Below are 57,295 nucleotides of genomic sequence, written 5' to 3'. Positions count from 1 at the left end.
GCTGCAGATGCAGGACGAATACTCGGATGAATTCTCGAAGCTCGTGGCCGGATTTAATATGATGGTCCGCGGTCTGCAGGCCCGGGAGCATCAGAGCAGGCAATTACTCGACAGCTATTTCACCACTCTTGCTGTAGCGCTGGATGCCAGGGACCCGTACACAGCCGGGCACTCGCTGCGGGTGGCGGAATATTCGGTGATTATTGGCCAGCTCGCGGGGCTTACCGGGCAGAAGCTGGATAATTTGCGCAAGTCTGCCCTGCTGCATGATATCGGCAAAATCGGTGTACGGGACAGCGTACTCTTCAAGGAGGAGGCGCTGACCGACGAGGAATTTGACGAGATCAAGAGCCATCCCGTGCTTGGAGAGAATATTCTGCGTCAGATTGAGCCTGTGGAAAAGATGGCGCCTTACCTGGGCGGGGTTCGCTCGCATCATGAACGTTATGACGGCGAGGGATATCCGGACGGTTTGGCCGGAACGGCTATTCCGCTGCATGGCCGGATTATAGCCGTGGCTGATGCCTATGATGCCATGACCTCGGACCGGCCTTACCGCAAAGGGATGAATCATGAACGGGCGCTGGCTATTCTGGAGCAGGGAAGAGGTACCCAGTGGGATCCTGAATTTGCCGGTTTGTTTTTGGCCTATTTCGGAAAAACTGAGAAATCCGGTAAAACGGATTATCCAGGCCGGGCGGGATAACCTAATATTTCTTATTGAAGCGGATGCCATCCATTTATGATTCGGTATCCGCTTCTGCTTGCGTGCCTATTTTGTGAACTGCTCCCTAAAACCGACAAATCCCGAGTACATTCATTGAAGGATTGAAGACGGACCGTTATAATTAATAAGTCTGGATTTTAACTAAAAAATAAGGGAGATCATTATGAAACGCGCAGATGTGCTGCTGATTTCCATCGTGCTCATTGCCGCGCTTGCTTTTATCGTGCCGAGATGGCTCTCGAACGATAGCGACAAGGCGGGACCCGGAAACAACCTGGTAGCTAATATAACGGTGGATGGCAAGCTGTATAAGACAGTGAAGCTTACAAAAGAAGAACAAACCATTGATATCCGCACAGAGCGCGGCTATAACATTCTGAAGGTGTATGACTACGGGATTGAAATGTACGATGCGGACTGTCCCGACAAGGTATGCCTGGGCTTCGGCCATATTACCCGTCCCAAGCAGACCATCGTGTGCCTGCCGCACCGGGTGTTAGTAGAAATTGCAGGCGGTGTGTCGGGGGAGGATGATATAGATGCCTATGTCCAGTAGTGAATCGGCAACAGCATTGAAACGTACGGTGATTGTGGCTATTTTCGCAGCAGTCGCTGTAGTACTGAGTCTGGTGGAGGCCCAGATCCCGCTGGTTGGGGTCGGACTCATGCCTGGCGCCAAGCTCGGCTTCGCCAATATCATGATTTTGACCTGTATTTTCTTTTTACGGGGTCGTGACGCCTTTGTGTTGGTCATTCTGAAGACATTGCTTACAGCATTCCTGCTTGGCACCTTTTCGAGTCTACTGTTCAGTCTGTTCGGATCGCTGCTCAGCTTTGTGGTGATGTTCCTGCTGGTGAAGTGGGGAGGCAAGAAATTTAGTGTGATCGGAATTAGTATAGCGGGGGGATTGGCCCATAATACGGGGCAGCTGTTCGCGGCGTCCATTGTATTCAAATCCATGAGTATTTTCTATTACTTGCCGGTGCTGCTTATTACCGGGATTGTGACGGGGATTGCCGTTGGCTTCGCCGTGCGTTATCTGGTAGCGTCGCTGTCCAAAATATCGCTGTTTGAAGAGTTTTTGGGCTAAAGCGGGTCCATCAGCGGAAGGATGACTAACATGATTGAAGCATATCAAGACGTGGAGGATGCAGAAGGGGTGCCGGCTGTGATCCAGCTCGACGGAGTCTCTTTTGGCTATGATCCAGAGCACCCCATTCTTCACAATATCAGCGTATCCATTCCACAGGGCCAGTGGGTGAGTATAGTAGGACCAAACGGCTGCGGCAAGTCCACACTGGTTAAGCTGATGAACGCCCTGCTGCCCAAAAGTGGCGGAGAGATTACCATATGCGGCCATCAGCTGGGTGAAGAAACGATTGGTGCCATCCGGCAATGCATTGGCATGGTGTTCCAGAATCCCGATAATCAATTTATCGGGGCTACGGTTGAGGAAGATATATTGTTTGGCCTGGAGGGGCTATGTTTGCCATACGCTGAGATGGAGGAACGGCTGAGAGCCTATACCTTGAAGCTGGGGATTGAGGATCTGCTGGCCAAGCATCCGGGCGAGCTGTCGGGTGGACAGAAGCAGCGTGTCGCCATTGCATCCATTCTCGCCATGAAGCCAGGCATCGTCATCTTTGACGAGGCCTCTTCCATGTTGGATGAGGCGAGCCGTGATGAGTTGCTTCGCATTCTTCAAGGGATGCGGGCGGATGGGCAGTACACCATCCTGATGATCACGCATGATGCTGACGAGATCCTGGCCTCGGACCGGGTGCTGGCCATGCACAGTGGCGGTCTTGCCGCTGATACGACCCCTCAGGAGCTGTTCGGGAATACAGAGCTTCTGGAGAAATGCCATCTACTGGAGCCGTATCCTTGGCGTCTTGCCCGGGAATTGCAAAGCCGGGGAATCAGGGTGGATGCGCCCGCCAGCGAAAAGGAGCTAATTGATAAACTATGGCCATACAACTAGAGCAAGTAAGCTTTACTTACGCCGAGAATAGTTTATGGAAGCAGACGGCGCTGCATGATATTACCCTTGGTATTCCCAAAGGCTCACTTACCGGGATTGCGGGTGCAACGGGTTCGGGCAAATCTACGCTGCTGCAGCTCTTTAATGGCATCCTTAAACCAACGCAGGGGACGGTAAAAGTGCTGGATGTGACTATACGGGCCGGTGAGAAATCACCGAAGCTGCTGCCGCTGCGCCGCCGGGTCGGACTGGTCTTTCAATTTCCGGAGCAGCAGATGTTCGAAGATACGGTAGAAAAGGACCTGATCTTCGGACCGCTCAACTTTGGCATGAGTCCGGAGGAGGCCAAGGGGCGCGCACGCAAAGCCATGCTCGAAATGGGGCTGGACCTCGCCCTGCTCTCGCGCAATCCATTCCGCTTAAGCGGAGGACAGATGCGCAAGGCGGCCATCGCCTCCGTACTGGCCATGGACCCGGAAATATTCGTGCTGGACGAGCCGACCGCCACACTGGACCCGGTCAGCCGGGCGGAGTTGATCGCGCAATTGGAGCGTCTCTGCCGCGAACAGGGTCGGACAGTTATTATCGTAACCCACCGGATGGATGAACTGCTGCCGATTGCCGACCGCTGGGTTCTATTGAAGGACGGAAAAATTGCATTTCAGGGGAGCGGCGGAGAGCTTGCCGCCGATCCGGACATCCTTACGCGCTGCGGCCTGGGTGTGCCGCATTCTCTCCGTTACTGGCAGGCCATTGCCGGGCAGTTCGGCCTTGCGGGCGAGAGGCCCCGCTTAACCGCTGAGAGCCTTGCCGAACTGATCGCTTCATTGCCGGGGACCGTCAGATCAAGTGAGTCGGCAGGAATGGGGGATGCCCATGAATGAGCGGCTGCTGCTGGGACGCAGCATTGAGACTGGCTCGTGGGTACACAAGCTGGATGCGCGTTCCAAGCTTACCGGGATGCTGTTGTATGTAGCTGTAATTCTGCTGTCGGATTCCTGGCTTTCGATGGCGCTGCTGGCTGTATTTTCGATTACGGTCATGGCTTCAACGCGTATTCCGCTGAAGTATTTCATCAAGGCGGCCAAGCCCTTGCGTTATTTGATGCTGTTCATCTTCATCGTACAGCTTCTGTCCGTCAAAGAGGGAGATGTGCTATGGTCCGCCGGCTCGTTCTCGCTGCATGAGGGGGGGCTGCGCTTAGCTGCTTTTTCAGTCATCCGCATGCTGTTTCTGATCACGTTCACGGCGCTCCTTACCTTTACCACAACGCCTGGCAAGCTCAATCAGGGACTAGAGGGGATCCTTGCACCCTTCAAGAAATTAGGACTGTCGCCAGACCGGATTACGCTGATGATCAGCATTGCGCTGCGGTTTATTCCTACGATTCTGGATGAATCGCAGATTATTATGAAAGCCCAGGCCTCCCGCGGAGCCGATCTGCAGGAGCTGCCTTTGAAAGAGAAAGCGAGGATGCTGGTGTCGCTGCTTGTACCCGTGATCTCCAGCGCCTTCCGTCGGGCACAGGATCTGGTCTATTCCATGGAAGCCAGAGGCTTCCGCATGGATGCTCCGCGCAGCCGGTATCACCGCTTGAGGTGGGGCGCTGCCGATACTGTTTTTGTTGCTATGTTCATCATCATGGGAGTTGCAGTGGCATTATTGTGATATTTTAGGGGGAATAGGCAATGGCAAGATTTTTTAACGGGAAAGAAATTGAACTGCTCGCACCTGCGGGAACATTTGATATTTTTAAATCAGTGGTCGAGTCGGGCTGTGATGCGGTGTATTTTGGCGGTCCTGTACTCAATATGAGAATGATGCGCAAAGGCTATAATCTATCGCATGAAGAAATTATTGAAGCCCTGGACATCGCCCACGGTTTAGATAAAAAAGTATATATCACCGTAAACAATCTTTTCAGCGAAGACGATGTGGAGGAAGCCAGAGCCTATCTGCGGTTTCTTGACGAGGTTCGTCCGGACGCGCTGATTGTTCAGGATATGGCAGTGCTGGAGCTGATCCGCGAGATGGAGCTTACCGTTCCTATCCATGCTTCAGTCATGATGAATGTACACAATCTGGAGATGATCTACGCGCTGCGTGATCTCGGAGTAAGTCGGGTGGTTACTTCGCGGGAAATGGATCTGCAGACGGCTAAGCTGCTGGGGCAGCAAAGCGGCATGGAGCTGGAATACTTTGTTCATGGCGATATGTGCTCTGTTCACGGGGCGAACTGCTATTTCAGCTCACAGGTATTCGGGATGAGCAGCAACCGTGGCAAATGTATGAAGCCTTGCCGCTGGGATTACCGGATTAAACGGGACGGATATGTATTCCCGGCAGAATATCCGCTGGCCGTCAAGGATATGTTCATGTATGAGCATCTTCCGGAACTGATCGAATCGGGAATTACCTCTTTCAAAATTGAAGGCCGGATGCGCGATAAGGAATTCATGGTCTCCCTGGCGAACAGCTACAGCGAGGCTATTGACCGGTATATTGAAGATCCGATTGGCTTTGACCGGACCGTGGATTCCAAAGAGCTATACAAAAACCGCAAACGTGATTTCTCCACCGCTTACGCTTTTGGCAAACCAGGTCTGTCAAACATTAACCGCCGTTACGAAGGTACAGGCAAATTCTACAGCACAGGCAAGGTATTCAGTACGCCAACTGCTGAACGCGAGCTGTCCGAAACCCGGGTACAGGAGCTGCGCGAACGTCTGGCCGAGGCAGGAAAGGGTTCAAAAGCTGTACCGGAACTAGCTGTACGTGTGAATAATATGGAGCAGGCCCGTCTGGTTATCGAAATGGGTGTTGAGAGCCTGTATCTGCCTGGAGATGTATTTGAGCCGGACCGGCCGTTTACGAAGCAGGATATTAAGGAGCTTGGGGCCATTAAAGGGAATACCCGGTTGTACCTTGGAATGCCGCGGATGATGAATGAGCTTCATTTTAACCAGTATGATCATTTGCTGAACGGAGAACGGCTGCCTATTGATGGGCTGATGATTACCAATCTTGGGGCCATTCGGCGCTACAGAGCTTACGGGTACCCGTTGATCGGTGATGCCAATCTGAATATCTACAATCATCTTTCTGCAGGGCTGTACGCCGGACTGGGGCTGGAAAAGCTGACCGTGTCACCGGAAATGACGATGGAGCATTTTGCCGCCTTCATTTCGCGATGTGATCTGCCGCTAGAGGTTGTTGTTCACGGCACACCGGCGCTGATGTACATGGAACATGATCTGTACGAGAATACCGAGGTTATGGAGCCTATTGCCGAAGAAGATAATCTGTATGTCCGTAATGATGTGCTGGTTCTCAAAACCGATAAAGGCGAAAATCCGGTCTACCGTGACCAATTTGGCCGCTGCCATCTGCTGTTCTCCAAAGAACTCTGCTACCTGCCAATGCTGAAGGAAATGCGCGGGCTCGGTATTGCCAGCTTCCGGATCGAAGGCGCCACATATAGTAAGGAAGAGCTGCGGACAATCATTGCTGCCTACCAGGCTGCCCTTCATGGAACACATTCGCAAGAGGATCTACTGGGCGGACTTACGCCTGTGTATGCTGGTTATACGCTCGGTGCCCTGCAGTTTAATTGAATTATTTAAATTTTAAAATATCGCTATGGAGCGTATAATAACGGTAAACGTATGATTGCTAAGTTATTTTTTTCACAAAGAATTCTACTGATTGATAATCCATATTGTACCGCCCGGACGGGCGCCTGAAAGAGAGGGAACCCTTCATGAAGCAACAAGAGACAGCCATTGGAAGAACAGCGGTTGCCGCCAAAAGAAAGCAATATTTCTATCCCTGTACCGCACACTTTTACCGGGATGCGCCGCAGCTCGTGCGTGGAAGCATGCAGTTTGTCTATGATGAGAACGGCAAGTCGTATACGGACTTTTTTGCCGGCGTATCGGTTGTCGCCTGCGGCCACTGCAACCCTGTGATTACAGGACGCACGATTGCACAGCTTCAGCAGCTCCAGCACACCTCGACGGTATATCTTACCCAGCCGAATGTGGATTTGGCTGAGCGTCTGGAAGAGGTGCTTCCGGGGAATCTGCGCCGTAGCTTCTTCGTCAACAGCGGCTCGGAGGCCAATGAGGGCGCACTTTTGCTAGCCAGAATGCATACCGGCCGTAAAGGCTTCATTGCGCTGGAGAGCGGGCTGCACGGGCGGACCAATCTGACGATGAGTGTAACCGGGCTGCAAATGTGGAGAACGGATCAATACCTGGATGAAGATGTAACGTTTATTGAGCGGCCGTATCACCCGGAGCTTACGCTGGAGGAGGCTGCAGCCGTTTCTCTGAAAAGCCTGGAGCGGGTGCTGAAGGAAAAAGGCCACACGATCGCAGCGATGATCGTTGAGCCGATTCAGGGGAATGGGGGCATGATTATGCCTGCCCTCACCTATTTCCGCGAGGTCAAAGCGCTGCTGGAGGCTTACGGCGTGCTGCTGATCGACGATGAGATTCAGACGGGCTACGGCCGTACGGGAGCTATGTTCGCTATGGAGCATTTTGGCGTTGTGCCGGATATTATCAGTATGGCCAAAGCGCTGGGCAACGGGGTTCCGGTAGCGGCCTTTGCGACCACGGATGACATTGCGGCATCCTTGAACCGGCCTTCCGCTTCAACCTTCGGGGGGAATCCGGTATCGGCGGCTACGGCGCTGGCGGTACTCGACTATATCCGCGACGAACAGCTGCCGGAGCGCGCAGCCGAGTTGGGGGCTCAACTCAAGGGGGGCCTGGAGTCCCTTCAGGAGCGTTATCCGGGAATGATCGTTGACGTACGGGGAACCGGACTGATGCTGGGTGCAGAACTGGCGGGTCCGGATGCTGCTGGTTCGGCTGCGTTGACCGACGATGTACTGGAAGCGATGAAGGACCGCGGATATTTAATCGGCAAAAATGGCATAGGCCGCAACGTGCTGGCTTTCCAGCCTCCCCTGGTGATTACTGCTGAGGATATCGACGGCCTGCTGACTGCTTTGAATGAAGTGCTGCTGCAAGTTTCTACAGAAAAGGAAGAATGATATGGCCATCTTAAATGCTGTCAAAACCTCTGCGCTCAAGCTGAAAATGTTCAGCGAGCTGGTGATGTTTTCCCATACGCTGTTTTCGCTGCCCTTCGCCATCATTTCGATGGTCTGGGCTGCAGGGGGGGGGCCATCCGGCCACATGATGCTATGGGGACTTATTGCCCTAATCGGTGCGCGGAATGGCGCTAACGCCTTTAACCGTCTGGTTGACCGTACCTTTGACGGCAAAAATCCGCGCACAGCGCACCGTCATCTGCCGCAGCGTCTGCTTGCGGAGAAGGAAGTTATTTTCTTCATCATCATCAACTATGCCTTGTTCATTGTGGCCTCCGGCATGCTGAATCTGCTCTGTCTGCTGCTGTCGCCGGTGGCCATCGTTCTGATCTCATCCTATTCGTATACCAAACGCTTCACGTTCCTAAGCCATTTGTATTTGGGCTTTGTCATTGCCTCGGCGCCGATTGGCGCCTGGTTTGCAGTGACGGGAAATATCGCCTTTACCCCGTTCGTGATCGGTACGGTCGTTATGCTCTGGATCGCCGGTTTTGATATCATCTACGGCACTCAGGATATCGATTTTGACCGCCGGAACGGTCTGTGGTCGATTCCCAGCTTCTTCGGACTGGAGAATGCGCTGCGCATTTCCAAAGGCTTGCATTTCATTATGATTATGCTGCTGCTGTTCTTGTACCTCTGGCGCGATCTGGGCTGGATGTACCTGGTCGGCATCGGCATTGCTACGCTGCTTCTGATGACCGAGCACCGCATTATTAAGCCGCATAACCGGCGGCTGATGAAGGTGGCTTCGTATAATTTGAATCAGGTAATCAGTATGGTGATATTGCTGTGTACGCTGATTGATTATTTTTATGTGAGTTAGGGGCTCGGTTAGGAGAGGCTCCGCTCCGGGGAATGTTTGGACTTCCGGCCGCTGTTGTCTCCAGATGTTTTGGATTAGATCGCTATTAGCGATAACATCTGGAGACAAAGGCGGACGCTATCGCTCCTACAGTTCCAAACTTCCCCGCAGCGAAGTCCTAACCTTGCCTTGGCACACCCCACACCCAGCCTGCCCAGCAGGAAGCGGGCAGGGACACACCGGCGCGGAAAGCTGGCTTATGCGGCTTTCCTTGCCCGGTAGGGCTGGCCCCTTGAGCTCTGTCCCGTAGGGCCATCGTTCAAGGGCAAACAGCCTTAAGAGCTTGAGAGATAAACCCCAACCCCAACCCCAACCCCAACCCCAACCCCAACCCCAACCCCCAAGCCCAGGACATTAAGCTAAACTTACTCACGGGCGCTTCGCTGCGTTCGCTTGTTTAGCGAAAACAGGGGCGAAGGCAAAGGCAAAGATAAGTATCTATCGTCTCGCATTCACCCGCAGATGCACAAGCGGGGGAAGAGATAGATATGAAAGAAGGCCTAACAAGCGGAAGAAATAGATAAACACAAAAGAAGGCCCCAATCGGGACCTTCTTTTGTGTTATCGTATTTGATTACAGCTTATATACGCAAGAGAGTAAGAAGGGGTGAATACCTAATTGAACTGAGACAGTAAATTCTCTGCAGGAGTTATTGCTAAGTGGAATTTGTATACTTAATTCGCCTGAACCGTTGCCACAACGAAGTTTAGTGGGAATTTGTATACCTAATTCCATGAATTCATCTGTTTGGCGGAATTTTGCCCGAATTAGATATACTTTTTCCCACTAAAGCTAATAGTGAAGGGCAAATGCAAGGATTAGGTATACTTTTTCCACTATGGCTGGACGCGGCCGACTGATACCTACTAGATGAACAATCTTGCTCATCAAGTAGTGTCAGTCAGTGCTTTAACGATCCCGGCCGGCAAAATACTGCAGCAGCGTCTCCAGATCGGCATGTGCCGGGTAGCTGGAGAGCTGCTGGATGATTCCGGCGGCCTGTGTCAGATAGTCCTGGCTGACTTCTTCCGTGCGGGCCAGGGCGTCGCTGCGGCCTATCAGGGCCAGAACATGAGTTACCTCCTCATCCGAAGAGGAGGGGCCGATGGTACGGATCAACGGAGCTAGCCCGGGATCTTGCAGGGCAAACAGTACCGGAAGTGTAACCTGGCCATGGCGCAGGTCACTTCCGGCCGGCTTGCCAAGCACATCGGCAGACTGGGTGAAGTCGAGCAGGTCGTCCTGGATCTGAAAGGACATGCCCAGCGCTTCGCCAAAGCTATATAACAGGTTCGCGACTTCCTCTGTGCTCTCCGTAGACAGCGCGCCGACCCGCAAGCAGGTTGCCATCAGTAAGGCGGTTTTGTTACGGGATTTCTCCAGGTACTCTTCAAAGGTAAGATTGTAATCGTAGGCATGCTCCATCTGCTGGTATTCTCCCAGACATAACTGAGCGGTAGCCACGGCTGACAAATCATGGACATACCGGTTTTTGTCACCGGTGTATTTGCTGAGGAGTTCGATCACCCGGGCGGACATATAATTCCCGATATGCACCGCGGAGAGTACGCCGGTCTTGGTGTGCAGGGCCGGAGCGCCCCTGCGCAGCTCAGCATCGTCAATAATATCATCATGAATTAATGAGGCGGCGTGAATAAATTCAGCGGCAGCAGACAATTGGAGCGTTCTGCGGCCCGAAGGCTTGCGTCCAAAACGGCCGCCGGCGATGACCATCAGCGGCCGGAGCCGTTTGCCGCCGGAGCCTGTCAGCTCCAGAATGCTCTGTGCCAGCTGTGACTTTTTGGGTACGTCTTTATCACGGGCTACAATATTCTGAATTTCATGGTTAATTTCGTTCAGGTCTATATTTAAGGCTTCATGCAGCTTCATCTTTACGGTTCCCACCTGTCAAATGGCTTTGCTGGTGCGGCTGTGCTGCCTTCGCTCCTGGATCAGGAACTCTTCAATGCCCGCCGCCGGATTTTGTTCTGCGAAGTCTCCATTTGACCGCGCGATTTGCATTTTTTTGATCGAAGGAGCCAGAGAAGCAACCAGGTCCAGTTCACGGCACTTCACCGCAAATTGCAGATAAAAGCTATACAAATAATCTCCATCCAAAATGTTGCGGATCAGGTCAGGATGATGTGGGGTACATTCCATATGGCGTTTAGCCGCCACAGTAAGAATGATATAAATACCTAGCAAATGGACTTTGCGGTCATATTCCAGATCATGGCGTTCCAGTACCGAGAGCAGCTGCTCACATTCTGCCGGAGAGAGATGCAACTGAATTCCGGCGATCGGTGACATTTCAGTCTGAAGCAACCGGAAGCTGTCTTTAATGAGTTTTCTGTTCACAAGATTCTCTCCTTCTTGTCGGTTTTGCCGGAAGAAACCATAGCCTTGATTATCCCTACAAAACCCTTTGTTAAAACCAAACAAATCTGTGATGGATTATGCTAGTACCTTGATAAATAAGGAGAGTAATGTGTCCTACGGACACATTACTCTTAAGATCATCATATTCAGCTGCAGCAACATAAAATACACATAAGTTACTGTTATATTTAATTAAACGGTGTCAGAAGCACTAAGCAGAGGGTATTAAGATCAGTCGGTATATAGATACCAGCGCCGCACAAGCGGGATCCGTTTCCACTGCTTCTTGAGCCAAGGCAGGACGTAGTAGTCCAGACCGAAGACGCTGCCCGATCCGCCAATGCATGCGATAGCTGCTCCAACGTACCAGAGCATTTCTGTTGAAGCCATCTTGGTAGACCAGATCATAACGGCCATACCTATGGTCGCTATGGAAGCGATAGCTGTAAACAGACCAACGATAAGCATAACACCGAAGACGATTTCGGCACAAACCATGCCGATTTGGAACCATTTAGCCAGGGCTGTATAATCTGTTCCGCCACTGTTATAGAACATCAAGTTCATAAACCAGTGGGTAATATCATAAATCCATCCTGGAACCCACAAAGCTTCAACCGCTTCCTTAGCAGTTGTTACTGCGGAAGCTGCGGATTGGGCATCTACTGTATCCTTGACGGCATCGACGGCAACGCTGGCCGAGGAGGCGGCATCCGTAAGATGCGCAGGAGCAGGAATCAGGAAAATCTTATCCGGATCTTCCCAGATCTTTCTGAGCTTGTCTATACCTTCATATAACCACATGCCCCCAAGTAGCATACGGAGCGGAACCAGCCAGAAATTCGGCGAACGTTTGGAGAAGTAGCCGCCCACGAAGCTCTTGCGGTTCTCTACATGGAAGAATTCATGCATCATGTAGGTCCATACTTTGTTAAAACCTACTACTTGAGACAGATAAAACATATTGATGAAATGCTTGGACAGCATTGCCATGAATCCGGTGAGCATGAAGAACTTGCCTGGAAGACCTACGTTGGCAACACCGTAGCGGCTGCCGATGGAGACCATCGTGCCGTGGAAGCCTGGTTTGTAAGCTTTTTTGGCGGTACCGCTGATATCTGCAGCGATGTTATTCGCAATGACCGGAGCAGCTTGTTCAGCATTTTCAACCATCTGCGGAACCGGACGGGTTTCGCCTTCAGGAATGTAGAAGATATTATCCCCTACTACGTAGACATTCTTATGGTCAACACTTTCCAAGTGCTCGTTGGTAACGATGCGTTTACGTCCCTGCTGTTGTACTTCAAGGCCGCCAACGATTTCGGAACCTTCTACACCGGCAGTCCAGACAATAGTCTGGGAATCCACGATGTTTTTCTCGCCGAGAGCTACACTGCCGCTGCCCACTTCAGTGATCTTGGCACCAGTAACGATTTCGACGTTCAGCTTGCGCAGACGGGCTTCAGCCTTCTGAATCAGCTTATCCGGGAGGATAGGCAGAATCTTCGGAGCCATATCGGCAACGATCAGACGCACTTCGGATGGATCAATGAAGAATTCCTTGCACAGCTCTTCGCGTTGCTCAGCCATTTCCCCAACTAGTTCGACACCCGTGAAGCCAGCACCGATGATGACGAAGGTCAGCATAGCGCGGCGGACAGCAGGATTCTTCTCCTTAGCGGCTTTGGTGTACATATCGCGAATCTGGCGTTTGAGTGCAACCGCGTCATCGTAAGACCAGAAGGAGAAGGTGTTCTCTTCAGCTCCGGGAATTCCGAAGAATGTTGGTTTGCTGCCTGTTCCGATTACCAGATAATCATAAGCATAGGTCGCTTTGTCGGATTTCAGCTTCTTGCTCTTGAAGTCAATATTGCTGATCTCATCCAGAACAACATCCACTTTCAGGCCGGCAAAAATTTTCTTCAAATCAACTTTAATTGAATCCTCAGGCGCACGGTTCGCGGACACCTCATGCAGCTCAGTCAAGAGAGTGTGATAAGGATTGCGGTCGATCAGCTTAATTTCTACATCTTTGTTGTTCTTATACTTCTTTGCCAGTTTCTTAGCCGTGAGTACGCCGCCGTAGCCGCCGCCCAAAATGACTATTTTTTTCAAGAGAAACTCACCTCATTCATCTGATTAGCTGCAAAAGGGAAGCGAATATTATTTCGCGCCTTCAAGTGCTTTTTCTGCAAGTGTAAAGTATTCGCCAACGTGGATGGAAACACCGGAAATAGCGTCAGTTTTTCCTTCTGCATCCAGTTTAGGAGCAGCACCTTTGTTTTCAAGGAAGTATTTTTCGGCAAGAGCAATTTCTTCGTGCCATTCAGCAGCACCGCCGCCGGCTTTCATGCCATATTTGCCATCAACGGAAAACTGTTTTTTGTCATCGCCTGCAGCGTTCACGCCGCTAAAATTAGCAGCTACGATATTTCCGCCTGCAACCGTAATTGCAACAGTGGATTTCCAGCCGGATTTAGCATCCATTTCGCCTTCAGCAGTGTAGCCACCGTCTTTGTATGGTCCAACTTGTGTAGGGCCTGCAGCCAGAGCAGCTTGAGATGCGGTAACAAAGTCACTTACTCCAACGGAAACGCCGGAAATGGCATCTGTTTTGCCTTCAGCATTTACAACTACCGCTGCAGGATCTTGTTTTTCAATCAAAAAGGCTTCAGCTTTAGCCGCTTGCTCATGCCATTCTGCTTGGCCGCCACCTTTGGCTACCAGTCCGTATTTACCATCTTCAGAAACTTTTTTCTTCAGATCGCCAGCTTTCTTAGTATTGAAAGCGTCCCAGTCAGCTTTGGTGATTTTTCCGCCTTCAACAGTCAGCAGAACGAATGATTGCCAGCCTGTTTCTTCGTCAGCCGGTGCTGTTCCGTAGTATGTTCCATCTTGATACTTACCTGTTTCAGCAGTTGCAGTGCCGGCATCGGATGCAGCAGGTGCAGCGGATTCAACAGGTGCGTTCGTTGCTGCCGCGTTGTTGCCATTGTTGTTGTTGCCACAGCCTGCGAGCAAAGTACCAAGTACAAGAGCGCTCGACAAAATAATAGAAGCTTTTTTCATTTTAGTATGACCTCCAAAGAAATAGTTTAAAATATATATATTAAAATGTAAAACATTTTAATAGTAATTGGAAGTGATAAAAATCACTTTATAAATGACATTTATCACTTTTGAATCCGTCTAAAGACCCTTTTTGTAGCAGCCACATGACATATATCGGCGGATAATAGAAAAAAATTTAATCATCTCGTTTTATCTTCGATGGCATTTTAGCACAAGCAAGACAAGATACATGTGAAAATAATCACTTGGAAATAAACTTTTTTATCGACAGTTGAATTATATCAAATTTTAAAATACTTAGATACCAGTTTAAAGAGACTATTATGTGACAAAAAACGACGGGAGCTGCTGTTCTTATGTGCGGACGGGGATAGATTCAATTTTAAGGATCAAGGGTAATAGTTTTTTAAGACATGAGCCTCTGGTCATACTAAAAAAGACACCTAAGGAGATGAGCATGTAATGGATAGTAATGTAATCAAGGGGAAATGGATGCAGCTTAAAGGTGAAGCCAAAAAACAATGGGGACAACTTACAGATGATGATCTTGATGTTATCGACGGTGAGAAGGATAAGCTGGTAGGCAAACTGCAGGAACGTTATGGCCATACCAAAGATGATGCGGAAGCGGAATACCGCAACTGGGAGCAATCCATCCGCCACTAATATAAAATACAAACCCTCAAAACAGGATAATCACATAAGCAGGGAGAGGCGATGTCTATGTATAAATCCCATGTCGTAACCGGCAGAATTATTGAGATCAACGCTGACCGGGTACTTACACAGCAGGGAGAGATGTTCTGCAGCTTTCATCCCCGGTACTATATGCTTCCGGATGTTGAGACATGGACACCTGAGGAATGTGACCTGAAAGAGGAGCCTGTAATCATATTGCATGAGCAGAGCGGAGGCCAGAGCTTGAAAAGACGCTGGAGTCCTATGAGGCCCTGGTTTCCGCAGCATAAGAAGAGCGCAAATCGTATCTGATTTGCGCTTTTCTTATGCAGAAAGACATGTATCGGAGAAGGAATTGGGCCTGGTTCACAGGTATTAATGGGACTGTGATTTCATGTATTGATTCTACTATTATGGTACTATGATTGATATGAATTACATATCTGTAAGTGTTGAAGGAGTGGTGCTATGGAATACTTGAAGATTTTTTTTATGAACACAGCTCTGCTGATTACTGTCGCTTATCTGGCGAATTTAATATATAAGCATACCATTTCTCATGCCCCGGAGACTGTTAAAAAGGCCAGCTGGGTCGTGCTTTCCATCTTTGCCGGTTGGATCACCATATTGTTTGGCTACAGACTGCATGAGAACGCAATCTTTGATTTGAGGTTTGTGCCGCTGATTATTTCTACGCTCGCATTTCCCCAACCCTTTATTCTAATTATCATCGGTGTTGGCATAGGCTTGACCCGTCTCATCTTCGGGATGAACGAGGCGGCGGTAGCAGGCGTGCTGAATTTGTCGATTCTGGGATTCGTCTGTGCCGGGCTCAGCTACTGGGTGCGCCGCACCACGGTTAAGATTGTGGGCAAGGGTCTCCTTATTATTCTGGTTGTGAATCTGATGAATGCGGTGAATATCATTGTTTTTGGAGTGATACCGGATTGGGTGTACATAACGCAAATCATGCCTATCACGCTGCCTGCAGGGATTGTTCTTAGTATGCTTTTTTCGCTGATTATCCGTGATTTTCAGCTTGATCTGCAGCGCACTGGCCAGGTAGTACGGGCGAACAAACTGCTCTCCGCGCAAGCGGAAGAGTTGCACAAGAATAAGATCGTACTGGAGGAGAGGGCGAAGCAGCTGATGCTGGCCTCCCAATTCAAATCGGAGTTTTTGGCTAATATGTCTCATGAACTGAGAACACCGCTCAACAGCATCATTAATTTATCGCAGATTATTGAAGAAAATGATCAACAGCTCACCCCGGAGGAGATCACCGAATATGGCACGATCATCCACCGGTCCGGCGGTGATCTGCTGGCGCTGATTAATGATATTCTGGATCTCTCCAAGGTTGAAGCGGGCAAGCTGGATGTGGTTCATGAGGAGCTGAATGTCAGTGAGATTCCGGAATTGCTTGCGCTTCAGTTTACTGTGGTGGCCAGAAAGAAGGGCTTGGAATTCAACATTAACCTTAGCGAGGACGTACCGCAGGTGATTCATTCCGATCCCCAGCGGGTGCAGCAGATTCTCCGCAATCTGCTGTCCAATGCGTTTAAGTTCACTATGAACGGCTTTGTATCGCTGAATGTCCGGATGGTAGAGCGGTCAGAAGGGCAAGCCCTGAAGCGCTGGGTGGTATTTGATGTACAAGACAGCGGAATTGGAATTGCCGCCGACAAGCATACGGTAATCTTTGAGGCCTTTCAACAGGCGGACAGCAGCATCAGCCGCAAGTATGGCGGGACGGGCCTCGGTCTGTCCATCAGCAATGATCTGGCTAAGCTCCTGGGCGGGTACATTACGCTATCCAGCAAGGAGGAACAAGGCAGCCTCTTTTCCCTATATTTGCCACTGTGATCGTCCGGGTAAGAAGGTGCTTGGAAGTCCAACTTTATTTGTGATTTTGGCGTATTGACAGGAGCTTGATGCGGAGTAGAATGAAGCAAAAGCCGCATCAAAGGAGTGTTACCACCCCCATGAACATCATGAGAAACAGGCTAGGCGGTTCCCGTCCAAAAGTACTCCGCAAAGCCTCGGTACATCGTAAGAATCTGCAGATCGCAACGTTTGAGGGGATACCATCAACGATATTTCAGGTGCTGCTCCAAGGGCAGTTTCTGACAGGCTTTCTGTTATATCTAGGAGCCAGCTCCAGCCAGATTGGTTTTGTTATCGCACTTACTACACTGGTTAATGTAGCGCAGATAGGTGTGGCTTTTCTGATTCAAAAGCTGCCGAGCCGCAAATGGGCCATGGTGACCTTTATCGGTTTACACAGGCTGCTCTGGGGCTCCACGGGGCTCGTTCCGTTTATTTTTCCGCAAGAGCACTGGGTCACCGCATTTATCGTATTATATACGATTGCATTCATTGCCAATACAGCCGGTGGCGTTTTGTGGAGTTCTGTGATCAGTGACCTTGTTCCTGCACGGGTGAGGGGCCGTTACTTTGGAATCCGTAATACGTTTCTGAATGCCCTGGGAAGTCTAGTGATGTATGGCGGCGGCATTGTACTTGACCGTTATCCCGGAGGGCACGGGTTTCTGATTCTGTATATTGTGGTCTGGATTTTTTCCATCTCCAATATCATCGTGTTCTTTTTTTATCCGGACGTGCCGTTTGAGAAATCGGAAGAGAAAGATTTTCTGCCGATGCTCAAGAAACCGCTGCATGATACGTTGTTTATGAAATCTACGCTGTTCCTGTCCGCGTGGCTGCTGCTGCAGAACCTGACGGTGCCTCTCTATTCCTATGTCATGCTGCAGCTGCTGAATATCAATTATGAGACCTTGTCCCTGCTGAACGTCTCACAGACGATCTTTATGATGGCAAGCTTCTATGTGTGGGGGAATCTGAACGCGAAGTACAGCAATAAGCGGCTGCTGCTCTGGACATTGCCGATCATTGCCATATCCTCGCTGCTCTGGGGGCTGCTGTCTGTAATGCCGATGCTGCTGGTGCTGTTCGCCGCCCATATTGTGTTCGGTGTGGGAGTAGGAGGCTTCAACCAACTGGCCTTTAACTTCATCATTGGCGATACACCAAAGAAAGAGCGGCCAATGTATATGGCGATGTATGCGGCGCTGACGGGTCTCGCTGCGTTTTTTGGACCGCTAATCGGAGGGCGGATTTATGAGTGGATACAAGAATGGCCGCAATGGATGCAGGTATACGGGATGCAGCTTATCGTAGGGACGCTGATGCTTCTTCTCGCACTGCTGCTGGGCCGGCGTATTCTGAAAGACTAACTGCAGAGGATGGCCAGGTCTTCCTCTTATTTCAGATGAAAGGAGACCATTCAATGACGAGAATTGCAGTAGTGCTGGGGGCTACGGGTCTTGTAGGCCGTGCGCTTACGGAAGATCTGCTGAATGGGGGCTGGGAGGAGGTGCGTGTGCTGGTGCGCCATCCGCTCAAGCTTCAGCATCCCGGACTGAAGCAGGTTATCATCGACTGGGAGCAGCTCGTAGAGTACAAGGAGCTGTTTGCCGGTGCTTCTGCCGTCTTTTGCTGTCTCGGAACAACCATCAAGAAAGCCGGCTCGCAGGAGCAGTTCGAACGTGTGGATCTGGAATATCCGCTTGCTGCCGCGGCGCTGGCCAAAGCTAGCGGGGTGAAGCAGTTTCTGGCGGTTTCATCGATGGGGGCAAGTGCCAAATCGCGCAATTTCTATTCCCGCACCAAAGGGAAAGTGGAGGAGGGGCTGATTGCTGCCGGTTTTCAGGGACTCCATCTGTTCCGTCCTTCACTGCTGCTGGGAGAACGTGAAGAATCCAGGCCCGGCGAACGGGCAGCAGCAGCCGTGATGAAGGCGCTGGACTTCGCCATGGTCGGAAAGGCGGCCAAGTACCGGGCAATACCCGCTGCGAAGGTGGCCAGAGCAATGATGAACATCGCCCTTGCCGACACGCATGGAGTGCATGTCTATACCAACGAAGTGATTCATGTGATTGGAAAAGTGCAGGCTTGAGGTTTGCAATAGGCTTGGCTCAGGACGTACAATGGGACATAAATCATACGTACATAGAGGGATCACTATCTTGTACACCAAACAGGAGGAGAATATGAGCAAAAAACAGGTAGCAACTGCAAAAGCCCCAGGTGCAATCGGTCCTTACAGTCAGGCGATCATTGCCGGGAACTGGGTATACACTTCGGGTCAACTGGGTCTAAATCCGGAAACAGGAGCTCTGGCAGAAGGCGTAGAGGAGCAGGCCCGTCAATCGCTGAGCAATGTGAAGGCGATCCTCGAAGAGGCTGGCGCATCCCTTGAGCATGTAGTGAAGACGACCGTGTACCTAAAGGATATGAATGATTTTGCGGCCGTGAACGAAGTGTACAGCACATTCTTCACTGAGCCATATCCGGCACGCAGCGCTGTTGAGGTTGCACGTCTGCCGAAGGATGGACTTGTAGAGATTGAAGCGGTAGCCCGGAAGAAATAAGCCTTAAGGGTAATGAATCCCTGAGTGTTTCCGTACCTTGGAAGCACTCAGGGATTTTTTTTGAACAGATAAGTTTGAACAGATAAGAATGAACCTCAATATTTGCTCCGGCCCGGTGTCAGCAGCAGCCAAATGCTGTAGAGCAGCAGTAAGCCGGCAGCGACTAGCCCCGTAATAAACACACTGCCGGTATCTTTATGCTCCAGGGCAATGGCGATGAAGGCCCACACGAAGACCAGCGTATAGATACTGTCCCGGTAAGGGAAACTGACAATAACGGCGAGCAAAGTGCCGACACAGAGCATAATTACGGCCCAGGTGGGATCACTTAACCCGAAGCCGTCCCAATGATTCTTTTCCAGGACGACACTGACATTGACAATAGTGGCAACGGAGATCCAGCCCAGATAGAGGCTGAACGGCAGCTTGACCAGCCATTGTTCCCCTGGAGTGGGGCTCGTGATGCTGCGCGTTTTGCGGTAGATGACAATCAGTGTAATCAGCATCAGTACCATAACCGCGAGGGACAGTTCAATATAGAGATAATGCCAGAGGAACAGCCAGCCCATATTAAAGATGCAGCTAAGCACAAACCAGATGCTGATCGGCCGTACAGAATCCCGGGAGCTAGTACCCTGCCGGAATGGATAGATGATGAAGCCGGCGAGCAGCAGATAGATCAATGACCAGATGGAAAAGGCATAGCCGGCAGGTGTCAGCAAGGTGTGATACCTGTCCGAAATTTCACTGGTGCTGTTCCCGCCAAGCGGGAGGGTCACCGCTAGGGTATTAACGACGAGTAGACCAAGGAAGAACAGCAGATTCCACCACTTATAAGAATTGTTTTGTCTGATTTTCATTCACTCCCTAAGCTTGATTATTTAGTGCTGAAGCCGGCGTCTACATAGAATATACCCGCATTTACTGCTTATAAGACCATTTTAGGCAAAAAAGTGACCAGAGGGTCATAAAGTTTGCGGATAGCAGTCCGGTAACGCTGGGTAATATGTATTAAAGTAAAAGCCGCAACAGCCGAAGGGGGAAAGCAAGCATGGAGAGCAGTGAAGCGATTCGTCCCGAGAAAATGGGTCCGTTGGTTATGAAGGAGACCTGGAATACACCTGGAAGTTTTGTATCCTGGGAACGCTCCGAGAATATATACATTGTCCAGGGAGAACGCGGAGGCATTGTTTTTGTCTTTTTGAATGACGAGATATTCCGGATGAAGGTATTTCGGGACAAGGTGCCTGATCTGACGACGACTCCGGCGGTGCTGGCCGAGAGCTGCATCCCGCACTTGTTCCCTGTGGAGGAGAATAACGATCAGCTGAGCTTTACGACCAGTGCCATCAAACTGATCATCGAAAAAACGTCCCTGCTGCTGCGTGTAGAGAACATGGACGGAAAGGTTGTTATGCAGCAGAATCTGACTAGCTGGAATCCACGCGGTGCGAGCCACGCTGAATATGATATGCAGCCGGATTCCCACTTTTACGGGCTGGGGGAGAAGGCAAGCTTCCTCGACAAGCGCGGAGAACGCTACACCAACTGGAACACCGATGTATTTGCCCCCCACCTGCCGGAGATTGAAGCTCTATATGAGTCCATTCCGCTGCTTATCCATATGCACGGCGAGCTGTCCTATGGCCTATTCCTGGACAATACGGGCCGGAGCGACTTTGACATGCGCTCGCACGGGGTGGCGTTTACCATCGGGTGCTCTACGGGCGCCTATGATGTCTATTTCATTAATGGCCCCGAAATGAAGGATGTGGTCAAACGATACACCTCACTGACCGGACGGATTGCGCTGCCGCCTAAATGGGCCATTGGCTATCACCAGTCACGCTACAGCTATATGAATCAGCAGGAGGTGCTTCAGCTCGCCCGGACCTTCCGCGAAAAGAACATTCCGTGCGATGTCATTTATCTCGATATCCACTATATGGATGAATACCGGGTGTTCACCTTCGATCCGGTCAATTTCCCCGAACCTGAGAAGATGATTGCCGAGCTGGGCGAGCTGGGGGTGCGGATTGTGCCGATTGTAGATCCCGGTGTCAAAAAAGACCCTAACTATGAAGTGTATAAGCAAGGGGTACTGGAAAAACATTTTTGCCGTTTCCTGGAGGGTGATATTTTCTTCGGCGAGGTCTGGCCGGGAATAAGCGCATTTCCCGATTTCAGTGATGTCCGGACAGCCGAGTGGTGGGGCGATCTGCACAAATACTATACCGACCTGGGTATTCAGGGGATCTGGAATGATATGAACGAGCCGGCGGTGTTCAATGAGTCGAAGACCATGGACCTCGATGTGATGCATTTCAACAATGGCCGTCCGGTCACGCACGAGGAATACCACAATCTGTACGGAATGATGATGTCCAAGGCTACGTATGAAGGGCTGGCAGAGCATATGGGCGGCGAACGTCCGTTTGTGCTGACACGGGCCGGGTATGCGGGAATTCAGCGCTATGCCGCTGTGTGGACCGGAGATAACCGCAGCTTCTGGGAGCATATGGCGATGGCCATGCCAATGGTTCTCAATATGGGGCTGTCAGGCCTAGCGTTCTCGGGGCCGGACATCGGAGGGTTCGCCCACCATACCTCTGCCCAGCTGCTGGTGCGCTGGACGCAGATGGGTGTCTTTTTTCCGTATTGCCGCAATCACTCTTCCATCGGCACGCTGCGCCAGGAGCCCTGGTCATTCGGGGGAGAGGTGGAGGCGATTCTGCGGGAGTTCATCGGACTGCGCTACCGCTGGATGCCGCATATCTATAATCTTTTCCATGAAGCCGAAATGACGGGCCTGCCCGTGATCCGCCCGCTGATTCTGGAATACCCGCGTGATCCGCATGTGACGAATCTGTGTGACCAGTTCCTGCTTGGGGAGAATGTGCTGATTGCTCCTGTGTACCGGCCGGACACGGACCACCGTTCCGTCTATCTGCCGGAGGGGCTGTGGATCGACTATTGGGACGGAGAAGTTCACGAGGGTGGGAGGCATATTTTGGCAGCTGCCCCGCTGCGGATTATGCCGATGTACATCCAGGCAGGGACTTTTGTGGCCGAAGGCCCGCTTAAGCAGTATGCGCTGGAGGATACGGCCGAGACGATGATCTTTCATCTGTATGGTGCCAGAGCGCAGAACGGGTTCTTGGCCTCCTTTTCGCTCTATGAGGACGACGGACATAGCTTCAGCTATAAGAAAGGGCACTACTCGGAGATTAGCATCCATGCGGAGGGAGAAGAGGGTGAACTGCGCTTGGGCTGGACCTATACAGTCCGCGAGTATGCACCGCGCAGGGAAATGCTGCGCTTTGCGCTCTGCTATCCTGAATTCGCTGCAGCTTCTGTAGACGGGCTTACCGAAATTAGTCTGGAACAGCTGGAAGAGGGCCGGACGGGCTGGGCACGCAACGGTGGAAATGGCGCGCTACTAGTCCAGGTGAACGATGATCCTGATGGCGGGGAGCTGCGTATTCAGGCAGTGAAGGAGTAGGGACGGCTGATAAGAAGGAATCGGGAGGACTGCTGATAGGAAAGACTGCAGATAAGAAGAGCAGGAAAAGACTGCTGATAGGCGGACCTTTAGGGTGGGAAATATGCAGGTCCAGACCATTGAGCCACCATAAAGGGTGGACTTCTTGCTTCTTGGGAAAGTCTGAACTTCCTTCGTTGAAGATAAGGTGGTAGAGAGTTAGGGCAGCGGGGAGTGAAGTGGAATTAGTGAACTTAAATGGGCTCAAAGGCGCTTTGTAAAAGGCATTAGTGGGAATTAGTAAACTTAATATAACCGAAATCATCTGAGAGGGTGCGAATCGGTCAGATTAGGTCTACTTTTTCCCACTAGCGTTTGTGGGGAGCGGTAGGGAAAATAATTAGGTTCACTTATTCCACTTGGTCTTGCCGCTTGGTTCAACGTGATCCGGAATGACTAGAGGAAGAGGAAGCATGGGGTTACTCTGCGAGCAGGAACGGCAGGTTGCAACCATGTTTGGACAAACTGAGGGAAACCGCCAAGTCGACCGCTATTTAGCGGTTTTTTGGCATGGATTGGGCGGATGAAGAGATATTCGACTGGTTGAAGAGCGGGTAAATCCGCAAAAAGCAGACAATCTGCAGAAAAAAGTGCAGAAAGGTTTTTAAATATCTCCTTTTTCGTATAAGATGAAGGGATGAAGAAAAAAACAACAGGCAAACCGGGAGCCGTTTATTTAGACTCGCCGGCTTACCTGTAACTATATTTCTTGCGGAGAAGGATTCAGTCTTCCTGATGGGGGGGCGGACTGGCTCTTTCTGTTTGCTCAAAAAGAATGGAGATCATCAATGATTAAGCATCTGTATGCAATATGGTTAGGGGACGTATTTTTCTGCTTCTCCGGCGAAACTTCGGAGCCTAAGGTAGACGCATGGACGCGTGTGGTCAAACGGCTGGAGCTTCGGAGCGGCTGGCGTCCTTTTGCGGGTGCTGCGCTGAGGCTTACGGAAGTGAAATATCCGGTTGCCGCCTCTGCGGAAGGGAGAACCACGCGGCGCGGCTTGCCGGGACGGACGCTTGAGGGGTTGGCCCTCGCGCCCAAGGATGCCTTCGAGCTGCTGCTCGGCTGGGACGAGCAGCTATGCCGAAGCCAGGGACTGGAGCCCGGCGGGGAGCTGCGCTATTGGGCTGCCGCAGCCCGCTTCGCGCTGGAACTGATGGGCACAGGCGGTATTGTGCCGGGGGCGCTGCCGCCCCGGCCGTTAGGCTCCCGCCGCCGCGGAGGAGAACAGGCGGCGTCGGCTGCCTGGTCTCCAGCATTCCGGCAGGAGGCAGACAAGGAGCTGTTCCTGCAAATGGCGGCATCTATGCCGGTGCTGGCGCTTGGAACGCATGTGGCAGAGGAAGGCGACCTGTCTTCCCGTGAAGATGCCGGTGCGTATGTGCTCTATTCCTTCCTGCAGTCAGTAATGACTGCGGAGATCAAGCGGGTTGTTGCTCAGAACGAAGGGAAGCTTGCACCGTACAAGGCGAACTACCGGCGCGGCTATTCCCCTTTGACAGAGCTGTGGTGGAACAGCCTGCTCACGGGTAGCCGTGATATCCCGGTACAGGGAACACAAGCCGAAGTGACGGAGCTTTTGGCAGCCGTGAACGGAACGGCTGGCAACGAAGTGCCGCATGCGGAGACGGAAGAAGCACGCAGCGGACAGCTCAGCCTGGGGCTGCGTCTGGAGCCGCCTGCGGACGAGAACGAAGAATGGCGGTTGTCCTTCTGGGTAGAGAGCCGGGAAGAGGGGGAGTTCTGGCTACCGGCGGCGGCAATCTGGAGCAGCCGTGAACGCGAATTCACGCTCTGGGGCAAGCGGTACCGCAATATCCAGCAGCAGCTGCTGTCCGCACTGGGCCGGGCAGGCAAGCTGTCACCGGACATTCAGCGGGCGCTGACCGTACCTGCTCCTGACAGTGTGAAGCTTACGCCGGAACAGCTCTATTTGTTCCTGAAAGAAAGTGTACAGCCGCTGCGTGAGCGGGGAATTACTGTGCAAATGCCGTCCCGCTGGAGCCGTGAGGGCCGGCGGCGGATCGGAATGAAGATGAAGATGCAGCCGCCGGCTGGCGGAATCGACGGCCCCGCCCAGGCTGCACTGGGCATGGAGCAGCTGATCTCCTTCCGCATAGAAGCTTCGCTGGGGGATTCGGATGTCACTGAGGATGAACTGAACGCATTGGTGGAGGCTGGCGTCCCTTTTGTGCGGTTCCGCGGAGAATGGATTGAGATTGATCCGAAGGAGCTCCGCCAGGTGCTCAGGTATATGAAGCGTAATGAAAGTGGAGAAATGTCGGCGTCAGACTGGATGCGTCTGGAGGCCGAAGCAGGCGAGGAACGGCTGTGGAAGGGGATGTCGGTGACCGGAATGGAAACTACCGGCCTGCTGGCTTCGCTTATGCAGGGCGACATGCTGCGGCATCTCCCGCTGCGTCCGGTCCCTCCCGACTTACACGGAACGCTCAGACCGTATCAGGAACGCGGGTTTCAATGGCTAACCTCGCTGAGCGGGCTGGGCTTCGGGGTCTGTCTGGCGGATGACATGGGACTGGGAAAGACGGTCCAGGTGATTACCTGTTTGCTGGATCGTGCGCTCACTGCGGAGCCTGAACAAAAACACGAGCCTGTACTGATCCTGTGTCCGACTTCGCTGCTGGGAAATTGGCAGCGGGAACTGCAGCGCTTCGCGCCTTCGCTGCGGGTGCACATTCATCATGGTGGGCGCCGGATTCGCGGAGAAGGCTTCGCCCAGCTTGCGGCCAGTCACGAAATCGTCTTGACCACGTATCATCTCGCCGGGCGGGACAGTGAGGATCTGGCAGGTGTAAGGTGGTCAACGGTGGTCCTGGACGAGGCGCAATACATCAAGAATCATCGTACCAAGCAGGCGCAGAGCGTGATGAAGCTATCGGCGCCGCACCGCATTGCCATGACGGGCACGCCGGTGGAGAACAGACTGGGCGAGTTGTGGTCTATCTTTCACTTCCTGAATCCGGGATACCTGGGAACGTACCATTCATTCCGCCAGCGTTATGTTTCCGGAGAAGGTGGAGAGCGGCTGCGTGAGCTGCACCGTCTCGTGTCCCCTTTCCTGCTGCGGCGCCTGAAGAGTGATCCGGATATCTCCAAGGATCTGCCGGAGAAACTGGAGCTGAAGCAGTACTGCACGCTCACGGAAACCCAGGCAGCGTTGTATCAGGGAGTAGTCAATGAGATGCTTGGCGTAATCGGAGAGCGCTCGGGTATGGCCCGCCGGGGTCTGGTGCTGTCCTCCCTAACCAAGCTGAAGCAGATCTGCGATCATCCACAACTGTTCCGCAAGGATGAGGGGCGGGGACAACGAAGTGAGGCTTCGGGCAAAATGGACGTCATGTTTGAGGTGCTGGACAGTATCGCCGAGCTTGGAGAATCTGCGCTCATCTTTACCCAATATGTGGCGATGGGCGAGCTGCTGGTCAGCAGGCTGGCCAGACGGTATGGCAAAGCACCGCTCTTTCTGCATGGCGGGGTTCCCAAGCGGGAGCGCGATGAGATGGTGCATGCTTTTCAAGAGGGGGAAGGCCCGGCCTTCTTCGTTCTCTCGCTCAAAGCCGGTGGTGTCGGGCTTAATCTGACCCGGGCCAACCACGTGCTGCATTATGACCGCTGGTGGAATCCGGCAGTGGAGAATCAGGCGACCGACCGGGCTTTTCGGATTGGGCAGCACAAAAATGTACAGGTGCATAAGCTGATCTGCCAGGGAACCCTTGAAGAGAGAATTGATGAGCTGATCGAACGCAAAAAGAATCTTTCAGAGCAGGTCGTCGGCTCCGGCGAAAACTGGCTGACCGAGATGTCGAATCATGAGCTTAAGGAACTCATCGAGCTGCAAGGACAGGACTGGATGTAGCGGAAACGGACGAAATAAAGGAGGAATCAGCAATGAGCGGAGGGCTTGAGCTGCGGCTGGACATCCAGCCCGGTAGGGTAAAGGCAAGAAGACTTCAGGGATCCGGGTCAACGCCGGAACTGCAGGGTATGCGAAAAGTGGCTGCAGCCGTACAGGAGCCGGAAGCCGCAGCGGTTCTTTCTTTGGAAGTTCCGCCATGGACGGCTGAACGGAAAAGAACGGTTCTGCGCGTGCTTGCTGCGCATCCGGGAGAGCTGTATGGTCTTCTGCAAGGAGAGCTGAGCGTAAGGCTTGCCGGGCTGGGCCTGCTTCCTGCAGAGGAGGAGCTTGCCTCTGCGGTTTTTGAGCAAGAGCTTGGAGCCGCAGATAGGGCGCGGCTGCAGACCCTGCTGACGCAGCGGCTGACGGAGGAGCCGTTGCTGGCTCTGTCGCTGCGTGGTCTGGGAAAGGAAGAGCTGCTGGCAGGCGTATTTGGCCTGTGGTCCGAAGCCGGCACCGAAGAGGAAGGAGAAGCTGTACCGGACGCTTCAGGTGCACTGGCAGCGGAGCTTGCCCGGCTGGAGCGCAAGGGTCCTGCGGTCGCCTCGGGAGAATGGTTGGCAGAGGCTGCAGCCGAAGGTTCGCTTCACCAGCCGGGGCCGCTGTTTCACGAGATCGCAACCCGGCCGTTTCCGGTGTCTCCGGTGGTAGCTGTGCCAACAGAGGACTGGAAGTCCCTTCTGCCACAGACCCCCAGAGCGACCGAAGGACTGGCGCTGATCATGCGGGAAGTAGCCGAGGCGGCTGCCCGCCGGGCAGCCAGTCTAAGCAAGATGTGACCATGAAGCGAAAATAGACGAAAGGCAGCATATGAACAGGTTTCCCGCTGTTCATATGCTGCCTTTTTTAGATGATATAAGTCCTTTTTTGTCCAGGGGGCTTATTTCGTGGAGGGGCCTTCCGCCAGCTCCAGAATCTCCCGGCGGAGGCGGAGCATCTTCTGGTCCAGTTCATCGGCGGCGCGTGCCGCTTCCTTCAATTCCTCGGCGACATGAGGAGGGAGCTGCTTGTCGAATTTATAATATAGAATATGCTCCATGCTGGCCCAGAAATCCATCGCAAGCGTGCGCAGCTGAATTTCGGCCTTCACCCAGCGGGTTCCCTCCAGGAGCACCAGCGGCATAGCCACAATGAGATGCAGGCTTTGATAGCCATTGGGCTTCGGGTGGGCAATATAATCCTTGATCTCCAGCACCCGCATGTCTTCGCGTGCACACAGATGGTCGACCAGACGGTAGATATCCTTCACAAAGGCGCAGACGATCCGCATGCCTGCGATATCATGAATGTGCTGCTCCATATTGTCCAGTGTGAATTCATGCCCTTTGCGTTCCATCTTCTGCAGAATGCTCTTGGGCTCCTTGATCCGGCATTTGACATGCTCAATCGGACTGAAACCGTCGCGCACCTGCCATTCCGTCTTGATGACATCAATCTTATTCTCAAGCTCATTCAGTGCATGACGGTAGAGCGCCGGTAGCGCTTTGAAGCTTTCCATCTGCTTGGCGAAATCTTCGCTCATTTGCCACTTCTGCAAATCCTTGACGTGTACCTGCAACTGATTCAGCGTAACTTGTGTACTATCATTTTCTTCCACTGAGACTCTCCCGGTATTCATGATTTGTGACTGGTTCATGATTATATTTTAACCCATGTAGAGCCCCGGAAGCAAAAAAAATAAGACCCGGTCCCTCTAGCTGAATCCCGGAGAGTAAGGGTCCTGAAATGAAAGAAAAGCAGCCCGTGGCCAGTTTTGCAGAAACATTTTGACGTTCACCGCGTATTAGCACACATAAAGTTTCGGGCAGGCGCGTAGTTATTTGTTGGTAGGCGAGCCCCCATCATAGCCTGTGTCCTCATAGCCGGTATTGGCAAGCTTCGGCAGAACATTCAGCTGTTCGATAGTCTGACGGGTCTCTGGGGTGCCATGGTGGTGGATGTAATGAAATACCCGGATAGTCTGATCGTCGAACTGGTCGATGGCCTCATCGTGGTCTGCGGACTTGTAAGGCACAAACGCACGCCGGAAGGCATGCTCATCCTCCCTGGCCAAATCCTTGAGGATATCCTGAAGCCCTGTCAGCTCTTCAGCGGTAAGCAGGACCTCATATTCACCCGAGTCATTGCGGACATCCTGAATGAGGCCATGACTTACGGACACGAAATAGCGTTTCTTGTCATCGTCATGCAAGTGTAATCCCTCCATCATTCGGTGTTTCTCGCTGATACAGATACCGTCCTTATAAGGACGGCGCAGCCGTTTCCACTTAGTATTATACACAGAACGACAAATAATGAATCTGGCCGGGACATTTGGTATGATAGAAGCACAATTCCGCTTCTGCAAGGAGCGTAAAGGGTTAACTACACTATACGAGGCTGCGATCAGCCCTGTTCTCACTCTGGAGAAGGAGGAACTTACAATGAATTTTTTGCAACGGATCAAGGACGGTGCCAGCCGGGTGAGCGAAAAAGCGCAAAGCTCGGTGGAAATCGGCAAACTGAATGGTCAAATATCGGATATCGAGCGCGAGATGGAAATGGAATTTATGAAAATGGGCAAGCTTTTCTACGATGGCTTCCGTTTAAGGGATATGTCGGTGGCGGAAGGCAAAATGGTGGAACTCTCGCGGGGCTGCTTCAAGTTTCAGGAGCAGATTGACGAGCTGCGTGCACGTATTGCTGAGCTGAAGAATGAACGTCTCTGCGCCTGCGGGCATGTGGTCGCTCTGGATGCTAATTTCTGCCCGCACTGCGGACGCAAGCTGGAGGAGCTCTCCCCGAGAAAAGAAGCGGCGGCAGTGAACGTACATACCGTTCATGAGCACGAAGAGGAAGAGGATGAATACTACGGCGAGGACGAATTAACTGAAGCCGAAAAAGAACTCGCGATGAGACACGAGAATCGTGCCGTGTATACCGAGGTGCTTCCCGAAGAGGAAGAACTGCCTCTGGAGAACTACGCCGGAAATGTCCAGCATGAGGAGCGCAGCCGCCGCGAGGCTGATGAACTGGAGCGTGAACGCGAGCGGCAGCTTGAGCTGGACCGGCGGATCCGGGACTGGAAGGCCAGTGAACCGGAGGAAGCGGCTGGCAGTGAGGGCAGCGGTGTGCGCGACATTGTGAAATGCCAGATTTGCCGTGCTGATCTGCCTAAGGGTTCCATGTGGTGCCCGCGCTGCGGTTCAGAGCAAATATAGACAGGAGTCACAGACAGCTTAGGGGGACAACATAGATGGAACAGTTGCTGCTGCATCTGCGCAATTTGGGCTTCACGGAGATGGAGTCCAAAATCATGATCGAGCTGGCCACCAAAGGCCAGGCTTCGGGCTACGAGGTCGCCAAACAGCTTGGAGTATCCAGATCCAACGTATATGCGGCGCTGCAGCGCCTGACTCAGCAAGGATATGTAAGATGCGGTGAAGGGGAACCGGCGCGCTACAGCGTGCTGGACCCGGAGGAGCTGGCGACAATGATTTCCGGCCGGGTACAGGCATCGCTGGCTTATATGGAAAGTGAAATGCCCCGCGGCGGGCCGGTAAGCCCGTCCTTTTACAATGTCGAGGGTGACCGCAACGTGATGGGGGCGCTGATCCGCCAGCTGAATCTCGCCCGGCAGGAAATCGTGGTCGATGTATGGCGCGAGGAGGCTTCGCTGCTGCGCAGCGAGCTGGAACAAGCGGAACTGCGCGGAGTGAAGCTGCTGTGGGCTTTTGACGGCGGCAATTCCGTTCCCGCACCCTATCCGGCCTGGCCGCCACTTGGCGGTAAGCTGGCTAGAAGCGGGGGGCGCAAGTTTTCTTTTGTGATCGACAGGGACTGGTGCATGCTGGGTATGCGTTATGAGGATGGAACCGCACAAGCGGTGGTCACGGAGCATCCGGTGCTGGTGGAACTCTTGCTGAACCACTTTACACAGGAAATGGTGCTTTTTGAACTGGAAGAAGATATGGGGACTGAGCTGACCAGGCGTTACGGTGAGCGCTACAGCCGGATTTTCGGTAAATATGTGCTGCATGAACAGGACGGGGAAGAAGCGGAGAGAACCGGAGAGCAGGTTGCTGGGGAATTGCGATCGGAAGATTCTCCCGATTAGTGCGCTCTGCGGAGCTGATATTAGCTTAGGGAGGTGAAAAGCATGGAGTGTATCGTCCATTTTGAGGTGAATCATACCGATGGCGTGAAGTCGCTGCGCGGTCTGTTGTTTCTGGACGAGGGACAGATCCCTGGAGAGAAAGAGCTGGTTGATATGTTCAAGGATATGAAGTTTGATGTACGGCTGGATGACCGTGAGAGGCTGACCTTCAAGCCTGTAAATCCCGGAGAAACCTACTCGGAGATCCGCATCACTAGCTTTGATAATGGGAAGACGGACAGCAAAGAGGATCATAATCTGAAGTCGATCGTCGGCAACCTGCTGCCGCAGAAGCCAACCGGGCTGTAAGTAAGATGTGAGTAAGGGAACATGGGTCCATGGGATGGGAGAAGGAGGAGCACAGATGAAGTTGTTGAGACAAAAGGTAATAAGTGAAGGAATTGTTCTCGGACAGGGCGTGCTCAAGGTGGATTCTTTTCTGAATCACCAGATGGACCCGTTTCTGATGCGTGAGGTTGGCCGTGAGTTTACCCGCCGTTTCGCGGGGGAAGAAGTGACGAAGGTGCTGACCATCGAATCCTCGGGGATTGCGCCAGGCATCATGACCGCGCTGGAGCTTGAGGTTCCGCTGATTTTTGCCCGTAAGCAGAAGTCTCTTACCCTGACGGAAGATATATTCGTAGAAAAAGTATATTCGTTTACGAAAAAAGAAAGCAATGAAATCACGGTTTCCAAAAAGTTCATTGCTCCCGGTGAACGGGTACTGATCGTAGATGATTTCCTGGCCAACGGTGAGGCAGCCTTCGGGCTGGCGCGGATCGTTGAGCAGGCAGGCGGGACGGTGGTTGGAATCGGCATCGTGATCGAAAAAGCGTTTCAGCCTGGGAACAGGCTGCTTAAGGAAGCCGGCTACCGCGTGGAATCACTCGTGCGTATTGCTTCGCTGGACGATGGGATCATCGCCTTTGTGGAGGAGGACGCGGAGCTCTCTGACTGAGGGTTCGACGGATAAACAGTCCATCGGCAGATCAGGCTGTCCTTGTGCGGGGCTTCGGAACCCGTGGAATACCGTATGCATAGCCATAAAATCAAAACGAACCCTATCGCCACTTTGCCGTGGAGAAGGGTTCGTTTCTTTGTTCAGAGAGGGGAGCGGCGATTGTTGCGGAGTATCTGCTGTGCGAGCCGCTCGGCAGGTGCGGCCGGGATCTCGCCGCACAACCGTACCCGCCTAGCCGCTCGCGGTGCAGGAGCTGGCTGCTCCGTCAGCGCTCAGCGCAGCGGCCAGCGGCGAGAGCACGCGCAGTGCGCCCGGCTCGCAGCGCACCGCCAGCGGCGCTGTGCCCAGGCTCTCGCCGTCGCCGATGGCCTGGCGCGGCTCAACAAAGCGGACGGCTACGCTGCGTCCGCGCAGCATGGTCACGAAGGGCAGCGTGGTATGCTTGCCCTTCACGACCGTTGGGAACAGCCGCAGCAGTTGCCCGCGGCTGATCCCGTGCACGACGCAGACGTCGAGCAGGCCGTCATCGGCCTTCGCCTGTGGGCAGATCAGGAGCCCGCCGCCGTAGCTGGGCAGGTTGCAGATCGAGACAAGCCATGCTGTCTCGAAGGCCTGCTCTTTCCCGTCGCAGGTCACGCTCACGCGGCAGGGCTTGAAGGTCATCAGCGTATGCAGAATGCCGATGAGATAGGCCAGCTGGCCAGCACCGATGGCGTTGCACAGCCGCTTGTAGCGGCTGTTGTTCACATTGACGGCCACCTGGGCGTCAAAGCCGCTGGCCACGGCGGTCAGCGTCAGGCCGTCCTCGCCTGACAGCACATCCGCTGTCTGGCAGCGGTCCTGCAGCGCGGCGTCCAGCGCGGCCTCTGTGGCCAGCGGGATGCCGAAGCCCCGGGCCGTATCGTTGCCGGAGCCAGCGGGAATTACCGCCAGCGCCACGCCTCTGCGCCGTAGCGCGCCCAGCACGCTGTGGATCGTGCCGTCGCCGCCGATCACGATGGCGGCGCGCCAGTCCTCGCGGTGCGCGAGCGCATGCAGGACCTGTGACTCGGCGCTGTCCGCGCTTTGCGTGAACAGCGCTTCGTAAGCGGTTCCGCGAGCCTGAAGCATGACTTCCACGGCATGCCAGGTCCGCTCACCTGCCCCTCCCCCGGAGCGGGGATTTATGATCAATAAATACATGAATGTTCCTCCAGCCTGCAGATTCCTGTATGTCCTGATTCCATTGTACGGAGGAGCGGAGCAAAAGGGAATCTTTTTAGCAAGGATCAGCAAAGCCCCGCTGGCGTCCAGGCAAGGAACCGGGGGGCTGTTATAGCTGGCGGAGCTGACTTTCTGCGATATCCCCTACCCAGGGCAGTCTATACCACCTTCCTCCCAGTGCGTGGTAGATCATCAGCAGCCATACGGCGAAGGAGCACAGCGAGATAAGGGCGGCGAAGAATGGACCCAGCAGCGGAATGAATCCGCACAGCACATGGATAATCATCAGCACGCCGAAGGCGATCAGCGACTGAAGCGCATGGAACAGCACGAAGCGGCTGCGTTTTTCAAGTGCGAGAAAAATAATCCCGCCAATAAACGGGAAAAAGTAACAGAGGGCAGCAGCGATATGATCCGGTAATCCGGTGGAGGATTTGATAGGGGACAAGGGCTCACTCTCCTTGGGTGTGGTGGAAGAAGGCAGATTGCCGTATTCCTGCTTCCTTACAAGCCTATGAGAGGTTCGTATAAAGTATGTGGCTGCCAACACCGCAAAGTTAATCCGATTGCCCCTAAAAACCGATGTAATTAGTAAGCACTCTGGAAAAGGGGCAGTGAACAAAGCGCACTACATACGGCTGATATTTCTGCCAAGCCTGGGCATTATATCTACATCAGTACCTGTGCAGCCTTCACTGAGAGTTCCTTCAGTTCGCTGAGTGTTCACTACCCTAACCTGCATCGGAAGGTAAAATCCATAAAAAAATCCTTTCGCACATTTTACATGGAAAGGTGGAACTTGGACTGGAATATGATACAATATAACGATAAGGCCCGAAAGGAGTGATTCAGTAAGTGGCTCTTCGGGTAACTAAAGTGTCTAAGGGGTCCGATTTATCAGGATGTCCTTATTCTCAGCCCAAATCACGACGAACCTGCTTCACCGGCAAGACGGAATTCCTTTATCGGAAGGATGGTATTGGCGGATAATGCAAGCCACGTATGTGTATGGTTTCTGAACTTGCATTCAAGGTTACGGCGAACTTTTCATCATGCATTCTCTACTATCGGAGCATTCATTTTCAATGTTTTGGGAGGGAACTGATCATGGCAAGTAAAGGTCATAACGAAGTCAAGGAAAGTCTGCGGGAAATGACACGAATTTTCCGGCCCAAAGATCCCAAGAAATTTGTGAAGGAGTACGTCCGGAAGTATCGGATTACGGGAGGCTATGAAGAAGAGCTGACCATGGTCGTGGAGCATGAGCTGGTGAGAATGAACTCATCCGTCTCTTGAACAACAGACAGTTGTGCTAAGCATGCTGCATCTTGAAAGACATCAATCTGAGTAATTACATCCATGAGGATTCTCATAAACCGTGCCCGGGCGGCTTGCTGCCGCAGGAAACGGTTTTTTTTGTATGCCCATTTAAATTGCGCATTACAAATCTTTTAAAATAGTCAAATGAATTAATAGACATAATTAGTTATGTATGCGCTTTATTCATTATAGCAGATATGATGGTATTTTTGAAAGCGCTATTAAAGTCAATCAGGACAAGACTTCCTGTTGGACAATACAACATGTGAATTTGTTGTGAACGATTGACAAAACACCCCTTCAAACTTATATTAATAGTGATTGTTATAATTGACAGGATAATACTCTAATCTACGAAATCGGGAAAAGCGGGGTAGATCAATGATGAAAACGTGGCAGGCTGGAAAGCGGCTTCTTCCCATGACCGCAGCGCTTGGACTCATTCTTGCCGGATGTGGGCGGGAGGACCTGTCGGTGCTTCGACCGCAGGGACCGGCGGCGGAAAGCTCGTTCGATCTGATGAAGCTGTCGATCACCATCATGATCGTAGTACTGCTGATCGTCTTCTCTATAGCAGCCTACGTGCTGATCCGTTTCCGCCGCAAACCGGAACAGAGCGAAATGCCTGAGCAGGTCGAAGGCAACTTCAAGCTCGAAGTGCTCTGGACGGTCATTCCATTGATTCTCGTAGTTGTGCTGGCCGTCCCTACGGTGAAAGCGGTATTTGCCGCCGGGAATGATCATGCGAACGACAAAGATGCGATAAAAGTTAAAGTGACAGGGCACCAGTACTGGTGGGAATTCGAGTATACCGATTATGGAGTAACCACAGCGCAGGATCTGGTGATTCCCGCCGGGAAGGATATCGCTTTTGAGCTTAGCACGAAGGATGTGCTGCATTCCTTCTGGGTACCTTCTCTCTCCGGCAAAATGGATACCAACCCCGACGGATCGACAAACCGTTTCAGCTTCAGTGCACCAAATGAAGGCGTTTACCGGGGCAAATGCGCAGAGCTGTGCGGTCCTTCCCATGGCTTCATGGAGTTTAAGGTGAAATCAGTCAGCGAAGCGGCGTTTGAAAAATGGGTTAATTCCATGAAAGCTCCAGCGGTGCTGCCGGAGGACCCGGCGCTTGCCGAGACGTTCAAGTCCCAGTGTCTGACTTGCCATGCGGTAGGGGAGATGCCTGACATGTCGAGTGCCCCGAACCTGACCGGGATGGGCTCCCGGGAGTCGGTGGCCGGAATCTTGCTGAATGATGATACAGGGGTGGATGGCGCTCCGGTGCTGGAGAATCTCAAGACCTGGCTGCATGATACCAAGGGCGTTAAGCCTGGCAACAAGATGCCTGACCCCAAGAAGGATATGGGCCTGAGTGATGAAGAGATAGACGGAATTGCGGAGTATTTGGCCGGCTATACGCTGGACTAGAGCTTACAACCTGCAATGGAAGCAGCATATCTGAAAAGGGGGTACGAACCTTGGCTCAAGCAGCGCAGTCCCTGAATCCATCACCACCTTTGAGGCATGGCCACAGCGTGAAGCGTCATACCGGACTGATGGACTGGATTACTACCGTCGATCATAAAAAGATAGCGATTCTATATCTGTGGGCTGGAGGTTTGTTTTTTGGCATCGGCGGGCTTGAGGCTATTCTGATCCGTATCCAGCTCATCAAGCCGATGAATACGTTTCTGGATGCCCAGACGTTCAACGAGCTGATCACGATGCATGGCACCACCATGATTTTCCTGGGCGTCATGCCGGTGATTTTTGCGCTGATGAATGCGGTGATTCCGCTGCAGATCGGTGCGCGTGATGTGGCCTTTCCTTTTCTGAATGCGCTGGGCTTCTGGACGTTCCTGTTCGGAGGCGTTCTGCTCAATCTTAGCTGGATCATGGGCGGTGCGCCCGATGCGGGCTGGACCTCGTACACGCCATTATCCACCATAGAATACAGCGGCACACATGGCGTGGATTTCTATACCATCGGGCTGCAGATCGCCGGCCTCGGGACGCTGATTGGGGGCATTAACTTTCTCGCTACCATCATTACGATGCGGGCTCCAGGCATGTCCTTTATGCGGATGCCGATGTTCGTCTGGGCTAGCTTCATTACTTCCGCCATTATCCTGTTCGCTTTTCCCGCTATTACAGTAGGGCTTGTATTACTTACGTTCGACCGGATTCTCGGAGCCAATTTCTTTGATACCTCCGCAGGAGGGAATTCGGTGCTCTGGCAGCATATCTTCTGGATCTTCGGTCATCCTGAAGTGTATATTCTGATTCTTCCGGCCTTCGGTATCATTTCGGAGGTCATCCCGACCTTTGCCCGAAAGCGGCTGTTCGGTTACAGCTCCATGGTTTTTGCCACGATTCTGATCGCCTTTCTGGGCTTCATGGTCTGGGCGCATCACATGTTCACGACAGGCCTTGGTCCGGTAGCGAACGCGCTGTTCTCGGTATCGACGATGCTGATTGCCGTACCGACCGGAATCAAAATCTTCAACTGGCTGTTTACGATGTGGGGCGGGCAGGTTCGTTTTACGAGTCCCAATCTGTTCGCAGTCGGTTTCATTCCCACCTTCACGATGGGCGGCGTAACTGGGGTCATGCTGGCCTCTGCGCCTGCGGATTTCCAGTTCCATGATACGTACTTTGTCGTTGCACATTTCCATTATGTCATTGTCGGCGGTCTGGTATCCGGACTGTTCGCAGGACTGCACTATTGGTGGCCGAAGATGTTCGGGCGGATGCTGAGTGAACGCTTAGGCAAATGGACTTTCTGGACCTTCATTATTGGATTCCATCTCACTTTCTTTGTGCAGCATTTCCTGGGACTTATGGGGATGCAGCGCCGTGTATTCACGTATTTGCCGAATCAGCAGTTTGACCTGCTGAATCTGGTGAGTACGATAGGCGCGGGACTGATGGGTGTGGGGATGCTTATTTTCCTCACGAATATCTTCCTCACTTCCAGAAAACCGGCAGATGCGGCAGACGATCCTTGGGGAGACGGACGCACGCTGGAGTGGACGATTTCTTCGCCGCCGCCGGAATACAATTTCAAACAGACGCCACTGGTGCGGGGCCTGGATGCTTTCTGGAAGGAAAAAACCTCTGGTCATACCGCTATGACACCTGCTGAGCCGGTCGGTCCGATCCATATGCCATCGGCGACGATCCTGCCGTTCCTGATGTCGGTCGGCATCTTTATTGCCGGACTTGGCTTCATGTTCAGCCGTGATGATTTCGGGAATGCGTTCATGAGCTTTATGTTCAATAACTATCTGGTTACGGCCATAGGGCTGCTGATCACCTTTGGATCGATGCTGGTACGGTCGCTCTATGATGATCACGGCTGGCATATCGAGCCTGAAGAGCTGGAAGGAAGGTGAGCGGACATGACAACAGCACATGCTGAGGCTGCGGCAGGCACTCTTCCGCACGAACCGGAAAAAGCAACCCTGGAAGGACGGAATAAGGTGCTGGCCTTCTGGCTGTTCCTGGGCGGAGAGTCGGTGCTGTTCGGCACATTGTTTGCCACATTCCTGGCTCTGCGCAATCAGACCAATGAGGGTCCGTCGGCGAATGAACTGTTCCACCTGCCGCTGGTGGCGGCTGCAACCTTCCTTCTGCTGGTGAGTAGTCTGACCAGTGTGTTTGCCATCCAGGCGATGCACCGCAATAAGCCGGCGCTGCTGCGCAATTGGCTGCTGATTACAGTCTTTCTGGGACTTTGCTTCCTAGGGCTGGAAATCTACGAATTCAGCGAATATATAAGACATGAAAAGTTCGGCATGACGACAAGCGCCTTCAGCTCCGCATTTTATACCCTGGTTGGCTTCCATGGTGCCCACGTGGCTTTTGGCATCCTCTGGATTTCCGTGTTGATCGGACAGCTGGCGCGCAAGGGGCTTACAGTCGTAACCGCACCCAAAATTTATGTGTCCGCCATGTACTGGCATTTCATTGATGTGGTGTGGGTCTTTATCTTTACCGTCGTATACCTGCTCGGAAAGGTGGGGTAACCATGGCGACAGAACAGCATACTCCTTCAGATGGTGCAGTGAAGCACCGTCACCGGCAGGAGGGGCCGCAGCGGCATATCGTGGTATTTGTCCTCTCTGTTGTCCTGACGCTGATCGCCTTTGCGGCTGTAGCCGCCGGAGGCATCAACGCCACATTTGCCGTGATCCTGCTGCTGGTGATGGCTGTGTTTCAGGTCATTCTGCAGATGGGCTTTTGGATGCATCTCAAGGATAAAGGGCATATGCTGCCGATTATATTCATGCTGGGCGGCTTTTTTATTGCTGGAACCTGCATCGTGATGGCGCTGTACTGGGTATGGTGGGATTAATGAGACAGGGCGGCGATGCCGCCTTTTTTGCTATAAGAAGAGCGGACGCTGCTGAATGAGCAAATAAGGTGGAGTATGAAGGCTCTGTGTGGAGGCTAGAGCGGTGCAGGTTACTACACTAACTAATTTGCTGGTGGTTAAAAGGGGTTAGCGGGAGCGAGAGGAAATAACATAATTATCGTTACTGGGGCTGGAATTGGGTGTTAGTTGGAAAAAGGAGACTTAATTCTCCCGTTTAGGGGTGAAACCGACTATTAGTGGGAAAAAGTAAACTTAATTTGGCTCAAAACTGCGAAGGAGTAGAGTTTTAACCGAATTAGTGGTACGCATTCCACTTAGTAGTGTTAACAATGGGTTTGCATTCAGATTAGTGGTACAAATTCCACTTTGCAATCGCAGACGTGTGGAAGGTAGCGTACCGCCTCAGGCCTCACCACGCCGGATAGTGTACCGCCTCAGGTTCCGCCCTCCCGGGTAGCGTACCGCCTCAGGCCTCACCACGCCGGATAGTGTACCGCCTCAGGTTCCGCCCTCCCGGGTAGTGTACCGCCTCAGGTTCCGCCCTCACGGGAGCGTACCGCCTCAGGTTCCGCCCTCCCGGGTAGCGTACCGCCTCAGGTTCCGCCATCCCGAAGCAGGCTCCGCGAGTCTCAGGCCTTTCATCCGGTCAGCGCTTCCACTGCGCTTCCAAGCTTTTCACCATCAAATATCCTGTGCGAGGAGGCTAGAAACATGCCGGGATTATCCTTTTTCAGCTTTGCCGAGCTGTGGAGTCCGCTGTTTCTTGCGGTCATGCTGCTTTTGTCAGCCGGCTACTTTGTAGGGATAGGTCCGCTTTCCGGGCGCTTTCCGGGTTCATCCACAGTTCCGATATGGCGGCGGTTCTCGTTCATCTTTGGTATGCTGGCGTTGTATCTGGCCCAGGGTGGACCGCTCAGCCTACTGGGGCATATTTTGTTCTCTTTTCACATGGTGAGCATGGCTTTCTCCTATCTGGTGGCGGTACCGCTGATCATGCTGGGCATTCCGGATTGGGCATGGCGGGCTGTGCTGAGGGCATTTCCTCTTCCGCTACGGCGTTTATCCTTTCTGGCTCAGCCCGTGGTGGCGGCGCTGCTATTCAACGGACTATTTTCACTCTATCATATCCCCGTGATCCATGATTATGTCATGCTGCATTTTGCTGTGCACCGGATTTACTATGGGGTGCTCTTCCTGACCTCCGCACTCATGTGGTGGAATCTGATCAATCCGCTGCCGGAGCTGCGGGGCTTAAGCGGATTGGGCCAGATCGGGTTTATCTTTCTGAACATGGTACTGCTGACTCCGGCTTGCGGACTGATCATTTTTGCGGGAGCGCCGCTATATGCCACTTATAGTGATCCGCAGACCTGGGCGCGGGCGATGGGGTACTGTGTGTCCGGAAGTCCTGCGGCGCTGCTGCAGGCTTTTGGCGGTCCGGCCTTCTTTGGCTGGCTGTCACCCAAGGTGGATCAGCAGGTAGGCGGGATCGCCATGAAGTTCATTCAGGAATTTATTTTTGCCTCGATGCTTGCTTATGTGTTCTATCATTGGTATAAAAAAGAGAACGGGCAAGACGCTGCGGAAGTCTCCGCGCCCTCTTCCGAGCTGGAGGAGCGTGTTTTGACCCGGGTATAGCAGGTAGAGCACCGAGGAGGATAATCATGGATATTTTTACAGTGTTTCCGACGATCAGCACATCTTTCATCGTGATCAGTGCGGTACTGGTGGCTATTGGCTGGAGACAAATTATTAAAGGCAAACGCGAAGCGCACAAGAAGACGATGATTGCCGCCGCTGTCGCTGCTGTACTGTTTTTCATCGTATATATGTCAAGAACGGTGTTTGTAGGCAATACTTCGTGGGGCGGTCCGGATAGTCTGTCGCTGTTGTACCACATTTTTCTGATTTTTCATATTGTACTGGCAACGGTGGCAGCCGTATTTGGGATTACCACGCTTACACTCGGCTTCAAGGCTCAGTATGCCAAGCACCGGAAATGGGGCAGAGTGACCGCGGTGATCTGGTTCATAACAGCCATTACAGGAGTAGCGGTATATGTGCTGCTGTACATATTTTATCCTGGCGGACATACGAAGCCTGTATGGGATGCCATTTGGGGGTTTAATTGAAGTAAGAATCGGCCTGTACTGCTGCATCCTTCCTAGGAATGCAGGGTACAGGCCTTTTTGCTTAGGCCGGGAAGGATTAGAACTGTATGCTGAAGCCATTAAATGTATGAATACCTGTGCCAAATTTGATCAGATCGTTCTCCCGCAACATTTGAACTGCATGCTGTACCTCGCCCAGAATCTCCGGCTCTAGTCCTAGTAGGTTATGCGAACCAAATATCTTCCGTACTCCCCCAATTCCCGCAATTCTCTCCAGGGATTGTACCAAATCCACAGGGCTAGTGGAAGGATAAAAGGCATAGATCGGAGTCCCGTTGTATAGCAGGTCACCTGTGAACAAATAGCCGTTCATCTGATCATAAAAGGCAAGATGTCCCGGAGAATGGCCTGGAGTATGATATACAGTTAATGTTCTGCCGCCAAGTTCGACGGAATCTCCGTCCTTCAATAACCCCGCTGGCTTACCCTGAAAGGGAGAATAGCTTCGCGGATCAAAGCCCTCCGGCACCGGCTTGCTGATATCTCTGCCGATATCCCTGCGGATCTGCTCAAGCGATAAGCCCTTGATGCCATGGACAAGCCAGTCCTGATCTCCCTCATGCACAAAAATCCGTTCGAATTCCCCGTGGCTTCCGATATGGTCTGTATGCACATGCGTAGTCAGCACATCTATAGGCAGATCCGTCAGCCGGTCTGTGATGCTTCTTATATTGCCGATTCCCAGCCCGGTGTCAATCAGAGCCGCCCGGTCCCGTCCCAGGAGGAGAAAGGAATGAACCTTCTCCCAGTGTCCATATTCGCTGATGGCGAAGGTGGTTTCATCGATGGATTGAACGGTAAACCATTGATCCTCAATCATAAGAATAACCTCCATATAAGATGAACTTGAGAATGGATAACGACCATTGTGGAACCACCTTGAATAACAAGGCATTACGCAATGATGAGCCTAACATTCTCAAGTTCACGTTCTATAGTGCATGTATGTCATAACTTCCAGATGCAGTAAAGCAGTTGTAATTATTAGCGTAGCATAAGTGCAGGGGTTGCCAAAGTCCAGTTTACTGCCTTTATGAACGGGAGGTGGCAAACCTTGTTCAAATTCGGGAAGGAGACAGTTATAACTTTGGGTTGACACTGGAAAATGAAGGGCATATACTGTGTATATAGATATACACAGTAAGCACACAGTAAGCACACTCAGATGCTAATTGATGCACACCATGCTACTGACCATAAAGTGAGGTTAAAGTTGATGACAACGATAAGAGATGCCTTGATTATTGTCCGGGGGGACTTTCGGGCCGACAAACTGAAGCTGTTGTGGGCACTGGTCTTCGCCATTGTTTTTATGGGCTATATTTCCATATTTAGCGGAATGATTCTGGATGATGTACTGGAGTCGGGAGACGGTAAGGTGCTGGCAGATATCCTGCTGCTGACAATGACGCCAATGCTTGGCATCACTTTCTCCAGGCGTACAATGAAGTATTTAAGTGAGGACTCGTATACCCGGATGCTCGCTTATATGCGCAGTCTCCCGGTTCCGGCGGCTGTGATTCTGTGTAAGAGAAAGCTGCATACCTTCTTCTCCCTTTCTCTGAACGGGGTGCTCCTCTTCGGGCTTATTTATGCTATGAGCGGACAGATTCGAAGCGAGCTTACTATTCCCGCTTATCTCTCCTTTGCATTAATTTGGACGGGGTTCGCACTTGTGATGTCGGGGCTGTACATTTTTATTGAATTGCTGGTTAGCGGTAAAACCTATTTCTGTCTTCTCATGCTCATTGTGTTGCTGTGCATGGGTGCGGCTCTGCTGGTCTGGGAGTTCGGAGGGAATCTGTTCCTTTACAGCTTACAAAATGCGAAGGAATGGGGTTTCGCCTCCCCGCTGATGTGGTCAACGCTGCTGCTGGGAACCGTATCCGTGCAGTTGTTTTCCAAATGGACCATCTATCGGCTGAAGAGCCGTGATCTTGTATGAGGGGGCTGAAGGACAAGGAGGATCTCCGGGTGGCCGGAGCGTGGAAAGCGGGTGTGAATCATGTGGATACCGATACAAATTAACGAGAATAGCGCTGAGCCGCTGTACCACCAGATTGAAACCCAGCTCAAATCGCTGATTATCAGCGGAACCATCATCGAGGGAACACTTCTGCCGTCGATCCGGGAATTTGCCGGTGACCTGAAATGCAGCGTGATCACGGTGCGCCGTGTCTATCAGGATCTGGAGGCCGAGGGTCTGCTGCGTACCAGACAGGGTACAGGTACCTTTGTCTCCCATGTGGGTGAAGGGGCGATGGAGGGATATAAGAAGGAGGCTATCCGCAAGGCGCTGGAAAGTGCAGTGGATGTCGGCTTGTCAGTACAATGCTCTGAAGCGGAGCTGATCGAACTGTTTCGGGAAATTGTGAAGCACAAATATGGATCACAGGAATGAAAGGTGGAGTCGTTCAATGGTACAGCAGGCCATAGAACTGCGTAATGTGAGCAAGAAACGACGGCGGGGCAAGACGATAGGGCCGCTTAATCTGAATCTCCCGCAAGGCTATATTACCGCACTAGTGGGCCAGAATGGGTCCGGCAAAAGCACACTGCTGCACATGCTTCTGCAGCTGACATTCCCCGATGAGGGAGAGATCCGCTGGTTAGGGCAGCCTTATCCGGACGGGTTGCCGCTGTCGCTTCGCCAGTGCATAGCCTACGTGCCGGAAACCTCAGAAGTGGAAGAAAAGTTCTGGAGTGCCGGAGAGGCTGCCGAATTCCGCCGCCACTGGTATCCGGATTGGGACCAGGGATATTTCGAGGAACTGCTGGTGAAATTTGAAGTGCCGCAGGGTGCGAAGCTGGGTAAGATGTCCAAGGGAGAGCGCCGTAAGTTCGAGATTGCTGCAGCCCTGGCATCCCGCCCGCAGCTGCTCCTGCTGGATGAGCCCTCCTCGGGACTGGACCCTTTTGCCTGGAAGGCCATGATTGAGACGCTGCGCAAATATATGGATGATACCGGTGCTACCGTGGTGATTTCCACCCATATTATTGAAGAAGTGCGGCGGCTCGCAGATTATATTGTGCTGATGCATCAAGGCAATCTGCTTGGAATGGCCGAAAAGGACAGCCTATTCGGTTCCTGGAGTGAGCTTTGGGTTCAGGTGGAGAACGAAGAGGAACTGGGGGAGCTTGCGGAGGAGCTGCCGGGAGCATTGCATTTTGGTATGCAGACACCGGGTGTGGCTTCACTCGTTACCCCACAAGCCCAGAAGAATGAGAAACGTATCCAGGATTTAGGCGTAAAGGTTATCAAGAGCCGGATGCTCGAGCTGGATGAGATCCTAAGCTTATGGACACAGGGGCATCGCCCGATTCTGATTGACCAGGAGAGAGGAGATTAGAAGAATGGAAGCTTTGAAGCTGGAACAGGTAGTGAAGCAGTATGGAGAGAAGACCGCAGTAAACGGAATCAGCCTGAAGGTGGAGCAAGGTGAGATCTATGGACTGCTCGGAGCCAACGGCGCCGGAAAAACAACGACGATGCGCATGGTGCTTGGACTAATCTATCCCGATGAAGGCAAGATCCTGTATAACGGCAAGACGTTCAATGATGAGCTGCAGCATCTGATGGGATATCTCCCGGAGGAACGCGGGTTGTACCCGAAGGTCAAGGTTAGTGATCAGATTATCTATCTGGCCCGGCTGCGCGGTATGTCAGCAAGTGATGCGGACAAGAGCCTCCGCTTCTGGCTGGACCGCTTCGACGTTCCGGATTATTACAATAAGAAGATTGAAGAGCTGTCCAAAGGCAATCAGCAAAAAATGGGCTTTATCGCCGCAGTTGTCCACAAACCGCAAATTCTGGTCCTGGACGAGGCTTTCAGCGGCCTGGATCCTGTCAACGTGGAACTGCTTAAGGATACCGTAAGGGAGTTGCGTGACCAGGGTACGAGCATTCTGTTCTCCACCCACCGGATGGAGCATGTGGAGGAGCTGTGCCGTAATATCACAATTCTCGACCGTTCCAATACAGTAGTGCAAGGTGACATTCGTGAGATCAAGAAGGGTTACCCGCGCGAAGAAGTTGTGCTGAGGACGGTGGGAGAAGTAAGCGGACTGGATCAGATTCCTGGGGTTAGCGCGGTGCAGAAGCAGGAGCGGGGTTATGTGCTCTCCATCAGCGAGATCGGTGCAGCACAGCGTATTCTCCAGCATGCGATGGCGGCAAGTGAAATTGAGCATTTTGAAATCAAGGAACCAACCTTGAACCAAATCTTTATCAGAGCGGTGGGTGAATCTCATGAATAAGATGGGGACAATTATCAGCTTTACCTTCAAAAATAAAGTGAGAACCAAATCCTTCATGATTACAACATTGATTCTGGTGCTGCTGCTCAGCATCGGTATGAACGTGCCATACTTCATTAAGGTGTTCCAAGGTGACGATGGGGCGAAGAACACACAGATCGGTGTTGTGGCTGAACAGGGGAACCGTGCCGCAGAACTCTTGCTGGCGTATGCACCGCCTGCAGCTCCGAAAGCTGATGCAGATGAAGATACGGACACCGTGGCTTTCAAGGCCTTTACCTCGGCGGATGATGCTGCCCTGAAGCAGGGATTGGATGACGATAAAATCGAAGGCTACCTTACCTTTGATGCCAAAGGCTCCGAAGGCGTCCCTCCAGTAACCTACCACAGCAAGGATGGAGAGCTGGATGGAGATTTGCAGACTTACCTTCAGACTGCACTGCAACAGATCAATACTCAGCTGATCGCCGGTGATAAGCTGACTGGGGAGCAGGTAGCGGCGATGTTCGCGCCGGTGTCTATCGGTACCCAGCAGCTCAGTACGGATGGAACGGACGGCGGAGCAGCGGATAAATCGAAGCCTGCTATCAATTATGTTATCGTCTATGTGCTTCTGATCCTCTTCTTCATGTCGATTACCATGACCGGGAATATGATTTCGGCAGAAGTTACCTCAGAGAAAAGCTCCCGCATCATGGAGATTCTGATTACCAGCGCTTCGCCGTTAACGCAAATGTTCGGCAAGGTGATCGGGATCTTCCTGGTGGGCCTGATGCAGATTGCCGTTATCTCAGCAAGTATCGCCATCAATCTGATGCTTCCGCATAACGCCAGTATATTGTCTGATTTTGACCTGGATCTTGGACAATTGAATTATGGCATTCTGGTATACGGACTTATCCTTTATGTGCTGGGCTTCTTCCTGTATGCTCTGATGTATGCTGCTGTAGGCTCCATTGTGAGCCGCACGGAGGATCTGGGCCAGGCCGTGATGCCGGTAATGATGTGTACCTTTGTGGCCTTTTACATTCCGTTGTTCAGCATCTCAGCTCCTAATACTATGCTTATCAAGGTGGCAAGCTTTGTGCCCATCACTTCACCGCTCAGCATGCTGCTGCGCATCGGTATAGGGGACGTGGCCTTCTGGGAGATTGCCATATCACTCATCATCTTGCTCGTGACCACATTTGGACTGGGCTGGCTCGCCGCCAAGATCTACCGCACCGGTGTGCTGATGTACGGCAAACGCCCAAGCATCAAAGAGATCAGAAAAGCGATGAAGGCTTACAAGATTTAAGTGAAAAAATAATATAAATGTGGGTAATACGTGATGTTGTCACGCGCAGGACATACTAATGCCATATATAATCTGAAGGTTTGTCATAGAAATTACAACGATAATTCAGAGAAACGTTGATAAAATCAAGGTGTTTGGGTGTTTATTCTCGATTATATAGTGGTTGCCCACACAAAAAGAGTGACGGTAAGGCCTATTCCTAAATCAGGAGTAAGCCTTACCTTTTTTTCAAGAAAGGGAGGGCTGCAGATGAACAACATTTTATTAGTTGAGGATGATTTAAGCCTGATTGACGGTCTGGAATTTTCGTTGAAAAAGAACGGATTTCATGTTGATATTGCAAGAACAGTGCGGGAGGCATGCATGATCATTGAGAAGCAAAGCCATGATTTGCTGATTCTTGATTTGACCCTGCCCGATGGCAGCGGGTACGAAATATGTAAAAGGGTCCGGCAATCATCATCAGTGCCGATTATCTTCCTGACCGCTTCGGATGAAGAAGTGAATATCGTCAAGGGGCTGGATATGGGGGCAGATGATTATATCACCAAGCCTTTTAAACTCAATGAACTGTTTGCAAGGATCAATGCACTTCTACGCCGGGCAAAATTATCTGATTCAATGCAGGTAGAGCTTGCTTCTAATGGCATTACCGTCCGGCTGGCAGAAAACCGGGTTTTCAAGGATGATATTGAAGTTGAACTTACAACAGCGGAATACAGATTGTTATGCCTTATGATGCAAAATCCAAATGCAGTCTTGACAAGAGAGGTTATTTTGGACAGGCTTTGGGACACAGACAGCAGTTTTGTAGATGATAACACCCTATCGGTCTATGTTCGAAGACTACGCAGCAAAATTGAAAATAATCCCGAAAGTCCAATATTTCTGCTGACAGTACGGCGGCTAGGCTACAAATGGCATGTTGCAAAGTGAGGGATGGATATGAAGATTCTTGCAGATAGAGCTACAAAAAGCCTGTTTTTTACGTACATAGTAATTCTGCTGCTATTTATGGGTTTCGGATTATTCTTTATGCAAATCATCTCAGATCATTACAAGCAAAATATGATTGAGCATGATTACAGTGTCGCGGGTTACTTACTGGAGAATGGATCAGAACGGGCACAGATTGCAAAAGCTTTTACAGACAACAGGACAGGCAGCCAAACGCAATCAGGACATGCCTTGCTTCAAGCAGCAGGATATACCGCAGATACGCAAACACACCTGATTTCGGAGATACGGGATTTTCATAACAAACACTTAACGCTATTTCTTATTTTCTCTGTATTTTTTGCGTTGGTCATACTGGCTGCTCCGCTGTTGTTCTTACGGCGGCTGAATCAAAAAATAGAAAAAGCAAACGATGATATTCGCACCTTTATGGATGGAAATATTCGCATACGTTTAGATGACCGGGAGGAAGGAAGCCTTGCGCAACTGTTTACATCGGTAAATGGAATGGCCACCTCCCTCACCACTCATATTGGTAATGAAAAGCAGGGACGGGAGTTTCTAAAGAATACGATCTCCGATATATCCCATCAATTAAAGACACCACTTGCTGCCCTGAAAATGTATAACGAGATTATTCAGAATGAGCAAGCCGGGAATGAAGTTGTGGATGAATTTGCATCCAAAAGTGAGCGCGAATTAAGCCGGATGGAAATGCTGATTCAGAATCTGCTCAAGCTGGCAAGATTGGATACAGGCTCAATTGTGTTAGAGAAATGCAATAACAATCTCCTGGAATTTTTGGAGGATGCGATAAAAGGCTTTCGCACCCGTGCGGAACTGGAAGACAAGACCATTCGGCTGGATTGTGATGAGAACATTGTGATGAACTATGATCAAGAATGGTTACTGGAAGCGGTCAGCAACATCCTCAAAAATGCACTGGAACACACAGATGCAGGAAGCAAAATCGTCGTCCGCTGCGAAGAAACACCTATTTTAACCGAAATAACGATTAGGGACGATGGAAAAGGGATTCATCCTGAAGATATTCACTCTATCTTTAAGCGTTTTTACAGAAGCCGCTTCTCCAAAGACAAGCATGGAATTGGTATTGGACTTACCCTTGCAAAAGCAATTATTGAAAACCATGGGGGTTCCATTACCGTCGAAAGTGAATTAGGGAAAGGTACCGTCTTTCATCTTGCGTTTCCAAAGCTTTCAAATCTGTAAGGTCTAATTCACCTGAGTGTAAGGTCAGGCTGTTAGCATCTCATTATAATGAAAGGTGAGGTGTTTATATTGGAGCTGCTATCAACCCGAAATTTATGCAAAACCTATGGAACTGGCGAAGCAAAGGTGGACGCTGTAAAAAACGTGTCGTTTTCCGTGGAAAAGGGAGAATTCGTCGCCATTGTCGGACCGTCCGGTTCGGGCAAGAGTACCCTGTTAAATCTACTCGGTGCGCTAGACGCACCTACTTCCGGCAAGGTGCTGTTAGACGGTAAAGATGTTTTTACCATGAAAGAAAAGGAGCTGTCTGTGTTTCGCAGACGAAACATCGGGTTTATCTTTCAGGCATACAATTTGGTCCCGGAACTGAATGTGGAGGAGAACATCATCCTGCCTCTGCTTTTGGATTACCGGAAACCGGACAGAAAGTACATAGATGAACTACTTGAAATTCTAGGGCTTACCCAGCGAAAACATCACCTTCCCAACCAGCTTTCCGGTGGACAACAGCAACGTGTAGCCATTGGACGTGCGCTTGCGACAAAGCCCGCCATGATTCTTGCAGACGAACCGACCGGGAATCTGGATAGCAAAAACAGCCGGGATGTCATCAATTTGTTGAAGCTGTCTGTTGAAAGGTACCATCAGACGCTTGTGATGATTACCCATAACCCGAGCTTTGCAAGCTTTGCGGACCGCATTCTGAATGTGGAGGACGGCATTGTAACAGAGCTTGGAGGTGAACACCGTTGACAAGCTACCTTTCTCTCGTTGCGAAATACTTATCGGCACATAAAAAGAAAACCCGATTGGTTGTTATCAGTGTCTCTATATCGGTAGCACTAATTACTGGAATCTTCTCTATGCTTGATGTGTTTCTGCAATATGAAAAGATGCAGGTGATTCACGATCATGGCAATTACCATATTGGACTCATGGGTGTCACGGATGAACAAGAGGAAACCATTCGCGGACGGATTGATGTTAAACATTCCGGCGTATGGACATTTTTTAAAGATGGAAGCCTGAACGGGAAAGTATGCAGGATAGACGCAATCGAGAAGAGCATCGCTCCCAATTTGAATATAAGCCTTGTGGAAGGTAAATTTCCGGCTGCCGAGAATGAAATGATGCTGGAAGAATGGGCGGCGGAAAACCTAGGGCTCAATTTAGGCGATAGGGTACAAGTTGCCTTTGGGGACAAAACGGATAAGTCATTTTTGCTCAGTGGTATTATCAAGGATTACCCCAATACAAAAGCGAAAAATAAGCCGGTAGCTCTTATATCCATTTCTGGTGCCAAAGCGGTCAATACAGAAAAAGAGGACAGATTCTATATTGAATTTAAAAACGGGGTAAATGTCAACGAAGCGCAAAAGGCCATACAGAGCACCCTGGGCCTAGCGGATAACCAGATTGTCCGCAATGAATATCTGCTTGCGGCCATGGGACAAAGTAGCACTGATAAGGCTTCGGGATTGTATATAACCGGGGGTATTTTGTTCTGCATCGTTCTGATTGCTGGCGTTATGATGATTTATAATACCTTCAATATTTCCGTTATGGAGAGAATTCAGCAATTCGGACTTTTGCGGTGCATCGGTGCATCACAGTCTCAAATCAAAAAACTGGTAAGGCGTGAAGGTCTGCAAATTACACTGCGGGCGCTTCCTATTGGCCTAGGTGCCGGAGTATTGATCACATTTTTGTGTACTGCCCTTCTTAAATTTTACAATAAAAGTCTTTTTGGAGAAATACCTCTTTTCCAGTTCAGCCCTGGAGGAGTGGCGGCCGGAATATTTGTAGGATTCCTAACCGTGTATATTGCTTCCCTGATGCCGGCCAAAAAAGCAGCAAAGGTATCCCCTGTCCTTGCAGTAACGGGAAGTAACGACCTAAAGGTTTCCAAGAAGAAAAAGCAGGGGCTCCTAACAAAACTGTTTCATGTGGAAACTGCAATGGGCATCAACAATGCAGTGGTTAAGAAGAAAACCTTGTTTCTGATGTCCTGTTCCATTGCTATCAGCATCGTGATGTTTTTGGGTTTTCAGGTTTTTATTGATTTTCTGAACACCTCCATGAAAACATCCAAGCCTTACACAGCGGACGTTACGCTTACCTCAGAACAAGGTATGGACAGCAGCCTTTTCAACGCTTTGCGCAAAGTGGATGGGACAAAGGCGGTCTACGGAAGGATGTTCAGTTATGTGAACGCCACCTTCGATGCTTCCAGACTGACGGACAGCTACAAGGAAAGTATGGGTGGCATCCCGACAAAGGACAATGGGCAGTTTGACGCGCCAGAGAAATCATGGCTGATTTCATATGACCACAACCAGCTCCATTGGGCCAATACGGACTTGCTCAAGGGTGAGCTGTCAGAAGAAAAGTTAAATGAGCACAACGGCGTTATTGCTGTGGCAAGAAATCTAAGGAACAATATAGCGACGGAAACGACCTCGTTTCAGCTTGGAGATAAGGTTACTATTGAAACTCCAAACGGAACGAAAGAAATGACCGTTATGGGAATTCTGCGCACCGTCCCCTTCAATGATTCTGTTTTATCCATGACAAACTTTATCACAACGGAACAGCTGTTTAAGGATCTTACCGGCGAAGAATCTTACAAAGCGATTGACATCCAGCTTCGAAAGTCCGGGCAGGAGGAAGCGTTTAATGAGATAAAAAGCCTGGTCAGCAGCTCCATTACCGTGTATGATGCGCGCCAGCAAAATGCGGAGGTGAACCAGACCTTCTTTACGATGGCGGTCTTTCTATATGGTTTTGTGCTGGTCATAGCCTTGATCAGCATGCTGAATATCATTAATACTATGAACACAAGCGTAGCGTCCAAAACCAGATACTTAGGGGTTATGCGGGCTATCGGAATGTCAGGCGGGCAGCTTGGCAGAATGGTGCTCATGGAAGCCGCTACTTACAGTATGACCGGATGTCTGATTGGCTGTATTGCCGGTATTGCGTTGCAAAAGGCACTCATTGCATTTTCACTTTCATCGTATGATATCCTGTGGAAGTTTCCGGGTACGCAAATCGGTCTGATATTCCTTGTGATCTTGCTGATAACTGCAATCTCCGTGATCAAATCGCTCAAGCGCATTAAATCCCAAAGTGTCTCTGAGATTATTAGTTCGTTATAGTCCCAACAACTTAACGAGAAGGGCTTCTCTACCTGTATAGGAAGAGGGGCCCTCTCTGCTTGTTCAATCCTTAACACCATAAGCTTCGCGATATTGTTTAGGTGTGAGCTGCGTTACGTTTTTAAAATTTTTACCAAAATGGCTTTGGGAACAAAAACCCAGATTGGTTGCAATCTCACTGTAGGAGTGCTTCGAATAAATCAGAAGATTTCGCGCCAAATTCACTTTTTCCTGAATAATGAAGTCTCTGATGGTTATTCCTTCACTTTGACTAAATAGTTCTGCCAAATAATTGGCATTCGTCTTCAATTCCCGTGCGATCTCTGTGATATGAATTTTTTCATGAAGATGCTTGAAAATATAATTTTTACATTCTTCGATCCGAGGGTTATTGCTCTTCTTTTTGAACTTACCCTTCCTTTGTTCTTTCAGGTCATGAACCATCCGGGTATACTCATACTCTGCTTTGCGGCACAAACGAAGTATGGTTTGAGGGTCTGATAATTCTTCAATTTTATAGATATAGCTGTCACTAAGAGAGTAAGCAATCTCAGGAGAGAGGCCACCTTCAATAGCGGCACGACTTGCGAGTGTGATGACAACAATAGTTATATTTTTTGTGGATCGAAGCTTATCCTTGGCAAGAACACCATAATGGCCCTTGAAACTCTCGGTCAGACTTTTTTCCAATTGTTCTAGATCACCATTACGGATGCTGCTGAGTTCCCGCACTTCCTGATCGTATGGATTATGCATCTTCCCGGCTTCCTGATTCTGAAACAGAATATCAGAGAAGTGTCTTTCTACACCATTTGTATTCATACGAAACAGCTCCTCCTCCCGCTCAAGAGTAGTGTATCAAAAATAATATCTGAGATATATGATAAAAAACCGGAATATGTGATATAAGATGTGTGCGCTTCCAAATAAAATAACCTCATAATACGAAATTAGCAAAGCAGAGGGGAGACCACCTATGTATATCAATGGTGTTAATCTTGGGAATTGGTTAGTACTGGAAAAATGGATGAGTCCTGGGCTTTTTGAAGGGACTACAGCGGAGGATGAGTATTACCTGCCGACTCAACTGTCTAAAGAAGTATATGAGGCCAGAATTAAAATACATCGTCACGAATATATCACGGAGCGGGATTTTGCAACCATCCGTTCTTTTGGAATGAATGCGGTACGTATACCCATCCCCTATTTTATTATGGGAGATTGTCCTCCTTTCATTGGTTGTGTGGAAGAGCTTGATAAAGCCTTTGGATGGGCAGAAAAATATGAGCTAAAGGTATTAATTGATCTTCATACGGTTCCGGGAAGCCAGAATGGCTTTGACAATGGAGGAATCTCCGGGGTATGCAAATGGGCGCAGCAGCCTGAGAGCGTAGAATTCACACTGCAGTTATTAGAAAAGCTATCTGAGCGATATGGAACACATTCCAGTCTTTGGGGAATAGAGATTGTGAATGAGCCTATTACAGAGAAAACCTGGAAGGCAATGGATGTTCAAAAACGTTATAAACCGGTAGATGCAGAAATGGCCGCTGGCAGTGCGCCAGTCTCACTGGATTTTCTGCGCGGATTTTATGTGGAGGCTTATCGGAGAATGCGCCGTTATCTTCCAGAAGACAAGGTTATCGTTATTCATGATGGCTTTGAGCTTAAAGTGTGGAAGGACTTCATGAGAGAGACCGAATTTAAAAACGTAGTGCTCGATACGCATCAATATCTGATGATGGCAGAGGTGTACGGCTGTGAACAATCGCCAGAGGGCTATGTCAAATATGTTCAGGAGTACTTGTTCAAGGATATCGAGGAAATGGCGGAATACTTCCCGATGATTTGCGGGGAATGGAGTTTGTTCAATTCGTATGGGGTCGGAGTCGATACAGCAGGGGGATTGTCGCCTGTGAATGGAGTCAAATCGGGCGAGGACCGTTTAAGTGCCGCGAGCCGAAAAGAACTGTACAGCCAGGTTGCCAAAGTGCAATTGGAAGCGTGGAAAAAAGGCATCGGTCATTTTTACTGGAACTATAAATTGCTGCTGGATACGGTCAATGAGCCGGGGTGGATCGGTTGGGATAGCTGGGATTTGGGGAAATGTGTAAGTCTCGGCTGGTTTCCAGTGGAGTCCTGAGTGTACGATTGGAGGTAACAAAATGATAAGAAACCCAATACTTCCCGGATTTAATCCAGACCCTTGTATTTGTAGAAAAGAGGACGATTATTACCTTGCCGTATCATCCTTTGAATGGTTTCCAGGGATTCCGGTGTATCATTCAAAGGATCTGAAGAACTGGGAGCTATACGCTCATGTGCTTACTGACGACAATAAGGTTGATCTGAAAAAACTGCCGTCCGCCAAAGGGATATGGGCTCCTTCCCTAACTTACTGTGCAGAAGAGGATTTGTTTTATGTCGTATTTGGGGTGATGAACTCCATGAATGCCCGTTATTTTGATGTGGATAATTTCCTTATCACGGCGAAAGACATCAAGGGACCGTGGAGTGAGCCGGTTTATTTGCATTCGGCCGGTTTTGATGCGTCGATCCTGCACGACAGTGACGGACGAAAATGGATTGTATCCTTGGACTGGGAGACCCGAGAAGGATATGAAAAGCCGGGAGCAATCTGTCTGGTAGAGTACTCACCGGAGAAGAAAGAAGTAGTTGGTTATCCTAAGAGAATCTGGACAGGTGGCACTGACAGAGGGTGCATCGAGGCGCCGCATCTTACCAAGCGTGGAGATTATTATTATATGATGTGTGCCGAAGGCGGTACCGGTTATGGACATAGCGTAACTATGGGGCGGGCCAGCAGTGTGTGTGGGCCTTATGAGAAGGACCCGATGAATCCGATCGTGACCTCCATACCGGGTGAGTTCTACGAGAGGCATGACCCGGATCATTTGAAGCCTAAATATTTCAATCCGGATTCGGTGCTGCAAAAATCAGGACATGGAAGCTATGTGGAAACTCAGCTCGGTGAAGTGTATCTGGTACATCTTTGTGCAAGACCGTTCGTGCCGGAGCTGCGCTGTACGCTGGGACGTGAGACAGCCATACAGAAAATGAAGTGGACCGCAGACGGTTGGCTGAGGATGGAGGACGGAACGAATCTGGCTAAGGAATTTGTTCCTGAGAGCAAATTGCCAGAACATCCGGTGAATGAAATTCCGGCCTTCGATGATTTTGAAGCTGGAGAATTAGGCATACAATATTATGCGCCGAGAATAATGCCAGAAAGCTTTGCAGATGTAAAATCACGTCCGGGCTATGTAAGAATTCGCGGGCAGGAATCCAGAACATCACTTAACAAGGCAAGCATATTAGCCAGAAAACTGACATCCATATATACAACGGTGACAACCAAAATGGAATTTCTGCCGGAAGTGCATCAGCATAGTGCAGGATTGATTTTGTATTATGATAATATGAACTACATCAATTTAAGAAAATACTATAGTGAAACGTTGGGCCAAAGTGCATTATCCATTATTCATTTGGAGAATGGGGACAAGGCCGAATTAGTGGATACCAGAATTCCCGTAAATGACGTTCCGCTTTACTTGCGCCTAAATATCAGAGGACGCAAAAGCTGGTTTGAATGGAGTGTTGACGGCAAAGTATATGAAAGAATAGGACAGGACTTTGATACTACCAAGTTCTCGGATGAATATAGCAAGTATGGTGAGTTTACAGGTTCTTTTGTTGGCTTGACCTGTGCGGATCGTGTGAAGCATCAGCATTATGCTGATTTTGATTTTTTTGAATATATTGCAAATTAAGAACTTCATCATTGCCGTTCTGGCGAAACCACGCCTTATGGTGTACCTTATAAGTAAGGAGTGGTACTATTCATGAAGAAAAAACGAACGCCTTTGCTGGTAGCGGCTTCGATCCTGCTGATTATCATCAGCAGCCTGATCCGGCCGGAAGGCTCAACCTGGCTCGGAGCGTTGCAGACATTAATGCTGGGTATCGGATTATTAGGCTGCTGCATGGCTTTCTTGAGGTTCGCCAAGGGAGGCAAAGGCAAGCGCTAGGCAAATAGAGAGAGCTGTGGCAGGATGCCGCAGCTCTTTTGCCTGAATACCTGAATATATGACGTTAAAAGCTGAACGCTCCCGCTCCTCATCCGGCGGTTAAACTGGATTTCGGCAGTAAGATCTCCTGCGCCGCCATTTGTTCGCGCACCTGTCTGAGCTGCGCCTTAAGGTCGGGCACACTTCTCTGGAGAATGGTGCTGATTTCGGGCAGGGGGAGCACCATACCATACCGGAGCGCTTGTACAAGCTGATGTTCCCAGGACAGCACATTTGCATAGCAAGGCTTTTGGGCTTGCGCAAGCCGGGAGCATTGCTGTATGCACTCACGGTAGGCTTCAAGGGAGAAGGTTTGCGGGTTCAAGCTCTTTTTCAGGTAAAGCTCATAGAGCGCTGCGAAGGTCTTTATCGTAGCCTCCTCTGCCCCGGTACCCTGCCCGAGCAGCAGGCTGCTGAGTGCACAGACGTTCCTGCTGTATTTCTGAACATACTCCGCAAACCGGGCTTCGGAAGCGGGCTGAAGCGATACTGGGTCTGGCATGATCTCACGTTCCTTTCATAATATGAAATCTTTATCAGTTTAAATAATTATGCAAAAAAGCCGCAGCAGAGGAGAACCTCTGCTGCGGCTTCGGTACAGGCTTAAATAAACCTGGCGCTTAAGCTTGGCGGGTTAAGATCTCTCTCTATACGCTTACGAGGTTAGCTGTCGGATTCGGACGGTGAGAGTCGCCCTACCTTGTGAGACCGCACTTCTGCAGTCTCCTTAGGATTCACCCCAATAAGGCCTTGTGGCCCGGTGGTTCCCCCGTTTCCCGTGTGCCGGGAATTCAGCGTTCATGTAATTTTTCATGAATTACTTTCAAAACGAATCATACTGCTTCGGGGAGGTCTTTGTAAAAAAGGAAAAGGGAGTTGCTGCGCCAATTTCACGTTGAAATCGGATAATTCGAAGGAAATAAACGGATAAAACCATATATCTTACTGCATATTGGCCCATTATCTCATTCGCACGCCGGTTTTTATTTCTGCCTTAGAATGCGGACCATTTCCTAGGCAAGACAAAAGGGCATCCAGGGGCAAACAGCTCCCGGATACCCTTTTGTGCAAGTGAACCAATGAATCCGTACGCGGCATTCTCCTGCCAGCGTTCGGGTATATTTATTTCGCGGCTGCGATAAGCTCTTTCAGCTCGGGCAGATTGAACCCTTTAACGACATGTGCCCCGGAGACTGTAACAGGAACGCCCATGAAGCCCAGCTTCTCAACCTCTTCCTGATAAACCGTGCTGGTCATTACATCCCGTACTTCAAAAGGAATGTCCTGCTCCTTCATCAGCTGTTTCACCTGATTGCAGTCACTACAGTTGGCTGTGGAATAAATGATTACAGGCTGGCTCATTGGCTCACAGCTTCCTTGAGGGCATCGCGGG

The 57,295-nt window shown here is 50.9% G+C and carries 55 protein-coding genes and 1 riboswitch (2 of these 56 only partly in view); of the genes, 41 read left to right on the top strand and 14 right to left on the bottom strand.

Annotated features, from left to right (window positions below; genetic code table 11):
• From ACTJKB_RS24840 to ACTJKB_RS24800, 9 genes are all read left to right on the top strand, one after another.
• Positions 1–706 carry the 3' end of an HD domain-containing phosphohydrolase gene (locus ACTJKB_RS24840; RefSeq protein ID WP_440837016.1) on the top strand. It extends 806 nt beyond the left edge of the window, so the window shows 706 of its 1,512 coding nt (coding positions 807–1,512); its start codon lies beyond the left edge, outside the window; it ends in the stop codon at positions 704–706.
• A 184-nt stretch (positions 707–890) separates the two neighbouring features.
• Entirely contained in the window at positions 891–1,283 is a 393-nt protein-coding gene (locus tag ACTJKB_RS24835) for a NusG domain II-containing protein (RefSeq protein WP_074086731.1), read from the top strand.
• The gene (locus ACTJKB_RS24830; protein ID WP_440837015.1) at positions 1,267–1,818 is read left to right on the top strand and encodes a Gx transporter family protein; all 552 of its coding nucleotides are present in this window, start codon (positions 1,267–1,269) and stop codon (positions 1,816–1,818) included. Before ACTJKB_RS24835 ends, ACTJKB_RS24830 begins: the two co-directional genes overlap by 17 nt.
• Positions 1,819–1,848: 30 nt before the next feature.
• Positions 1,849–2,709: an ATP-binding cassette domain-containing protein gene (locus tag ACTJKB_RS24825; protein ID WP_440837014.1), complete on the top strand. Its 861-nt coding sequence runs from the start codon at positions 1,849–1,851 to the stop codon at positions 2,707–2,709.
• Positions 2,694–3,593: an energy-coupling factor transporter ATPase gene (locus ACTJKB_RS24820; protein ID WP_440837013.1), complete on the top strand. Its 900-nt coding sequence runs from the start codon at positions 2,694–2,696 to the stop codon at positions 3,591–3,593. Before ACTJKB_RS24825 ends, ACTJKB_RS24820 begins: the two co-directional genes overlap by 16 nt.
• Positions 3,586–4,377, top strand: coding sequence for an energy-coupling factor transporter transmembrane component T family protein (locus ACTJKB_RS24815; RefSeq protein ID WP_440837012.1), 792 nt, complete (start codon positions 3,586–3,588; stop codon positions 4,375–4,377). Before ACTJKB_RS24820 ends, ACTJKB_RS24815 begins: the two co-directional genes overlap by 8 nt.
• Before the next feature lie 20 nt (positions 4,378–4,397).
• Positions 4,398–6,323 carry a peptidase U32 family protein gene (locus ACTJKB_RS24810; RefSeq protein ID WP_440837011.1) on the top strand — a complete coding sequence of 642 codons (1,926 nt, stop codon included), beginning with the start codon at positions 4,398–4,400 and terminating at the stop codon, positions 6,321–6,323.
• Between the two features lie 146 nt (positions 6,324–6,469).
• The gene (locus ACTJKB_RS24805) at positions 6,470–7,771 is read left to right on the top strand and encodes an aspartate aminotransferase family protein (RefSeq protein WP_440837010.1); all 1,302 of its coding nucleotides are present in this window, start codon (positions 6,470–6,472) and stop codon (positions 7,769–7,771) included.
• A gap of 1 nt (position 7,772) precedes the next feature.
• Complete coding sequence (locus tag ACTJKB_RS24800) at positions 7,773–8,657, top strand: UbiA-like polyprenyltransferase (protein ID WP_440837009.1); 885 nt, start codon at positions 7,773–7,775, stop codon at positions 8,655–8,657.
• Positions 8,658–9,606: 949 nt separating this feature from the next.
• Here the strand turns inward: ACTJKB_RS24800 and ACTJKB_RS24795 are convergent.
• The 4 genes from ACTJKB_RS24795 to ACTJKB_RS24780 form a co-directional block, all read right to left on the bottom strand.
• Positions 9,607–10,587: a polyprenyl synthetase family protein gene (locus ACTJKB_RS24795; RefSeq protein WP_440837008.1), complete on the bottom strand. Its 981-nt coding sequence runs from the start codon at positions 10,585–10,587 to the stop codon at positions 9,607–9,609.
• Positions 10,588–10,605: 18 nt separating this feature from the next.
• Positions 10,606–11,055, bottom strand: coding sequence for a hypothetical protein (locus ACTJKB_RS24790; protein ID WP_440837007.1), 450 nt, complete (start codon positions 11,053–11,055; stop codon positions 10,606–10,608).
• Between the two features lie 252 nt (positions 11,056–11,307).
• Positions 11,308–13,191, bottom strand: a complete 1,884-nt coding sequence (locus ACTJKB_RS24785; protein ID WP_440837006.1) for an FAD-dependent oxidoreductase — start codon at positions 13,189–13,191, stop codon at positions 11,308–11,310.
• 48 nt (positions 13,192–13,239) lie between these two features.
• Positions 13,240–14,145: an FMN-binding protein gene (locus ACTJKB_RS24780; protein WP_440837005.1), complete on the bottom strand. Its 906-nt coding sequence runs from the start codon at positions 14,143–14,145 to the stop codon at positions 13,240–13,242.
• 465 nt (positions 14,146–14,610) lie between these two features.
• Here ACTJKB_RS24780 and ACTJKB_RS24775 point away from each other — a divergent pair, with 465 nt between their 5' ends.
• From ACTJKB_RS24775 to ACTJKB_RS24750, 6 genes are all read left to right on the top strand, one after another.
• The gene (locus ACTJKB_RS24775) at positions 14,611–14,814 is read left to right on the top strand and encodes a CsbD family protein (RefSeq protein WP_062525224.1); all 204 of its coding nucleotides are present in this window, start codon (positions 14,611–14,613) and stop codon (positions 14,812–14,814) included.
• Positions 14,815–14,865: 51 nt separating this feature from the next.
• Positions 14,866–15,138 (top strand): hypothetical protein, encoded by a 273-nt coding sequence (locus ACTJKB_RS24770; protein ID WP_440837004.1) that lies wholly within the window; start codon positions 14,866–14,868, stop codon positions 15,136–15,138.
• Positions 15,139–15,294: 156 nt separating this feature from the next.
• The gene (locus tag ACTJKB_RS24765) at positions 15,295–16,692 is read left to right on the top strand and encodes an ATP-binding protein (protein ID WP_440837003.1); all 1,398 of its coding nucleotides are present in this window, start codon (positions 15,295–15,297) and stop codon (positions 16,690–16,692) included.
• 119 nt (positions 16,693–16,811) lie between these two features.
• Complete coding sequence (locus tag ACTJKB_RS24760; RefSeq protein ID WP_440837002.1) at positions 16,812–18,083, top strand: MFS transporter; 1,272 nt, start codon at positions 16,812–16,814, stop codon at positions 18,081–18,083.
• 53 nt (positions 18,084–18,136) lie between these two features.
• A complete protein-coding gene (locus ACTJKB_RS24755) occupies positions 18,137–18,805 on the top strand; it encodes an NAD(P)H-binding protein (protein ID WP_440837001.1) in 669 nt (222 codons plus the stop codon).
• Between the two features lie 94 nt (positions 18,806–18,899).
• Positions 18,900–19,280 (top strand): RidA family protein, encoded by a 381-nt coding sequence (locus tag ACTJKB_RS24750; RefSeq protein ID WP_074109933.1) that lies wholly within the window; start codon positions 18,900–18,902, stop codon positions 19,278–19,280.
• Between the two features lie 95 nt (positions 19,281–19,375).
• Here the strand turns inward: ACTJKB_RS24750 and ACTJKB_RS24745 are convergent, their stop codons facing one another.
• Positions 19,376–20,134 (bottom strand): tryptophan-rich sensory protein, encoded by a 759-nt coding sequence (locus ACTJKB_RS24745; protein WP_440837078.1) that lies wholly within the window; start codon positions 20,132–20,134, stop codon positions 19,376–19,378.
• Positions 20,135–20,331: 197 nt separating this feature from the next.
• On the opposite strand from ACTJKB_RS24745, the gene ACTJKB_RS24740 reads away from it, so the two are divergent.
• The 3 genes from ACTJKB_RS24740 (at position 20,332) to ACTJKB_RS24730 (ending at position 27,517) form a co-directional block, all read left to right on the top strand.
• Positions 20,332–22,782 carry a TIM-barrel domain-containing protein gene (locus ACTJKB_RS24740; RefSeq protein ID WP_440837000.1) on the top strand — a complete coding sequence of 817 codons (2,451 nt, stop codon included), beginning with the start codon at positions 20,332–20,334 and terminating at the stop codon, positions 22,780–22,782.
• Between the two features lie 827 nt (positions 22,783–23,609).
• On the top strand, positions 23,610–26,699 hold the full coding sequence (locus ACTJKB_RS24735) for a DEAD/DEAH box helicase (protein WP_440836999.1): 3,090 nt from the start codon (positions 23,610–23,612) through the stop codon (positions 26,697–26,699).
• Between the two features lie 32 nt (positions 26,700–26,731).
• A complete protein-coding gene (locus ACTJKB_RS24730; protein WP_440836998.1) occupies positions 26,732–27,517 on the top strand; it encodes a hypothetical protein in 786 nt (261 codons plus the stop codon).
• A gap of 101 nt (positions 27,518–27,618) precedes the next feature.
• Here ACTJKB_RS24730 and ACTJKB_RS24725 read toward each other — a convergent pair whose 3' ends face one another.
• Both ACTJKB_RS24725 and ACTJKB_RS24720 read right to left on the bottom strand, forming a co-directional pair.
• Positions 27,619–28,260, bottom strand: coding sequence for a GTP pyrophosphokinase (locus tag ACTJKB_RS24725; protein WP_256700627.1), 642 nt, complete (start codon positions 28,258–28,260; stop codon positions 27,619–27,621).
• 294 nt (positions 28,261–28,554) lie between these two features.
• A complete protein-coding gene (locus tag ACTJKB_RS24720; protein WP_440836997.1) occupies positions 28,555–28,929 on the bottom strand; it encodes a hypothetical protein in 375 nt (124 codons plus the stop codon).
• Between the two features lie 232 nt (positions 28,930–29,161).
• On the opposite strand from ACTJKB_RS24720, the gene ACTJKB_RS24715 reads away from it, so the two are divergent.
• From ACTJKB_RS24715 to ACTJKB_RS24700, 4 genes are read left to right on the top strand one after another with little or no spacing between them, the layout of a single operon-like run.
• Positions 29,162–29,938, top strand: coding sequence for a zinc ribbon domain-containing protein (locus tag ACTJKB_RS24715; protein ID WP_440836996.1), 777 nt, complete (start codon positions 29,162–29,164; stop codon positions 29,936–29,938).
• Positions 29,939–29,973: 35 nt separating this feature from the next.
• A complete protein-coding gene (locus ACTJKB_RS24710) occupies positions 29,974–30,834 on the top strand; it encodes a TrmB family transcriptional regulator (protein WP_440836995.1) in 861 nt (286 codons plus the stop codon).
• 42 nt (positions 30,835–30,876) lie between these two features.
• Entirely contained in the window at positions 30,877–31,182 is a 306-nt protein-coding gene (locus tag ACTJKB_RS24705) for a hypothetical protein (RefSeq protein ID WP_440836994.1), read from the top strand.
• Between the two features lie 55 nt (positions 31,183–31,237).
• Complete coding sequence (locus tag ACTJKB_RS24700) at positions 31,238–31,831, top strand: xanthine phosphoribosyltransferase (RefSeq protein WP_440836993.1); 594 nt, start codon at positions 31,238–31,240, stop codon at positions 31,829–31,831.
• A gap of 234 nt (positions 31,832–32,065) precedes the next feature.
• Here ACTJKB_RS24700 and ACTJKB_RS24695 read toward each other — a convergent pair whose 3' ends face one another.
• Both ACTJKB_RS24695 and ACTJKB_RS24690 read right to left on the bottom strand, forming a co-directional pair.
• Complete coding sequence (locus tag ACTJKB_RS24695) at positions 32,066–33,016, bottom strand: diacylglycerol/lipid kinase family protein (protein ID WP_440836992.1); 951 nt, start codon at positions 33,014–33,016, stop codon at positions 32,066–32,068.
• Between the two features lie 130 nt (positions 33,017–33,146).
• Positions 33,147–33,485 (bottom strand): DUF4870 domain-containing protein, encoded by a 339-nt coding sequence (locus ACTJKB_RS24690; RefSeq protein WP_440836991.1) that lies wholly within the window; start codon positions 33,483–33,485, stop codon positions 33,147–33,149.
• A gap of 659 nt (positions 33,486–34,144) precedes the next feature.
• Here ACTJKB_RS24690 and ACTJKB_RS24685 point away from each other — a divergent pair.
• The 7 genes from ACTJKB_RS24685 (at position 34,145) to ACTJKB_RS24655 (ending at position 40,870) form a co-directional block, all read left to right on the top strand.
• Positions 34,145–34,333, top strand: coding sequence for a hypothetical protein (locus ACTJKB_RS24685; protein ID WP_019913840.1), 189 nt, complete (start codon positions 34,145–34,147; stop codon positions 34,331–34,333).
• Positions 34,334–34,738: 405 nt separating this feature from the next.
• Entirely contained in the window at positions 34,739–35,788 is a 1,050-nt protein-coding gene (gene coxB, locus ACTJKB_RS24680) for a cytochrome c oxidase subunit II (protein WP_440836990.1), read from the top strand.
• A gap of 128 nt (positions 35,789–35,916) precedes the next feature.
• A complete protein-coding gene (gene ctaD / locus ACTJKB_RS24675; RefSeq protein WP_440837077.1) occupies positions 35,917–37,755 on the top strand; it encodes a cytochrome c oxidase subunit I in 1,839 nt (612 codons plus the stop codon).
• Between the two features lie 6 nt (positions 37,756–37,761).
• Positions 37,762–38,388, top strand: a complete 627-nt coding sequence (locus ACTJKB_RS24670) for a cytochrome (ubi)quinol oxidase subunit III (RefSeq protein ID WP_440836989.1) — start codon at positions 37,762–37,764, stop codon at positions 38,386–38,388.
• Positions 38,389–38,390: 2 nt separating this feature from the next.
• Complete coding sequence (locus tag ACTJKB_RS24665; RefSeq protein WP_440836988.1) at positions 38,391–38,717, top strand: cytochrome C oxidase subunit IV family protein; 327 nt, start codon at positions 38,391–38,393, stop codon at positions 38,715–38,717.
• A gap of 732 nt (positions 38,718–39,449) precedes the next feature.
• Positions 39,450–40,376 (top strand): cytochrome c oxidase assembly factor CtaG, encoded by a 927-nt coding sequence (gene ctaG / locus ACTJKB_RS24660; RefSeq protein WP_440836987.1) that lies wholly within the window; start codon positions 39,450–39,452, stop codon positions 40,374–40,376.
• Positions 40,377–40,402: 26 nt separating this feature from the next.
• A complete protein-coding gene (locus tag ACTJKB_RS24655; protein ID WP_440836986.1) occupies positions 40,403–40,870 on the top strand; it encodes a DUF420 domain-containing protein in 468 nt (155 codons plus the stop codon).
• Positions 40,871–40,946: 76 nt separating this feature from the next.
• Here the strand turns inward: ACTJKB_RS24655 and ACTJKB_RS24650 are convergent, their stop codons facing one another.
• Complete coding sequence (locus tag ACTJKB_RS24650; RefSeq protein WP_440836985.1) at positions 40,947–41,729, bottom strand: MBL fold metallo-hydrolase; 783 nt, start codon at positions 41,727–41,729, stop codon at positions 40,947–40,949.
• 396 nt (positions 41,730–42,125) lie between these two features.
• Here ACTJKB_RS24650 and ACTJKB_RS24645 point away from each other — a divergent pair, with 396 nt between their 5' ends.
• The 9 genes from ACTJKB_RS24645 to ACTJKB_RS24605 all read left to right on the top strand — a co-directional run bounded on the left by ACTJKB_RS24645 (position 42,126) and on the right by ACTJKB_RS24605 (position 51,811).
• Positions 42,126–42,854, top strand: a complete 729-nt coding sequence (locus ACTJKB_RS24645) for a hypothetical protein (RefSeq protein ID WP_440836984.1) — start codon at positions 42,126–42,128, stop codon at positions 42,852–42,854.
• Positions 42,855–42,914: 60 nt separating this feature from the next.
• Entirely contained in the window at positions 42,915–43,310 is a 396-nt protein-coding gene (locus ACTJKB_RS24640; protein ID WP_440836983.1) for a GntR family transcriptional regulator, read from the top strand.
• A 16-nt stretch (positions 43,311–43,326) separates the two neighbouring features.
• The gene (locus ACTJKB_RS24635; RefSeq protein ID WP_440836982.1) at positions 43,327–44,259 is read left to right on the top strand and encodes an ABC transporter ATP-binding protein; all 933 of its coding nucleotides are present in this window, start codon (positions 43,327–43,329) and stop codon (positions 44,257–44,259) included.
• 4 nt (positions 44,260–44,263) lie between these two features.
• Positions 44,264–45,166: an ABC transporter ATP-binding protein gene (locus ACTJKB_RS24630; protein WP_440836981.1), complete on the top strand. Its 903-nt coding sequence runs from the start codon at positions 44,264–44,266 to the stop codon at positions 45,164–45,166.
• Positions 45,159–46,463, top strand: coding sequence for an ABC transporter permease (locus tag ACTJKB_RS24625; protein WP_440836980.1), 1,305 nt, complete (start codon positions 45,159–45,161; stop codon positions 46,461–46,463). The genes ACTJKB_RS24630 and ACTJKB_RS24625 overlap by 8 nt, the downstream gene beginning before the upstream one ends.
• A gap of 249 nt (positions 46,464–46,712) precedes the next feature.
• Complete coding sequence (locus ACTJKB_RS24620; protein WP_440836978.1) at positions 46,713–47,399, top strand: response regulator transcription factor; 687 nt, start codon at positions 46,713–46,715, stop codon at positions 47,397–47,399.
• A 3-nt stretch (positions 47,400–47,402) separates the two neighbouring features.
• Positions 47,403–48,653 carry a sensor histidine kinase gene (locus ACTJKB_RS24615; protein ID WP_440836976.1) on the top strand — a complete coding sequence of 417 codons (1,251 nt, stop codon included), beginning with the start codon at positions 47,403–47,405 and terminating at the stop codon, positions 48,651–48,653.
• A gap of 69 nt (positions 48,654–48,722) precedes the next feature.
• Complete coding sequence (locus ACTJKB_RS24610) at positions 48,723–49,406, top strand: ABC transporter ATP-binding protein (protein WP_440837076.1); 684 nt, start codon at positions 48,723–48,725, stop codon at positions 49,404–49,406.
• Positions 49,403–51,811: an ABC transporter permease gene (locus ACTJKB_RS24605; RefSeq protein ID WP_440836975.1), complete on the top strand. Its 2,409-nt coding sequence runs from the start codon at positions 49,403–49,405 to the stop codon at positions 51,809–51,811. Before ACTJKB_RS24610 ends, ACTJKB_RS24605 begins: the two co-directional genes overlap by 4 nt.
• 63 nt (positions 51,812–51,874) lie before the next feature.
• Here ACTJKB_RS24605 and ACTJKB_RS24600 read toward each other — a convergent pair whose 3' ends face one another.
• Positions 51,875–52,633 (bottom strand): helix-turn-helix domain-containing protein, encoded by a 759-nt coding sequence (locus tag ACTJKB_RS24600; protein ID WP_440836974.1) that lies wholly within the window; start codon positions 52,631–52,633, stop codon positions 51,875–51,877.
• Between the two features lie 154 nt (positions 52,634–52,787).
• Between ACTJKB_RS24600 and ACTJKB_RS24595 the strand changes: the two genes are divergently transcribed.
• From ACTJKB_RS24595 to ACTJKB_RS24585, 3 genes are all read left to right on the top strand, one after another.
• Entirely contained in the window at positions 52,788–53,954 is a 1,167-nt protein-coding gene (locus ACTJKB_RS24595; protein WP_440836973.1) for a glycoside hydrolase family 5 protein, read from the top strand.
• A 22-nt stretch (positions 53,955–53,976) separates the two neighbouring features.
• Positions 53,977–55,605 carry a glycoside hydrolase family 43 protein gene (locus tag ACTJKB_RS24590; protein WP_440836972.1) on the top strand — a complete coding sequence of 543 codons (1,629 nt, stop codon included), beginning with the start codon at positions 53,977–53,979 and terminating at the stop codon, positions 55,603–55,605.
• A 72-nt stretch (positions 55,606–55,677) separates the two neighbouring features.
• Positions 55,678–55,863, top strand: a complete 186-nt coding sequence (locus ACTJKB_RS24585) for a hypothetical protein (protein WP_074109911.1) — start codon at positions 55,678–55,680, stop codon at positions 55,861–55,863.
• Between the two features lie 88 nt (positions 55,864–55,951).
• On the opposite strand, the gene ACTJKB_RS24580 is transcribed toward ACTJKB_RS24585, so the two are convergent.
• From ACTJKB_RS24580 to ytxJ, 3 genes are all read right to left on the bottom strand, one after another.
• Positions 55,952–56,404 carry a hypothetical protein gene (locus ACTJKB_RS24580; protein WP_440836971.1) on the bottom strand — a complete coding sequence of 151 codons (453 nt, stop codon included), beginning with the start codon at positions 56,402–56,404 and terminating at the stop codon, positions 55,952–55,954.
• Positions 56,405–56,538: 134 nt separating this feature from the next.
• Positions 56,539–56,709: riboswitch (cyclic di-AMP (ydaO/yuaA leader) on the bottom strand.
• 315 nt (positions 56,710–57,024) lie between these two features.
• Complete coding sequence (locus tag ACTJKB_RS24575) at positions 57,025–57,264, bottom strand: glutaredoxin family protein (protein ID WP_074109909.1); 240 nt, start codon at positions 57,262–57,264, stop codon at positions 57,025–57,027.
• Positions 57,261–57,295: the final stretch of a bacillithiol system redox-active protein YtxJ gene (ytxJ, locus tag ACTJKB_RS24570; protein WP_074107282.1), read on the bottom strand. Its footprint extends 292 nt past the window's final position; 35 of the gene's 327 nt are visible here — the last part of the coding sequence; its start codon lies beyond the right edge, outside the window; its stop codon occupies positions 57,261–57,263. Before ytxJ ends, ACTJKB_RS24575 begins: the two co-directional genes overlap by 4 nt.

Origin of the sequence: Paenibacillus sp. 22594 (assembly GCF_052044425.1) — a bacterium.
Taxonomy (GTDB): Bacteria; Bacillota; Bacilli; order Paenibacillales; family Paenibacillaceae; genus Paenibacillus_AQ.
Note: the sequence above shows the minus strand (reverse complement) of the source record. Positions and strands in the feature narration are given on the sequence as shown.

What these genes read in the sequence shown, in the direction of transcription:
- ACTJKB_RS24625 (WP_440836980.1), top strand. Translation starts at nt 45,159, where the DNA reads ATGAATAAGATGGGGACAATTATCAGCTTTACCTTCAAAAATAAAGTG.
- ACTJKB_RS24725 (WP_256700627.1), bottom strand. Translation starts at nt 28,260, where the DNA reads ATGAGCGAAGATTTCGCCAAGCAGATGGAAAGCTTCAAAGCGCTACCG.
- ACTJKB_RS24620 (WP_440836978.1), top strand. Translation starts at nt 46,713, where the DNA reads ATGAACAACATTTTATTAGTTGAGGATGATTTAAGCCTGATTGACGGT.
- ACTJKB_RS24795 (WP_440837008.1), bottom strand. Translation starts at nt 10,587, where the DNA reads ATGAAGCTGCATGAAGCCTTAAATATAGACCTGAACGAAATTAACCAT.
- ACTJKB_RS24575 (WP_074109909.1), bottom strand. Translation starts at nt 57,264, where the DNA reads ATGAGCCAGCCTGTAATCATTTATTCCACAGCCAACTGTAGTGACTGC.
- ACTJKB_RS24665 (WP_440836988.1), top strand. Translation starts at nt 38,391, where the DNA reads ATGGCGACAGAACAGCATACTCCTTCAGATGGTGCAGTGAAGCACCGT.
- ACTJKB_RS24770 (WP_440837004.1), top strand. Translation starts at nt 14,866, where the DNA reads ATGTCTATGTATAAATCCCATGTCGTAACCGGCAGAATTATTGAGATC.
- ACTJKB_RS24695 (WP_440836992.1), bottom strand. Translation starts at nt 33,016, where the DNA reads ATGTATTTATTGATCATAAATCCCCGCTCCGGGGGAGGGGCAGGTGAG.
- ACTJKB_RS24580 (WP_440836971.1), bottom strand. Translation starts at nt 56,404, where the DNA reads ATGCCAGACCCAGTATCGCTTCAGCCCGCTTCCGAAGCCCGGTTTGCG.
- ctaD (WP_440837077.1), top strand. Translation starts at nt 35,917, where the DNA reads ATGGACTGGATTACTACCGTCGATCATAAAAAGATAGCGATTCTATAT.
- ACTJKB_RS24775 (WP_062525224.1), top strand. Translation starts at nt 14,611, where the DNA reads ATGGATAGTAATGTAATCAAGGGGAAATGGATGCAGCTTAAAGGTGAA.
- ACTJKB_RS24650 (WP_440836985.1), bottom strand. Translation starts at nt 41,729, where the DNA reads ATGATTGAGGATCAATGGTTTACCGTTCAATCCATCGATGAAACCACC.
- ACTJKB_RS24800 (WP_440837009.1), top strand. Translation starts at nt 7,773, where the DNA reads ATGGCCATCTTAAATGCTGTCAAAACCTCTGCGCTCAAGCTGAAAATG.
- ACTJKB_RS24730 (WP_440836998.1), top strand. Translation starts at nt 26,732, where the DNA reads ATGAGCGGAGGGCTTGAGCTGCGGCTGGACATCCAGCCCGGTAGGGTA.
- ACTJKB_RS24810 (WP_440837011.1), top strand. Translation starts at nt 4,398, where the DNA reads ATGGCAAGATTTTTTAACGGGAAAGAAATTGAACTGCTCGCACCTGCG.
- ACTJKB_RS24595 (WP_440836973.1), top strand. Translation starts at nt 52,788, where the DNA reads ATGTATATCAATGGTGTTAATCTTGGGAATTGGTTAGTACTGGAAAAA.
- ACTJKB_RS24750 (WP_074109933.1), top strand. Translation starts at nt 18,900, where the DNA reads ATGAGCAAAAAACAGGTAGCAACTGCAAAAGCCCCAGGTGCAATCGGT.
- ACTJKB_RS24815 (WP_440837012.1), top strand. Translation starts at nt 3,586, where the DNA reads ATGAATGAGCGGCTGCTGCTGGGACGCAGCATTGAGACTGGCTCGTGG.
- ACTJKB_RS24670 (WP_440836989.1), top strand. Translation starts at nt 37,762, where the DNA reads ATGACAACAGCACATGCTGAGGCTGCGGCAGGCACTCTTCCGCACGAA.
- ACTJKB_RS24765 (WP_440837003.1), top strand. Translation starts at nt 15,295, where the DNA reads ATGGAATACTTGAAGATTTTTTTTATGAACACAGCTCTGCTGATTACT.
- ACTJKB_RS24760 (WP_440837002.1), top strand. Translation starts at nt 16,812, where the DNA reads ATGAACATCATGAGAAACAGGCTAGGCGGTTCCCGTCCAAAAGTACTC.
- ACTJKB_RS24740 (WP_440837000.1), top strand. Translation starts at nt 20,332, where the DNA reads ATGGAGAGCAGTGAAGCGATTCGTCCCGAGAAAATGGGTCCGTTGGTT.
- ACTJKB_RS24835 (WP_074086731.1), top strand. Translation starts at nt 891, where the DNA reads ATGAAACGCGCAGATGTGCTGCTGATTTCCATCGTGCTCATTGCCGCG.
- ACTJKB_RS24600 (WP_440836974.1), bottom strand. Translation starts at nt 52,633, where the DNA reads ATGAATACAAATGGTGTAGAAAGACACTTCTCTGATATTCTGTTTCAG.
- ACTJKB_RS24825 (WP_440837014.1), top strand. Translation starts at nt 1,849, where the DNA reads ATGATTGAAGCATATCAAGACGTGGAGGATGCAGAAGGGGTGCCGGCT.
- ACTJKB_RS24635 (WP_440836982.1), top strand. Translation starts at nt 43,327, where the DNA reads ATGGTACAGCAGGCCATAGAACTGCGTAATGTGAGCAAGAAACGACGG.
- ACTJKB_RS24715 (WP_440836996.1), top strand. Translation starts at nt 29,162, where the DNA reads ATGAATTTTTTGCAACGGATCAAGGACGGTGCCAGCCGGGTGAGCGAA.
- ACTJKB_RS24700 (WP_440836993.1), top strand. Translation starts at nt 31,238, where the DNA reads ATGAAGTTGTTGAGACAAAAGGTAATAAGTGAAGGAATTGTTCTCGGA.
- ACTJKB_RS24735 (WP_440836999.1), top strand. Translation starts at nt 23,610, where the DNA reads ATGATTAAGCATCTGTATGCAATATGGTTAGGGGACGTATTTTTCTGC.
- ACTJKB_RS24710 (WP_440836995.1), top strand. Translation starts at nt 29,974, where the DNA reads ATGGAACAGTTGCTGCTGCATCTGCGCAATTTGGGCTTCACGGAGATG.
- ACTJKB_RS24590 (WP_440836972.1), top strand. Translation starts at nt 53,977, where the DNA reads ATGATAAGAAACCCAATACTTCCCGGATTTAATCCAGACCCTTGTATT.
- ACTJKB_RS24585 (WP_074109911.1), top strand. Translation starts at nt 55,678, where the DNA reads ATGAAGAAAAAACGAACGCCTTTGCTGGTAGCGGCTTCGATCCTGCTG.
- ACTJKB_RS24820 (WP_440837013.1), top strand. Translation starts at nt 2,694, where the DNA reads ATGGCCATACAACTAGAGCAAGTAAGCTTTACTTACGCCGAGAATAGT.
- ACTJKB_RS24830 (WP_440837015.1), top strand. Translation starts at nt 1,267, where the DNA reads ATGCCTATGTCCAGTAGTGAATCGGCAACAGCATTGAAACGTACGGTG.
- ACTJKB_RS24805 (WP_440837010.1), top strand. Translation starts at nt 6,470, where the DNA reads ATGAAGCAACAAGAGACAGCCATTGGAAGAACAGCGGTTGCCGCCAAA.
- ACTJKB_RS24645 (WP_440836984.1), top strand. Translation starts at nt 42,126, where the DNA reads ATGACAACGATAAGAGATGCCTTGATTATTGTCCGGGGGGACTTTCGG.
- ACTJKB_RS24655 (WP_440836986.1), top strand. Translation starts at nt 40,403, where the DNA reads ATGGATATTTTTACAGTGTTTCCGACGATCAGCACATCTTTCATCGTG.
- coxB (WP_440836990.1), top strand. Translation starts at nt 34,739, where the DNA reads ATGATGAAAACGTGGCAGGCTGGAAAGCGGCTTCTTCCCATGACCGCA.
- ACTJKB_RS24640 (WP_440836983.1), top strand. Translation starts at nt 42,915, where the DNA reads ATGTGGATACCGATACAAATTAACGAGAATAGCGCTGAGCCGCTGTAC.
- ACTJKB_RS24780 (WP_440837005.1), bottom strand. Translation starts at nt 14,145, where the DNA reads ATGAAAAAAGCTTCTATTATTTTGTCGAGCGCTCTTGTACTTGGTACT.
- ctaG (WP_440836987.1), top strand. Translation starts at nt 39,450, where the DNA reads ATGCCGGGATTATCCTTTTTCAGCTTTGCCGAGCTGTGGAGTCCGCTG.
- ACTJKB_RS24615 (WP_440836976.1), top strand. Translation starts at nt 47,403, where the DNA reads ATGGATATGAAGATTCTTGCAGATAGAGCTACAAAAAGCCTGTTTTTT.
- ACTJKB_RS24630 (WP_440836981.1), top strand. Translation starts at nt 44,264, where the DNA reads ATGGAAGCTTTGAAGCTGGAACAGGTAGTGAAGCAGTATGGAGAGAAG.
- ACTJKB_RS24705 (WP_440836994.1), top strand. Translation starts at nt 30,877, where the DNA reads ATGGAGTGTATCGTCCATTTTGAGGTGAATCATACCGATGGCGTGAAG.
- ACTJKB_RS24755 (WP_440837001.1), top strand. Translation starts at nt 18,137, where the DNA reads ATGACGAGAATTGCAGTAGTGCTGGGGGCTACGGGTCTTGTAGGCCGT.
- ACTJKB_RS24685 (WP_019913840.1), top strand. Translation starts at nt 34,145, where the DNA reads ATGGCAAGTAAAGGTCATAACGAAGTCAAGGAAAGTCTGCGGGAAATG.